Origin of the sequence: Ensifer adhaerens (assembly GCF_020035535.1) — a bacterium.
Lineage (GTDB): Bacteria > Pseudomonadota > Alphaproteobacteria > Rhizobiales > Rhizobiaceae > Ensifer.
Window position 1 is genome coordinate 1 of record NZ_CP083351.1, and the last position, 57671, is coordinate 57671.

At 57.6% G+C, this 57671-nt stretch carries 47 protein-coding genes, 1 tRNA gene and 3 pseudogenes; 25 read left to right on the forward strand and 26 right to left on the reverse strand.

The genetic code is table 11. The annotated features are described in order from the left end of the window. The 6 genes from repA to LAC81_RS34605 all read left to right on the forward strand — a co-directional run bounded on the left by repA (position 1) and on the right by LAC81_RS34605 (position 8738). A complete protein-coding gene (repA, locus tag LAC81_RS34580) occupies positions 1 to 1224 on the forward strand; it encodes a plasmid partitioning protein RepA (RefSeq protein WP_223730741.1) in 1224 nt (407 codons plus the stop codon). A 51-nt stretch (positions 1225 to 1275) separates the two neighbouring features. Beyond that, positions 1276 to 2256, forward strand: a complete 981-nt coding sequence (gene repB, locus LAC81_RS34585; protein ID WP_223730742.1) for a plasmid partitioning protein RepB — start codon at positions 1276 to 1278, stop codon at positions 2254 to 2256. Positions 2257 to 2413: 157 nt separating this feature from the next. Beyond that, entirely contained in the window at positions 2414 to 3628 is a 1215-nt protein-coding gene (gene repC, locus LAC81_RS34590) for a plasmid replication protein RepC (protein WP_223730743.1), read from the forward strand. A 1472-nt stretch (positions 3629 to 5100) separates the two neighbouring features. After that, positions 5101 to 5964 (forward strand): Ku protein, encoded by an 864-nt coding sequence (locus LAC81_RS34595; protein WP_223730744.1) that lies wholly within the window; start codon positions 5101 to 5103, stop codon positions 5962 to 5964. 3 nt (positions 5965 to 5967) lie between these two features. Beyond that, positions 5968 to 8517 (forward strand): DNA ligase D, encoded by a 2550-nt coding sequence (ligD, locus tag LAC81_RS34600; RefSeq protein ID WP_223730745.1) that lies wholly within the window; start codon positions 5968 to 5970, stop codon positions 8515 to 8517. Between the two features lie 11 nt (positions 8518 to 8528). Further along, the gene (locus LAC81_RS34605; RefSeq protein WP_223730746.1) at positions 8529 to 8738 is read left to right on the forward strand and encodes a KTSC domain-containing protein; all 210 of its coding nucleotides are present in this window, start codon (positions 8529 to 8531) and stop codon (positions 8736 to 8738) included. 18 nt (positions 8739 to 8756) lie between these two features. Here LAC81_RS34605 and LAC81_RS34610 read toward each other — a convergent pair whose 3' ends face one another. After that, positions 8757 to 9569: a Ku protein gene (locus tag LAC81_RS34610; RefSeq protein ID WP_223730747.1), complete on the reverse strand. Its 813-nt coding sequence runs from the start codon at positions 9567 to 9569 to the stop codon at positions 8757 to 8759. A 662-nt stretch (positions 9570 to 10231) separates the two neighbouring features. Here LAC81_RS34610 and LAC81_RS34615 point away from each other — a divergent pair. Continuing rightward, positions 10232 to 10861 (forward strand): NUDIX hydrolase, encoded by a 630-nt coding sequence (locus LAC81_RS34615; RefSeq protein WP_419195926.1) that lies wholly within the window; start codon positions 10232 to 10234, stop codon positions 10859 to 10861. On the opposite strand, the gene LAC81_RS34620 is transcribed toward LAC81_RS34615, so the two are convergent. The 3 genes from LAC81_RS34620 to LAC81_RS34630 all read right to left on the reverse strand — a co-directional run bounded on the left by LAC81_RS34620 (position 10805) and on the right by LAC81_RS34630 (position 15435). After that, on the reverse strand, positions 10805 to 11722 hold the full coding sequence (locus LAC81_RS34620) for a recombinase family protein (RefSeq protein WP_223730748.1): 918 nt from the start codon (positions 11720 to 11722) through the stop codon (positions 10805 to 10807). The two genes, LAC81_RS34615 and LAC81_RS34620, sit on opposite strands and share 57 nt — an antisense overlap. A gap of 242 nt (positions 11723 to 11964) precedes the next feature. Then, complete coding sequence (locus LAC81_RS34625; protein ID WP_223731027.1) at positions 11965 to 13131, reverse strand: ATP-binding protein; 1167 nt, start codon at positions 13129 to 13131, stop codon at positions 11965 to 11967. A 1509-nt stretch (positions 13132 to 14640) separates the two neighbouring features. Continuing rightward, a complete protein-coding gene (locus tag LAC81_RS34630) occupies positions 14641 to 15435 on the reverse strand; it encodes a hypothetical protein (RefSeq protein WP_223730749.1) in 795 nt (264 codons plus the stop codon). A gap of 654 nt (positions 15436 to 16089) precedes the next feature. On the opposite strand from LAC81_RS34630, the gene LAC81_RS34635 reads away from it, so the two are divergent. Then, positions 16090 to 16482: a hypothetical protein gene (locus LAC81_RS34635; RefSeq protein ID WP_223730750.1), complete on the forward strand. Its 393-nt coding sequence runs from the start codon at positions 16090 to 16092 to the stop codon at positions 16480 to 16482. A gap of 1037 nt (positions 16483 to 17519) precedes the next feature. Here the strand turns inward: LAC81_RS34635 and LAC81_RS34645 are convergent. The 4 genes from LAC81_RS34645 to LAC81_RS34660 form a co-directional block, all read right to left on the reverse strand. Then, a complete protein-coding gene (locus LAC81_RS34645) occupies positions 17520 to 17906 on the reverse strand; it encodes a type II toxin-antitoxin system VapC family toxin (protein ID WP_223730751.1) in 387 nt (128 codons plus the stop codon). Continuing rightward, positions 17906 to 18160 (reverse strand): type II toxin-antitoxin system VapB family antitoxin, encoded by a 255-nt coding sequence (locus LAC81_RS34650; RefSeq protein ID WP_223730752.1) that lies wholly within the window; start codon positions 18158 to 18160, stop codon positions 17906 to 17908. Before LAC81_RS34650 ends, LAC81_RS34645 begins: the two co-directional genes overlap by 1 nt. A 158-nt stretch (positions 18161 to 18318) precedes the next feature. After that, on the reverse strand, positions 18319 to 18777 hold the full coding sequence (locus LAC81_RS34655) for a type II toxin-antitoxin system VapC family toxin (protein ID WP_223730753.1): 459 nt from the start codon (positions 18775 to 18777) through the stop codon (positions 18319 to 18321). Continuing rightward, entirely contained in the window at positions 18777 to 19019 is a 243-nt protein-coding gene (locus LAC81_RS34660; RefSeq protein WP_223730754.1) for a type II toxin-antitoxin system Phd/YefM family antitoxin, read from the reverse strand. Before LAC81_RS34660 ends, LAC81_RS34655 begins: the two co-directional genes overlap by 1 nt. A 229-nt stretch (positions 19020 to 19248) precedes the next feature. Here LAC81_RS34660 and LAC81_RS34665 point away from each other — a divergent pair, with 229 nt between their 5' ends. The 5 genes and pseudogenes from LAC81_RS34665 (at position 19249) to LAC81_RS34680 (ending at position 26213) form a co-directional block, all read left to right on the forward strand. Then, positions 19249 to 20898 (forward strand): Mu transposase C-terminal domain-containing protein, encoded by a 1650-nt coding sequence (locus tag LAC81_RS34665; protein ID WP_223730755.1) that lies wholly within the window; start codon positions 19249 to 19251, stop codon positions 20896 to 20898. Beyond that, positions 20889 to 21812 carry a TniB family NTP-binding protein gene (locus tag LAC81_RS34670; protein ID WP_223730756.1) on the forward strand — a complete coding sequence of 308 codons (924 nt, stop codon included), beginning with the start codon at positions 20889 to 20891 and terminating at the stop codon, positions 21810 to 21812. The genes LAC81_RS34665 and LAC81_RS34670 overlap by 10 nt, the downstream gene beginning before the upstream one ends. 2 nt (positions 21813 to 21814) lie before the next feature. Next, a pseudogene (locus LAC81_RS38625) lies at positions 21815 to 22213 on the forward strand (TniQ family protein); the annotation flags it as partial. 6 nt (positions 22214 to 22219) lie between these two features. Beyond that, complete coding sequence (locus LAC81_RS38245) at positions 22220 to 22942, forward strand: hypothetical protein (RefSeq protein WP_235693206.1); 723 nt, start codon at positions 22220 to 22222, stop codon at positions 22940 to 22942. 1123 nt (positions 22943 to 24065) lie between these two features. Then, a complete protein-coding gene (locus tag LAC81_RS34680; RefSeq protein ID WP_223730757.1) occupies positions 24066 to 26213 on the forward strand; it encodes a hypothetical protein in 2148 nt (715 codons plus the stop codon). A gap of 45 nt (positions 26214 to 26258) precedes the next feature. On the opposite strand, the gene istB is transcribed toward LAC81_RS34680, so the two are convergent. Continuing rightward, on the reverse strand, positions 26259 to 27152 hold the full coding sequence (istB, locus tag LAC81_RS34685) for an IS21-like element helper ATPase IstB (protein WP_223728175.1): 894 nt from the start codon (positions 27150 to 27152) through the stop codon (positions 26259 to 26261). Then, positions 27149 to 28663 (reverse strand): IS21 family transposase, encoded by a 1515-nt coding sequence (gene istA / locus LAC81_RS34690; RefSeq protein ID WP_419195845.1) that lies wholly within the window; start codon positions 28661 to 28663, stop codon positions 27149 to 27151. The genes istB and istA overlap by 4 nt, the downstream gene beginning before the upstream one ends. A 170-nt stretch (positions 28664 to 28833) precedes the next feature. Between istA and LAC81_RS34695 the strand changes: the two genes are divergently transcribed. The 3 genes and pseudogenes from LAC81_RS34695 to LAC81_RS34705 all read left to right on the forward strand — a co-directional run bounded on the left by LAC81_RS34695 (position 28834) and on the right by LAC81_RS34705 (position 32281). Continuing rightward, positions 28834 to 30519, forward strand: a complete 1686-nt coding sequence (locus LAC81_RS34695; protein ID WP_223730758.1) for a hypothetical protein — start codon at positions 28834 to 28836, stop codon at positions 30517 to 30519. Between the two features lie 112 nt (positions 30520 to 30631). Beyond that, positions 30632 to 31000 (forward strand): annotated as a pseudogene (locus LAC81_RS34700) (helix-turn-helix domain-containing protein); the annotation flags it as partial. 51 nt (positions 31001 to 31051) lie between these two features. Further along, entirely contained in the window at positions 31052 to 32281 is a 1230-nt protein-coding gene (locus LAC81_RS34705; RefSeq protein ID WP_223730759.1) for a DUF4238 domain-containing protein, read from the forward strand. Between the two features lie 416 nt (positions 32282 to 32697). Here the strand turns inward: LAC81_RS34705 and LAC81_RS34710 are convergent, their stop codons facing one another. Further along, positions 32698 to 33033, reverse strand: a complete 336-nt coding sequence (locus LAC81_RS34710) for a hypothetical protein (RefSeq protein WP_223730760.1) — start codon at positions 33031 to 33033, stop codon at positions 32698 to 32700. Positions 33034 to 33625: 592 nt separating this feature from the next. After that, positions 33626 to 33738, reverse strand: a pseudogene (locus LAC81_RS38630) (methyltransferase); the annotation flags it as partial. A 338-nt stretch (positions 33739 to 34076) separates the two neighbouring features. Between LAC81_RS38630 and LAC81_RS34720 the strand changes: the two are divergent. The 5 genes from LAC81_RS34720 to LAC81_RS34740 all read left to right on the forward strand — a co-directional run bounded on the left by LAC81_RS34720 (position 34077) and on the right by LAC81_RS34740 (position 40974). Next, positions 34077 to 38147, forward strand: coding sequence for a P-loop NTPase fold protein (locus LAC81_RS34720; RefSeq protein WP_223730762.1), 4071 nt, complete (start codon positions 34077 to 34079; stop codon positions 38145 to 38147). A gap of 284 nt (positions 38148 to 38431) precedes the next feature. Next, the gene (locus tag LAC81_RS34725; RefSeq protein ID WP_223730763.1) at positions 38432 to 39205 is read left to right on the forward strand and encodes a hypothetical protein; all 774 of its coding nucleotides are present in this window, start codon (positions 38432 to 38434) and stop codon (positions 39203 to 39205) included. A 118-nt stretch (positions 39206 to 39323) separates the two neighbouring features. Next, positions 39324 to 40016: an HNH endonuclease gene (locus LAC81_RS34730; protein WP_223730764.1), complete on the forward strand. Its 693-nt coding sequence runs from the start codon at positions 39324 to 39326 to the stop codon at positions 40014 to 40016. After that, on the forward strand, positions 40013 to 40654 hold the full coding sequence (locus tag LAC81_RS34735) for a hypothetical protein (protein WP_223730765.1): 642 nt from the start codon (positions 40013 to 40015) through the stop codon (positions 40652 to 40654). Before LAC81_RS34730 ends, LAC81_RS34735 begins: the two co-directional genes overlap by 4 nt. After that, complete coding sequence (locus tag LAC81_RS34740) at positions 40618 to 40974, forward strand: nucleotidyltransferase domain-containing protein (RefSeq protein WP_223730766.1); 357 nt, start codon at positions 40618 to 40620, stop codon at positions 40972 to 40974. The genes LAC81_RS34735 and LAC81_RS34740 overlap by 37 nt, the downstream gene beginning before the upstream one ends. 29 nt (positions 40975 to 41003) lie before the next feature. On the opposite strand, the gene LAC81_RS34745 is transcribed toward LAC81_RS34740, so the two are convergent. The 4 genes from LAC81_RS34745 to LAC81_RS34760 form a co-directional block, all read right to left on the reverse strand. Beyond that, the gene (locus LAC81_RS34745; RefSeq protein ID WP_223730767.1) at positions 41004 to 41948 is read right to left on the reverse strand and encodes a DUF2971 domain-containing protein; all 945 of its coding nucleotides are present in this window, start codon (positions 41946 to 41948) and stop codon (positions 41004 to 41006) included. 7 nt (positions 41949 to 41955) lie between these two features. Then, a complete protein-coding gene (locus LAC81_RS34750) occupies positions 41956 to 42861 on the reverse strand; it encodes a DUF4238 domain-containing protein (RefSeq protein WP_223730768.1) in 906 nt (301 codons plus the stop codon). Positions 42862 to 43770: 909 nt separating this feature from the next. Beyond that, entirely contained in the window at positions 43771 to 44703 is a 933-nt protein-coding gene (locus LAC81_RS34755; RefSeq protein WP_223726807.1) for a tyrosine-type recombinase/integrase, read from the reverse strand. A 174-nt stretch (positions 44704 to 44877) separates the two neighbouring features. Further along, positions 44878 to 45906, reverse strand: a complete 1029-nt coding sequence (locus LAC81_RS34760; RefSeq protein ID WP_223726806.1) for a porin — start codon at positions 45904 to 45906, stop codon at positions 44878 to 44880. Between the two features lie 372 nt (positions 45907 to 46278). Here LAC81_RS34760 and LAC81_RS34765 point away from each other — a divergent pair, with 372 nt between their 5' ends. Continuing rightward, complete coding sequence (locus LAC81_RS34765; RefSeq protein ID WP_223730769.1) at positions 46279 to 46800, forward strand: hypothetical protein; 522 nt, start codon at positions 46279 to 46281, stop codon at positions 46798 to 46800. 195 nt (positions 46801 to 46995) lie between these two features. Here LAC81_RS34765 and LAC81_RS34770 read toward each other — a convergent pair whose 3' ends face one another. The 4 genes from LAC81_RS34770 to LAC81_RS34785 all read right to left on the reverse strand — a co-directional run bounded on the left by LAC81_RS34770 (position 46996) and on the right by LAC81_RS34785 (position 50099). Beyond that, on the reverse strand, positions 46996 to 47178 hold the full coding sequence (locus LAC81_RS34770) for a hypothetical protein (protein WP_223730770.1): 183 nt from the start codon (positions 47176 to 47178) through the stop codon (positions 46996 to 46998). A gap of 3 nt (positions 47179 to 47181) precedes the next feature. Next, positions 47182 to 47403, reverse strand: a complete 222-nt coding sequence (locus LAC81_RS34775; protein WP_223730771.1) for a hypothetical protein — start codon at positions 47401 to 47403, stop codon at positions 47182 to 47184. A gap of 418 nt (positions 47404 to 47821) precedes the next feature. Beyond that, positions 47822 to 48013, reverse strand: a complete 192-nt coding sequence (locus tag LAC81_RS34780) for a hypothetical protein (RefSeq protein WP_223730772.1) — start codon at positions 48011 to 48013, stop codon at positions 47822 to 47824. 355 nt (positions 48014 to 48368) lie between these two features. Further along, positions 48369 to 50099: a tetratricopeptide repeat protein gene (locus tag LAC81_RS34785; RefSeq protein ID WP_223730773.1), complete on the reverse strand. Its 1731-nt coding sequence runs from the start codon at positions 50097 to 50099 to the stop codon at positions 48369 to 48371. Positions 50100 to 50433: 334 nt separating this feature from the next. Between LAC81_RS34785 and LAC81_RS34790 the strand changes: the two genes are divergently transcribed. Continuing rightward, the gene (locus LAC81_RS34790; protein WP_223730774.1) at positions 50434 to 51027 is read left to right on the forward strand and encodes a helix-turn-helix domain-containing protein; all 594 of its coding nucleotides are present in this window, start codon (positions 50434 to 50436) and stop codon (positions 51025 to 51027) included. A 61-nt stretch (positions 51028 to 51088) separates the two neighbouring features. On the opposite strand, the gene LAC81_RS38470 is transcribed toward LAC81_RS34790, so the two are convergent. Next, on the reverse strand, positions 51089 to 51487 hold the full coding sequence (locus LAC81_RS38470) for a hypothetical protein (RefSeq protein WP_328717955.1): 399 nt from the start codon (positions 51485 to 51487) through the stop codon (positions 51089 to 51091). Between the two features lie 89 nt (positions 51488 to 51576). On the opposite strand from LAC81_RS38470, the gene LAC81_RS34800 reads away from it, so the two are divergent. Next, complete coding sequence (locus LAC81_RS34800; protein WP_223730775.1) at positions 51577 to 53364, forward strand: hypothetical protein; 1788 nt, start codon at positions 51577 to 51579, stop codon at positions 53362 to 53364. A 74-nt stretch (positions 53365 to 53438) separates the two neighbouring features. Here LAC81_RS34800 and LAC81_RS34805 read toward each other — a convergent pair. From LAC81_RS34805 to LAC81_RS34825, 5 genes are all read right to left on the reverse strand, one after another. Beyond that, positions 53439 to 53514 (reverse strand) — tRNA-Ile (locus LAC81_RS34805). A gap of 88 nt (positions 53515 to 53602) precedes the next feature. Continuing rightward, positions 53603 to 54274 (reverse strand): response regulator, encoded by a 672-nt coding sequence (locus LAC81_RS34810; RefSeq protein ID WP_223730776.1) that lies wholly within the window; start codon positions 54272 to 54274, stop codon positions 53603 to 53605. Between the two features lie 339 nt (positions 54275 to 54613). Continuing rightward, entirely contained in the window at positions 54614 to 55345 is a 732-nt protein-coding gene (locus LAC81_RS34815; protein WP_223730777.1) for a hypothetical protein, read from the reverse strand. 463 nt (positions 55346 to 55808) lie between these two features. After that, on the reverse strand, positions 55809 to 56087 hold the full coding sequence (locus LAC81_RS34820; protein ID WP_223730778.1) for an HU family DNA-binding protein: 279 nt from the start codon (positions 56085 to 56087) through the stop codon (positions 55809 to 55811). A gap of 173 nt (positions 56088 to 56260) precedes the next feature. Continuing rightward, positions 56261 to 56632, reverse strand: a complete 372-nt coding sequence (locus LAC81_RS34825) for a hypothetical protein (RefSeq protein ID WP_223730779.1) — start codon at positions 56630 to 56632, stop codon at positions 56261 to 56263. A 687-nt stretch (positions 56633 to 57319) separates the two neighbouring features. Here LAC81_RS34825 and LAC81_RS34830 point away from each other — a divergent pair. After that, the gene (locus tag LAC81_RS34830; RefSeq protein WP_223730780.1) at positions 57320 to 57616 is read left to right on the forward strand and encodes an antibiotic biosynthesis monooxygenase; all 297 of its coding nucleotides are present in this window, start codon (positions 57320 to 57322) and stop codon (positions 57614 to 57616) included. Positions 57617 to 57671 lie beyond the last annotated feature (55 nt).

The window sequence follows — 57671 nt, forward strand, 5'->3', positions numbered from 1 at the left end:
ATGAACGCTAATTCGCCATCCTTGGCTCCGGTGCAATCGATGCACTTCGAGGATCTGATCCTCGAACAGGGCGATCTGATTTCGAAGAAGCTGCACCTCTTGAGCATGCAGCAGTTCCCGCCGAATGCCAAGAAACTGCTGCGCCAGTTCTCCCTATCGGAAGTCGCTGAGTTCCTTGGCGTTTCGCAAAGCACGCTGAAGAAGCTCCATCTTGAGGGAAAAGGCCCTGTCCCGCAGACGTCGTCCTCGGGCAGGCGTTCCTACAGCGCTGAGCAAATGCAGGAATTGCGGCAGCATCTTGACCAGCATGGTCGCTCGGAAGCGCGTAATTACGTGCCGCACCGGCGCGCCGGCGAGAAGCTGCAAATTATTGCGGTCGTCAATTTCAAGGGTGGTTCAGGCAAGACCACGACGGCAGCACATCTGGCGCAATACATGGCGCTCACGGGCCATCGTGTCCTGGCTGTTGATCTCGATCCGCAGGCTTCGCTGTCCTCGCTTCATGGCTTCCAGCCTGAGCTCGATCTGACGCCATCTCTTTACGAAGCGATCCGCTATGACGATCAGCGGCGGTCGATCTCGGACATCATCTTGCCGACCAATTTTCCGGGTCTCGATATCGTACCGGCGAACCTCGAACTGCAGGAATTCGAATACGACACGCCGCTTGCGATGACGAACAAGAGTTCGAATGACGGCAAGACCTTTTTCACGCGCATCTCGCGCGCGCTTGCAGAGGTTGAAGATCGCTACGACGTGGTCATCATCGACTGCCCGCCGCAACTGGGTTACCTGACGATCACCGCACTTACTGCTGCGACAAGCGTGCTCGTCACCATCCATCCGCAGATGCTCGACGTCATGTCGATGGGGCAGTTCCTGCTGATGCTGGGCGGTATCCTGAAACCGATCCGCGAGGCAGGCGCTGCGGTCAATCTCGAGTGGTATCGTTACGTCATCACGCGCTATGAGCCGACGGATGGGCCACAGGCCCAAATGGTTGGTTTCATGCAAACCCTGTTCCACCAGTTCGTCCTGAAGAACCAGATGCTGAAATCGACAGCGATCTCGGATGCCGGGATCACCAAGCAGACGCTTTATGAGGTCGACAAAGCCCAAATGACGCGTTCGACCTATGAGCGTGCGATCGAATCGTTAAATGCAGTCAATGCAGAAATTGCGGAACTCGTGCATGCGTCCTGGGGGCGGAAAGTGGCCGGCTGAGAGAAATTGAGCCGCGACACGCAGTCGATTTAAGGGAATTGGAGCAGGCAGATGGCGAGAAAAAATCTACTGGCGGGACTGGTAGACGCAGCGGAAATCCAGCAAGCGGATGTCGCGCCGGTCTATCCGATGCGCGGAGCATCGAAGAGCATGGTGCGTTCGCTCGACGAACTCTCCAAGCAAGCCGACAAGTTCCTTGAGGGTGAAGTCGTCGTCGAGCTTGACCCTTCGACGATTGATGGATCCTTCGTCGCTGATCGTTTGACCGACAACCGCGAGCAATTTGAGGAATTGAAAGCGGCCATCGGCGAACGCGGCCAGGATACACCGATCCTGGTTCGGCCTCACCCGACCGTGTCCGGCCGCTATCAGATCGTTTTCGGCCATCGCCGTGCGCGTGTGGCGCGCGAACTTGGCCGCAAGGTCAAGGCAGTCGTCAAGGCAATCGATGACCGAGCGCACGTCATCGCGCAGGGCCAGGAAAACTCCGCCCGTGCCAACCTCTCGTTCATCGAGCGTGCGAGCTTTGCCTCGCGCCTGGAGGGGCTGGGCTACGACCGCGGCGTGATCGCTTCGGCGCTCGCAGCGGACAAGACCGCTGTCTCCAAGATGATGAGCGTGACGGAGCGCGTGCCGCTTGCCGTCATCGAGCAGATCGGTGCGGCACCCGCGACGGGACGCGATCGCTGGCTCGAACTGTCCTTTCTGGTCGGCAAAGCCACAAATGCAGACAAGGTGAACGACATCGTCACCGACCCGGGCTTCGGCTCACTTGAAAGCGACGAGCGGTTCAACGCGCTCTTCAAGGCGCTGAATACGTCTGGGCAACCGGTCAAGAAGGTATCACTGAAATCCAAGGAAAGCTGGCAGACGAGCGACAAGGCCGTCTCAGCTCAATATTCGAACTCCGGCAAGGCATTCGAACTATCGATGAAATCGAAGAATGCTGGCCGGTTCGGGCAATATCTCGCTGAAAACCTCGATCGGCTCTATGCCGAATTCCTGGCAGCGAATGACGTGAAGGAAAACTGAACGCGCAAAAGAAAAAGGCCCCCAGACGGTAACCATCGTGGAAGCCTCTCTCATCGTTTAGCAGCCTGAGAATCGCATTTCCACGAATCACAGTCAAGAGTATTTGGCACCGGAACGGGTGAGCGGACGTTTTTTGCCTGAAAGTAGGTGAAAGAGGATGCAAGGTGGGAATGTGACGACGCCCTTCGGGCGGCGGTCGATGACGCTCGGCATGTTGGCAAGCCAATACATGTCGCGTGACATCGCGCCCGAGACATCGGCCGACAAGTGGAAGCTGTTCCGCGCGCTTTGCGAGGCAAAGCCGAGGCTCGGCATCAGCGAACGTGCTCTTTCGGTGATGAATGCTCTCTTGAGCTTCTACCCGGAAACGACCCTTTCTGAAGAGAACGGGCTCATCGTGTTTCCGTCGAACATGCAGCTATCGCTGCGTGCTCACGGCATGGCCGAAGCAACGTTGCGGCGTCACATCGCAGCCCTTGTCGACGCCGGCCTGCTTTCGCGTCGAGACAGCCCCAACGGCAAGCGCTACGCCCGCAAGGATGGGGCGGGTTCCATTGACGAGGCCTACGGGTTTTCGCTTGCTCCATTGTTGTCGCGGGCTCGAGAGATCGAGCAAATGGCCGCAGAGATCGAGATGGAACGGTTGCGGCTGCGTCGCCTTCGGGAACGCTTCACGATATGCCGCCGTGACATCGGCAAGCTGATTGAGGTCGCTCTCGACCAGGGTGTTCGGGGCGATTGGCAGGCAATCCATGAGCATTATCGGAGCCTGGTGGTCTCTATTCCGCGTGTCGCCACGGCAACCGCGATAGCACCGATCCTCGAAGAACTGGAGATGCTGAGGGAAGAAGTCTCCAACCTGCTGGAAATGCGCGTAAAATCTCAAAATTTGAGCGGCAATCCTGATCAGACTGAGCGGCACAAACAGAATTCAAACCCCGAATCTAGTTATGAACTTGAACCTAGCTCTCGAAACGAGCTGGGGGCGAAGCCGAGCAAGACGGCCGTACCGCCGAGCGAGCCGATGAAGGCGTTCCCGTTGGGGATGGTCATGCAGGCCTGCCCGACCATTGCCGACTATGGCCCAGGCGGCACGATCGGGAGTTGGCGCGACCTGATGCAAGCGGCCGTGGTGGTGAGGACCACACTGGCGGTCAGTCCCTCGGCCTATGAAGATGCCTGTGAAACTATGGGACCGGAAAATGCAGCCGTCGTGATGGCATGCATTCTCGAGCGGGCCGGGCATATCAACTCGGCCGGGGGATATCTGCGCGATCTGACAGCAAGAGCGCGGCGCGGTGAGTTTTCGCTGGGGCCTGTGCTGATGGCGCTTTTGCGGTCAAGGGGCGGCGATCATCGAATAGCCTCTTGATGGCGGCAGCATATCGGCCAGGTGCGGAGGGAGCACAGTTAGGTAGGCGACGAAGGAATAGCTGCCCTCGACTGAGCTCCCCAAAAACCGGTCGTTCTCGATGAGCATAAACCAGATCTGGATGGCGAGGCTGGCGTCAATGAAAGGCAATGCTCCCGACTTTGGTCGGCTTAGCGAGATGAGACATGAGGTTGGAAACCCTGGTTCAGCGTGCCGGACGAATGTCGACCAACGGTGTGACGCTCCGGAACGACAGCTTGTCCGAAGAGCTGCAATCGGGAGAGCGCAGGTCGCGGCACCAGTGACGTTACAACAGTCGTCACGCCCTCTGAGAAACCTCAGGTTCATCAAGGGTGCGGCTTTTCTTTGAAAAGGCAGTCACGCGCTTAGCTCGTGCACAAGCAAGTACGGGAATTGATACAAGGCTGCGCCCCCTCCCCTCCTCGGCGACGCTGCGTGTGTCAGCTCAAAAGCCACTCCGTTCGGTTCAAATTCTTGAGCGATGGTTCGCAGACCGGCAAATTGCTGATGAATGAGAAGGCGAAGGAGAATTGGCTATTTCGCAGCCGGCAGATGTTCAGTTGAGTTTCGCGGACGATGCAGGTTGAAAATCGACGGACTTTGGATGAGGCGATGAAAGGAATTGGTTCGGTATTTGTTGCGCTCGCGACGGCGATGATAGCGGTACTGGTTTAGGCAGTGCCGATGTCCTACCTGTCCTTGGGACGCACGGATCCGCGGATGGTACAACTGGTCCTCGAAAAACGGGAGGAGTTATTGAGGCCCGCCGCACTCGCGCTGCTATGCTGGATACCGGCGCGAGCCACTCCACGGCATGACTACTGCAAATGGGTACCTGGGCTATCGCTCATACCGCAAATACAACCGCTTTCGGCTCTGCTATGGGCAGCGGCGGGAATGCGTGTCGCCGAGCTCCTGAATTTGAACGCGCTTGGTTGACGATAGTTCGTAAGCCGCCTGTCCGAATGACTGGCTTCGCTATGCCCTTGTCGGCTTCCAGTCTGACGAGTGGGAGCCACACCATCCTGTGGCGTCACTTTTCAATGTGTTGCGGTTCGAAACGGGCGTACATCGTGCACCGACTCGGATTTTTTGAGAACTTTTCACCAGATGGTCCGGAGAGTTCGTTTCGTCATCTCTTCCGATGCACCTATCGTCGGCGGAGCGATTTCGAGTCTGGTGAGCTTCCTAAAAGGAAGTAAATACCGTCTTCAACAGAGGGTTTGCTCGCATCGTATTACGTCAGGCAAAACTTTTACCGCCTGGCGTCTTCTCAGCCGATTTTTCGCCCGAGGACCGCGGCGGTGCCACACCTTTAGAGACACACAGACGATTGCGCAGTTGGCCGTGGTCGCTTCCTGGAGATAATCGGAACAAACAGCGTATCGCTACGTTCGACATCGTATCAAGACGCCGCGATTGGCGGCGGCCGAAGTATGATGAGGTACGCCGTGGCACCGAGGGCAATTTGGAAAGGCTTCTTGAAGGTGGCGGAGGTCAGCTGCCCGGTTGCACTCTACACAGCGGCTTCGACATCCGATCGAATTGCGTTTCACACGATCAACCGGGCGACAGGTCACAGAGTACGTCGGGAATTCGTAGACGCCGCCACCGGCAAGGCGGTCGAAAAGGACGAGCAGGTGAAGGGCTACGAACTCGGGTCTGGCGAATACGTCGTGCTTGAACCGGATGAGATCGCCGCGGCGGTTCCTGAGAGTGACAAGACCCTCTCCGTTTCAAGCTTCGTTACCTGCGGTGAGATCGATGACCTGTATTTCGACAAACCCTACTATCTTGCGCCCGCCACGAAAGTTGCAAATGAAGCCTATGCCCTCCTTCGCGAAGGGATGCGGAAAAAACAGGTGGCGGCTATAGCCAGGGCCGTACTGTTCCGTCGTGTCCGCACTCTATTGATCCGCGCCTATGACGATGGGCTGATCGCAACGACGCTCAACTTTGACTACGAGGTCCGATCGGTCAACGACGCCTTTGCCGAAATTCCCGACATGAAGATCAAAGGCGAGATGCTGGAGCTCGCGGAGCACATTATCAAGACCAAGAAGGGCGAGTTCGATCCGAGCGCGTTTGACGATCGGTATGAAACGGCCCTTGGTGAGCTGGTGAAGGCCAAGCTCGAGGGCAAGAAGATTGAACCGCGTAAGGAGCCGAAACGCGAAAAAGTCGTCGATCTGATGGAGGCCTTGCGCCAGAGCGCGGGCATGACGCCAAAGACGTCAAAGGCGGCCGGCACGGCTTCGAAGAGGACGCACGGCCGGACTGCCAAGGAGGCGACGCCACGAAAGAAGGCGAGCTAGTGCATGGGCCTTGAGACGTACAGGAAGAAGCGAGATTTCAAAGCGACGCGTGAGCCCAAGGGGCGAAAAGCGCGCCGGCAAGGACACAGCTTTGTCATCCAGAAACATGACGCTACCCGCCTGCACTATGACTTCCGGCTGGAACTGGAGGGTGTTCTTGTAAGCTGGGCCGTCACGAAAGGACCGAGCCTCATTCCCGGTGAGAAGCGCCTCGCGGTGCATGTCGAGGATCACCCTCTCGATTATGGCGACTTCGAAGGCACCATTCCAAAGGGCGAATATGGCGGCGGTACCGTCATCGTGTGGGATCGCGGTACCTGGGAGCCCATCGGTGACGCAAAACGTGGCTTGAAAAAGGGACATCTCGACTTTGCGCTGCATGGCGAGAAGCTTGGTGGTCGGTGGCACCTCGTTCGTATGGCTGGGAAGCCGCGCGAGAAGCGAGAAAATTGGCTCCTTATCAAAGGGGACGATGAAAATGCGCGGGGGAAAACCGAATCGGATATTCTTGAGGAGCGCCCGGAGTCCGTCGTGACCGGTCGTCAGATCGAGGATGTTGCTGATGAAGCCCCGGGCTGGTCATCAAAGACGGGCAGGATCACAAAGAAGAAAAGGGAGAAAGCAGCCGGCCCCGTGCACGCGGTACGCAACTCGCCCAAGGCCTCATTGTCTGGTCTCGCCAGGATGGGCGGTGTGAAAGCGGCTGCCCTCCCCGCTTTTGTCGAGCCGTCTTTGGCGACGCTTGTAGCGAACGCGCCGGCGGGCAAACGCTGGCTGCACGAGATCAAGTTCGACGGATACCGGCTTCAGGTCAGGATTGATCAAGACGACGTCAGGTTCACGACCAGAGGGGGTCTCAATTGGACAAAAAAGTTTGGGGAGACGCTTCCGGGAGCCATGAAGGAACTCCCCTCCTCAGCTGCCCTCATCGATGGGGAATTGGTTGTCGAGAACGGTTCCGGCGCTTCCGATTTCTCGGCACTTCAAACCGACCTCAGCGAAGGCCGGAGCGAGAGGTTCGTCTTTTACGCCTTCGATCTCATGCATCTTGATGGTTGCGATCTGTGCGCCCTCCCCCTTATTGAACGTAAGCAACTTCTTGCAGAGCTTCTGGGCGGCGCTTCAGATCGCGTTCGGTTTAGCAACCACTTCGAAGAGGAAGGTGGTCTCGTCCTGCAGCACGCCTGTAGATTGAGCCTTGAGGGTATTGTCTCCAAACTAAGCGATGCGCCGTATAGATCCGGGCGCAACAAAAACTGGGTCAAATCGAAGTGTTCGTCCCGGCAGGAGTTTGTCATTGGCGGCTTCGTGCCGTCGACGACTGCAAACAAGGCAATCGGATCCCTGGTTCTCGGCGCCTATGACGACGGGAAGTTTTGCCACGTCGGTCGCGTCGGCACGGGCTACACTGCGACGGTCGCCACAGATCTCTATCGCCGACTCGAACCGACGCGCACCACCGCGAGCCCGTTTACCGAGCGCCTGAGCTCGGAGGAAGCGCGCCAGGTGCGATATGTGCGCCCGGATCTCGTCGCCGAGGTCGAGTTCAGAGCGTGGACAGCCGATGGTCATCTCCGCCATGCATCATTCCGCGGCCTTCGTGAAGACAAGCCCGCCAGTGCCGTCACATTGGAAGTCAGTAAGAGCCCCTCCCCCAAGGCGAAGCCGTCGCGCCGCACCGTGCCCCTCACCCACCCCGATCGGCTCTATTGGCCTGACAAGGGCGTGACGAAAGAAGGCCTTGCAGACTACTACGCCGATGTTTGGAGGTTTATCGCTCCTCATATCGTTGGACGGCCGCTTGCCTTGGTGCGGTGTCCGAACGGCATCACCGGTCAGCAGTTCTTTCAAAAACACGCCTGGAAGGGCCTCAGCCCCAAGATTGTGCTCGTCAATGATCCCAAGAATCCAGCCGATGAGAAATCGATCAGCATTTGGGATCTCGACGGGCTGATTGGCTTTGTCCAGGCAGCGGTTCTCGAAATCCATCCATGGGGCTCAACGGTCGCAAACTGGGAAAAGGCAGACAGAATCATCATGGACCTCGATCCGGGAGAGGACGTGCCATGGGGGGCGGTGGTTGAAGCGGCTTTTGAAACCCGCGATAGGCTTGAGAAGGCCGGCCTGGTTGCTTTCGTGAAGACGTCTGGGGGCAAAGGTCTGCACGTGGTTGCCCCTTTGAAGCAGAAAGCCACATGGCCGGACGTGAAGGCTTTTACCAAGGCAATCGCGGATGGCATGGCGTCTGAGACGCCTGAGCGGTTCGTCTCAACCATTACAAAGTCGAAACGGCGCGGGAAGATCCTCGTCGATTATCTGCGCAATCAGCGCGGCGCCACAGCCGTTGCCCCGTACTCGACACGTGCCCGGTCAGGCGCGCCTGTATCAGTGCCCTTGTCTTGGGATGAGTTGGATACCGTGGTCGGGCCAGCTTATTTCACGGTGGAAAATACTCCCATTCGGCTTTCAAGCCTGAGCGTCGATCCTTGGGAGGATTTTCGTGCGGCCGCGGCTGGGTTGCCGAGCAAGAGCAATCAATTCAAAGCCCGTTGATTGGAGCGTCGATGCCGTCCAATTTGATCAGGAAAACGGGTTATGATCCGCAAACGCGCACACTTTTCGTCTGGTTGCAGACGACTGCGAATCGCTACGAATATGATAACGTGCCGCCCGAGACATACGAGGAGTTTCTCCAGGCGTTTTCCAAGGGGCGGTTCTTCAACCGCTACATCCGCGACCGATACAAATATCGTGTCGTACCGCCGGGCCAATGAAACGGCTCGGCGTTGATCTTAGCGACCGCCCTTTTTCTTTGGCTCCGCGCCAATGCTCTTGCGCAAGGCGTCCATGATGTTGATGACGTTGCCCGAGCCCGCCTCTTCGGGAGCTTTTTCCTTGGGCAGCTGCTTTTGCTTCTTCTTCGTCTTGGCCGCAATGATATCCAGCAGACGGGATTGCACGGGGTCGCTCACCATTTCCGGGTTCCAAGGCCTACTGCGTTCTTCGATGAGCGTCGTGATGAGCTCAAGCAATTTGGGGTCCGTTTTGGGGTTGGCGTTGTTTTCAAACAGCTCCCCCTCCCCTCGCACTTCGCCGCCATAGCGCAGCGTCCATAGGATCAGTCCCTTGCCCCTGGGCTCCAGCATGACCGCCCGTTCACGGCGATACATCACGACCCGCGAAATACCGACTGTCTTCGTCGCGACCATTGCATCGCGGATAACTGAAAACGCCTCCTCGCCGACTGGATCGTCGGGGACCAGAAAATGCGGGCGGTCATACCAGAGCCACTGGATGCTGTCGGCGGGAACGAACATGTCGATGTCGATCGTGCGCGTGCTTTCCAGACCAACGGCGTCAAGTTCCTCGTCTTCCAAAACGACATAATCATCCTCGCCGCGTTGATAGCCTTTGACCTCGTCGGCCTCGTCGATGGGCTTGCCAGTCACCGCGTCGACATATCGCGATTCGACGCGATTTCCTGTCTTGCGATTCAGCGTGTGAAAGCGCACCTTCTCATTCTCGCTGATGGCCGGCGTTAGTGCCACCGGGCAAGTCACGAGCGATAGCTTCAGATAACCTTTCCAGAATGTGCGGGGCGCCATTTGTTTCGTCTCTCGTGGGTCTCTGGCATCATTGGTTGAAACCTTCCCGCGGACAGAATGTTCCCCAACGTTCCTGGCAGTAAGCCAAAAAAGATACTTTCCACGCACAGCGTCAACAGATTGAATTTGTGAAAGAATCTGGACAAATTGCCGGCCGGCAACTGAAGGTTAGTGGCGTTCGTGCGGCCCTGGAGTCGGAGAGTTGGTTGGGAAAGTTGTCTTCTCTTCTTGCCGAGTTACGGCCCCGGGCTCTGAAACCATCAAGGGCGTCCCTAAAAAGCCCTACGCTTTGTCAACGTAACGAATGGATAAGTCATTGAAAATAAACATTAACTTGTCGATATTGCCTGCCGGCAACTTTTGAAATGTGTAAACAGTTTCCCGTACGAGTGGTCCCGCCTTAGTCCACACGCCGGCGCAGTCAAGAGTTTGGAACGGTCGCACGTAGGGATCCGAACCGCCAAGAGCCCTCAGACACTGGCACGCACAAGGAGGCGCCGCAAAGAACGGCAATCGATCGGGAGATGGCGTGCGAACAAAGTGGCACATAGAACTCAATCGAATGGGCGGTCCGCATTTGGAGGAACCCAATCTCATCTCGTCAGTTTTGCGACATTCCGGGCTGGTCCCGGTCCTCTTGGGAGTCGGCCAAACGTGTCGTCGTGAGCGCAGCGAAGGACGGTAATCCAGTGAAGAATGGGCGGACGCCGAAACCAGTCAAAGATCAGAAACTCCTTCAGAAGCTTGCTCGGAATCCGGAGAATCTGTTCGCCAAGCCCTTTCGCCAGCAATACGGAGCTTTGTGCTTTCGGCAAAAGGACGGGTGCTCGGAAGTCGAGATCCTGGTCATCAGCTCACGCCAGAGCGGGCGCTGGATCATTCCGAAGGGTTGGCCGGTGAAGAAGAAGATGCCTCATGAATCGGCGGAGATTGAAGCTTTGGAAGAAGCCGGCGTGAGCGGCCGTTCGAACAGTTCAGCTGTTGGGTGCTACACCTATTTGAAAGAGTTGGATGACGGCAAGGTCGTTCCCTGTGTCGTAGATGTGTTCGAGATCGAGGTCACGAAGACGGACAAGGTCTTCAAGGAACGTGGGCAGCGCGTGTTTGATTGGGTAAGCCCTGAGGAAGCGGCGAGACGCGTTCGTGAGGTTGAGCTAAAGGCTCTGCTGGCACACTTCAAACCGACCGCAATGGGCGAGACGGAGGCAGCAGAAGAGCCCCTGACCTCAACAAATTCAGGACCGGATGAGGCCGAAGCGCCTGGCCTCGTCGAGGAGGTCGCGGACCGCTGACGACTGCCACTTCCTCCCTCCACCCGGTGGCGGCTCTTGCATTTCGTCCAATTGGGCCGCGATATCGCGCAGTGACAGGCTGGGATCGGCGATCGCGACGCATGCGACCAGGCGCATCAGATCATGTTCTGGCGGCCGACGCGGAGATCGCTTCAGGAGCTCCGGATCTGCGAGTTTCTCGCGCACCATCCGATGAACCGCGCGGCGCAGACGTTCGACAGTCCAGCTGTGACCTCTTCGAGTGAGAATGCGAACAATGTCTTGCCAGCTATGGTCGGGACGTAGCCGTTTCACGGTCGGCAGCCACGTTTGCGCGGACGCGACCAATTCGTTCAGGTAGGCCCGTTCGCGAGCCGCCGATACGGCGCGCAACGCCTCCGGCCGACGTTCCCGCAGGCCAGGATTGCCCGCACGGCGGCCGCGTGCCTTGGCGGCATTCATACCGGATTTCGTCCGTTCAGAAGCCAGTGTACGTTCCATGCGAGCGATTGAGCCCAGCACTTGCAGAGCAAACATCCCTTGTTCCGTCGAGGTGTCGATCGGATCGGCCAAGGAGCGGAAATGGATGCCGCGATCCTTCAGGTCTTCGAGAACACCGAGCAAGTCGGCAAGCGAGCGGGCAAGCCGATCAAGGCTTGCGACGACGAGGACATCGCCATGAATGAGATCCTTCAACAGCGTCGAGAGTACCGGCATTGACCTCGATGCATCTGCTCTATGCTCTTGATAAATGCGGCCGCAGCCCGCCAAGCGCAATTCGTCTAGTTGCGTGTCGTTGGTTTCCTCACCTGCCGAAACGCGGGCGTAGCCGATAATGCGCTGCGGCTGAAAGACGGGTTCGATATTGGTTGTTTTGATCATATGGCAAAAGCGTCGGCGCTTAAGAGGACTGGACGGATGAGAAATGCGTCAGTGGTCAGTTGTTTGCAAGTACGTGTTCGTAGGCAGGCGAGGGAGCAAATGCGCACGTTTGGGCTTTCCGTCTTGGCTGCGGACAGAGGTCGCCTCTCGCGGATACCCACGTGCATGTTCGCCAGGAGTGCCTTCAACAGCATTATCGGGTCCTTAGATCTCGATGCGTGATAGCGGCTGCACAGACGCGTTCAAGCGAGATCGCGCAAGAGTTCGGCGGCGGCAGCCAGCGGCATCGCATGGACGTTCTGGCTGAGGGGGAACACCGTGTTGCCAGAATAGACGACGAGCCGTCGTTCGGGATCCATGTCCTCGCACGCAAGGTAGAAGCCCTTTTCGAGTTTTGGGGCGAGGCTGCGCGTGATGTCGATCGCCCAGGGACGTTGCCCGGCGGGCGTTATGAGTAGGTCGATTTCAGCGCCGGCGGACGTTCGATAGAAGTTCACCTTGGTGCCGAAAGGGACCGCTGCAAGTAGCGTTTCTATGACGAAGCCTTCCCAACTGGCGCCCGCGATAGGGTGCCCAAGAACGTCCTCCTGTGTCGTCAACCCGAGAAGCGCATGGAGGATACCGCTGTCTCTGACATAAATTCGAGGCGATTTGACGAGACGCTTGCCGATATTGGATTGCCAGGGTTCCAGGCGCCGGACCAAGAGAAGATCGACGAGTAGGTCGAGGTGATGCGCAACGGTCTTGCCGTCGACGCCCAACGCTCGGGCGAATTCAGCGGCGTTGAGAAGGCTCGATTGCTGATGTGCGAGCATCTTCCAGAAGCGTCTGAGCGTCTCGATCGAGATGCGTGGAGCAAAATACGGGATGTCCCGCTCGAGATATGTTCGGATGAACTCCTGCCGCCAACGGTGGCTGGATTGGTCGCTTTCGGCGAGAAGACTAGCGGGAAATCCTCCACGTGCCCAAAGCGTGTTGATGAGTTTCTCCGGTACTTCCAAGCCATCGATCGGCTGCAGTTCAAGACAGGCGAACCGGTCTGCCAAAAGTCCACCGAATTGTTGCAGCGGGCCGATCGACGTGGGGCTTAGGAGCAGAAACCGTCCCGGCTCCCTCCCAATTCTTCGCCTACGTTCGAAGTAGTCATGCAAGTGATGGAAGAGGTTTGGCAGCCGATGAACCTCATCTAAGATGACCAGCTTGTCTCCATGCCGCTCGAGATATAACTCCAGTTCGATGAGCTTGGCACGGTCGGCCTCCGATCCCAGATCGAGGTAAATCGTGGGGCGCTCTTGGGCGAGGGTGAGTGCGAGCCTCGATTTCCCAACCCCGTGCGGACCTATAAGGGTAACCGCAGCATCGGTGTCGAGGAGATTTGTCAGCGTGGTTGTGATCTGGCGTTCTATCATCCTTGCATTTGTGGAGTCTGGCTCCAGAATTGCAAGGTAGATTTGGATCATAGCCGCGCTGTGTCTGGTTTGCGCGCGATCTTTACCAAGTCGATAGGCCTTACCTTGGCTTTTGCACAGCATCGCTATAGAGGCGCGCTGCATCAGGGATGTATGCAGGGACTGCCGCAGGGCTTCGTGACGGGTGTGGTGCGGTTGGCCGCGTCGGTCAGCAAGCCCAATCTCAATTTTCATGAGCGGTCACGAGTGCCGCATCGAATTCGGCCCATAGGTCTATCGGCTGGGGGAACACAGGCTCTACAAGGCCATTATTTCGGAAGGTCCGTAAACATTGCGCATCGGGGCAATGTCGGAAGTCTGGCCCTGTCCACTTGTGGCGGCTTGAGGGGAGGGGAGTTCTCGTCGTGATGGTCTGGGCGAACCGGTCCATAGTCGAGAAGATCAACCCGCATTGTCGGCACTTTGGATCGGCGCCGCCCACCGGAAATCAAATGCCGGAAGAAGCAGTGCTCGATCGTGCAGATCGACGGGACGGTCGCCGGTGCAAACGATCAGGGGCTTACGTTCCGGGCCGCTTTCCTGCTCTTTCGTTGCTGCGGGCGCATGCTCGAACGGACCGCAAGACGCAGAGCCGCTTTGATGGGGCGGTTTATTCACCGCGCAAAGCACCGCTAACGGGTAAGGATCGACCCGCTCGTCAGACGCCGAAGGGTCGTGTCGGGGGCATGCGGTCCTTTGGTCCGACGCGGGCAGGCGGCGCGCAGACCTTCTTCTACGGACACACCGGGTCGGGGGGCCGCGGGTTTGGCCGGATCCCAAATGGGCGGCGAATTTCTGGCGCCGGCCAGGGCCGGGGAATGCCGGTCGCAAGCAGGCGTCCAATATCCGAGGGTCTGAGGCAAGCGCGCGAAGCGGGATCTCCCCCCACGCCTCCAGGCGCAGATGCTGCAGTGTCGCTACGTCTTCGTCTGTTAGCAGCGCAAGGTTGCTGCGTTGATCAAATGTAGGGACTGCGTCGAGCGCGCCGAGTTCTGTCGCACGGGCGTGGATCACGGCAGTTGTCATGAGGAACGTGCCAGCCTTTGAGCCTGCCCGTGCGAATGAAGGGCAAAATCCTGCAGACTTTTGTGTGCACTCAGAGGCATTCGGCAAATCGTCCCCGCCAAGATTTCGGTCCTCATTCAGCACGATCATGCTCTAGAGATACGGCTATGGTGGCGTGCCATCGGTGATGCCTTGGTGGAGGCGGACGGACGTTGTTGTGCCTACGGCGTTGTACTTCTAACGGCTCTGTGCCAGCTCCCACACGTGTTCATAAGGAGTGCGCTAGAAAACATATGGTTGTAGACGTGGTTTAGATCTTGAATAGGGGCGCGTCAGGTTCGAGACGGCATTGAGGATGGGAAACCAAGCGTCCTCAGTGGCAAATGCGCACCAGCGGGCTTCCTTGGCGGGAATTTCGGAAAAGAACGGCTTTGGGGAAGGCGCTGACGGAGCGTCGTTTGATCGTCAGCGAGAAACCGGGGTCAGGGTCAGCACTTCGCTATTGGTCTTGCACGAACCCGGTACGCCGTTGATGCAGCCCTTCGTGGTTTGCTTGATCGTCAGTGTAGATCCATCACCTGACGGACCAATCGTATAAGTGCCTTTGCCGGCGCCTGAAAAGCCGCCGCCCGCAAGCCCATACTCCACAGTCCCGCCGGAACGAGACGTTGGCGTGTAGACGAAAGCCGAAGTGCCGCCAGGGAACTTGCCGACGACCTCGAACGGCTCGCTCAACTTCACCACGGTTCCGCTCACCTTGATCCGGGCGCCGCCGCCGGAGACCGTCCAGGGACCTGGACAAAGCTTATCCAGCACGTGTTCGGCAATCCGGGCAGCCTCGTCCAGAAACGCATCGTCATCCGAGAAGCCGGAGAAGCTGTCGACAAGGTCGCCGCCGGGATTGGTTCTCGTCTCTATCGTCCAGTTGGCTTTCCCGCCGCCGAATGTGATGCGGCCGCCAATCAGAAAGTCCGGGGCCTCGGTACCCAGCTTCTTTATCGCCGTGGTCGGGTCAGCATATTTCGACTGCTGAAACTTCTGTTCCTTAATCACCTCGTCGATCCGCCGCCATTCGACGACCCTGCCCGCGCACCATTCGGCCTCTCCCCCGGCGCCCAGCTTGTTGACGACCTCGGTCAAGATCATATCGCCCAGACCGTTCCCAGCAGCCTCCCGGCCGGGATAGGCGTCGTCGGTGATTGTGCCGACCGCCAGCACCACATCGGCTTGCTGCGCTTGTGCGATCGTCGATGACAGCAAGACAAGAACTGGCGCACAAAGCACAGACATGGCATGCGACGGTCGTTTCCGAATTTGCACCTTGATGCGCCCCCGCTCGCGGATCTTGCAATTACACTGCCTCTCTAGCCCGTGGCCTGTCCAACGAAATCTCGGGTGTGCGCCCAGGGCCGCCCACCATACTTCCTGCCGCACGAACCATCAGATTGCCGCTACTCGGCTGACGGGATGCTCGCTCCTGCCGGCCCAATCTGCCGAGTGATACGTTCGAGCGGTTTGTGCGAGGAAAGGCTGTTGGCCTCGATCCCGCACGAAATCGCACAGGTATCGTCTTAAGTGCCATTAGCGACCAGCAAACCGCGGCGTCCTGATCTTTTCTGCAAGGTTGCATTGCGCCGGTAGGGGTGGGAGGGAAGTCCGGTGCGCCTCCAGACTACCTCGTCGCTACGTGCGCCAATCTCGCGCTCAGCAAAAGGCCAGGAAATGCGCGGCAGGCATCATCGTCTTGGAGCGCATTGGGAGGAACTTTGCTGCCCTCCGGCTTCGGCATCGCATGCGCGGAATCGATCATCTTCTCTCTTGGGCCATGAAGGCTCACGACGGTAAGATGTCCGTCGACCGTGGACCAATTTGACGACGTGGCGACGGGGCGGGCGCCTGCTTCGGGAGGCGATAATGTTTCCAGTGAGCCAAGGTTGGCGCGCGGACATGGAAGGAGAACGGATCGTGGAAATCAGCGTCAGTGACCGCGAGCTTATCGCACTGATGAAACGCTATTTTTCGGCGAAAGCCGAGCTTGACGGCTTGAAGGAACGACTGGAGGCGGCGCGACACACAGCCGGCGAGGCGATCGGCGTATTCTACGATCCCCGAGAGAACGCCGAGTACGCCGCCGACCTGCAGCGCTCGCATCATTTGAAGGCCGAGATGGTGTCGTTGATGCAGCGTGCCGAAGCGTGGTGGAGGGCAGCATCACTTGCCGATCAACGCGACGGATCGGAGGCCGAGACGGAGCCGGAAGACTGGCAGTCGTTTGAGAAGCGGGCCGATGCATTCTTTGGAGGATAGTCACCCGGGCGACCGGACAAGCTGACTATCCGTTCTTTGCTGTTGTTCTAGAGATCGCGGTGCTCCGAGGGCCGCAAAACGGTGTTCTCTAGCTAAAGTGATGCAGCCGTCATTCCAAATCAGTAACTCAGGCGTCCAACGCCCTCTTGATGGAGCAATGGGGCGCACTTGGGGATCGGACATGAACCCGGCGTGTTTCCTGAGAAACAGATCGCGCGAAAGACCAATGCTAATTGAGTTTCAGTTCAAAGCACTCAAATGAATTGGATCTAGAAATGGTTCTGTTTTCGGCTCTGATGTTTTTCGCCATGCTGTTTGCAACAGCAAAGCAGCTGCGGAGCGAAGCCCGAGCACGCCCGGCGATTGTCTGATCCGGCGATCCAAGCCTCCGCTACGCGTTTGATTCAAGCCGAAAATTTGCAAGACCGTTATGAAGCTCATCTGTGAAGCCGTCAGCCTCGTCGTATTCTCCGCTGCGGTCGTAATGTTCGCGACCGTGCTGGCCGCATGATCCGGACTGTCCCGCCTTTTTTTCCCGTCCGCGCCTAAGCCTCCAGGCTAGACGATGAGCCCTGACGCTCATTTCCGTTTGCGCTCTGCGTCGTTTTGGTATCAGGCCGAGCGTCACGGATCGGTTCGCGCGCCGAAAGTTCGAGTTCGACACCGCCAAGCGGCTGCAAACGGGTGCGGATAGCGCCAGCGCGGTTTGCGGTTGTTGTCTCCTGCTGCGCCAGCACGGCTTTCAAGATGTTACTTGCCTCGTCTTCCATCGAACGGCCGTGGGGTCGCCGCGCGGATGATCGCGTCGATCGAGGGGCAGGACGCCGTCCCTTCGCTCATTTCGGCAGGCCGTTGATATCGTAGAGATCGCCGTGTGCCGACGTCAGCGGCGCCCCGAACCCAGGATGCTGGTGCGCAGCCATACATCTTCGATCCAGCCGGATCCTCCGCTCTAGCTCGGCTTGGCGCCTTGTGTAGTCGCCGACACATGTGGTGGTGCTTTTGCTGGGTCGGTTTGAGCTGCCATGAACAAATCCTCACGCCGCATCGATGTCGGTTTGCGAAAAATCACTGCCCTTGTTGAGGAGCGGCTCTCCGGACAGCGCGGCAAGAGCATAGGAAAAGCAGTCGCCGTAGTTGAGGCTGACCGGATGACGGCCCTCGCCATAGCGCCGCCAAGCGCGCCGCGCACGATCGGCATGTTCGGCTGTAACCGGCACGATTTCGACTTCTGCCTTGTAAAGCCAGAGGTCGAGGTCGGCGCCTGCGGCCTCCCCAAGTCGCGTTTCGATCACCATTGCTGCCTCGAGAACGCTCGCTGCGGAGATTAGCCTTACGGGGTCGTCTGCGATGCGCTCGTGGAAAGTGGCCGCTTCCGGCTCATTGAAGGCGATGGCGGCAAGAACGGATGTATAGATGACCATCAAGATGGCAGTCCGTTCTCGTCGTAGCCGAGAATCTCGTCGGCGGTTCGGCTGTCGAGTACAGGTCGGGCGTTCCAGCGTCGCTGGATCGCTTCGAGATCCTCGAGAAAAGCGGCTTTGCGCATGTCACAGCCAAGGCGTCGCAGGCGCTCTTCGAGCGCGCGCTTAGTTGCCAGTGTAATGCTTTCGCCGGTCCGTTCGGCAAGGGTGCGGGCCAGCTGTTCGGTGTCGTGGTCTTTGATGCTCAGCGCCATTTTTGTCGCCCAAGGTTCCTAATTTTCTAGATTATACCTTTGTAACACAGCCGCGGGGAACAGGTCGGATTCCCAGGATCACCGGATTGCAATCTGCTGTCTTAACCATTTGGCACTGGCGAGGACCGGCGGAGTCTACCAAGTTCAGCGGATTTTTATCACCTCAAGCCGGCCCATCGCGGATTTCCACCGGACGCGGATGTTCTTTTCTGTCCGGCATGTTGTGTCGCCTGGAGGGGTATTACAGCGATGCTCGCCTGCGCGCTCTTCACGACTGCGGCGACTTCGACTAGCAGATGGCGGAACGCCAGATCAACGTCGGCGCGCCTGACCGGGTCCCAGAGATGATGGGCGACGAATTTCAGCAAGGAGTACGCGTTCGTCGTCGTCGCTTGTCGTCGTCTTCGTGCGGCCGAGGCGGATCGAAAGGCAGGGAAGGGGACGCAGCGCCCACGCCGTTCGGCGACCAGGAATAGGTTGCGGGTTTCGAACCAGAACGAGGCCGGCACCAGTCCCACAGTCGCGCGCAACTCTGCCATCAGCCGGTCCGCAGCGTCGTGCTGTTCGTCCGGAAGAAACCAGGCTGCAGCGATGGATGCATCAAGAACGAAGGCCATCAGTACCGCCGGCCTTCGTCGCGCCACTCGCGAATTTCATCCTGGGTGGTGGGTTGCCGGCCGGCGCGTTGCGCCCTGATCTCGGCGATCAGTGCATCGATGTCATTTTCGCGGCGGATGCGAGAAAGCCGGGCAATGGGCGTGTTGCCTCGCGAGATGATGACCTCTTCGCCCGCTTCGACCTTGGCCAGCAGCTCGGATAGATGCGTTTTGGCCTCTGCGACCTTGACTGTAACGGTCATGATCCGTTCTCCCCTGATTGCGCGTCTCTCGTCGCGCGGATGACAACATTGCGCGGTTTTCCAGCTTCTGCTCGATGATACGGTCGGCAGGACAATGTCAGTTTGCCTGGATCGCCGGACTGTATGTCTTTGCCCTGTAACAATAACTGCTCATCCTAATTCAGTGGAATCTCCCTAGTTCAGTGGAATTCTAGTCTGATTTGCGGTTTGAACGCGAGGGTGAAGCTCGATGAGCCGGAAGCCGGACAAGTTCGCAGTTGAGGATGCAGTCTGGCTGAAAGCTGTGGCACGAGAGGCGGTCATCCTTCCCTTGGCATCGAAAGCTCGACTGTCACCTGCCGATGTCGGCCTGGCCTGCCGCCAGCTCGAAGTGGGCCGGGCACGTCTTTATGAACTTCTCGGTCGCTATCGAACCACTCCAGCCACGAGCTCGCTACTCGATCTTACCTCGGGCCCCCAACGGGGAAGACGGCGCCTGGCGCAGGAGATGGAGGCGATCATTGAAACCGCTATGCGGGACACCTACCGGAGGCGAGAGAAACCGTCGATTACCGCGCTCCACGATCGCGTTCGGGAACTGTGTCGTGCCCGTAGTGTACATCCGCCTTCCTGGAAGGCCGTGAAAGCCCGCGTCGCTCTGGCCGATCCGAAGATGCTGGCCCGTGATAGGGAAGGGGCAAAGGCGGCGAGGGATCGTTTTGCACCGGCGGTGGCGGAGTATTGCGCCGATCACGCCCTCCACATCGTTCAGATCGACCACACGCTCGTCGATATCATCGTCGTTGATGCGGTGCACCGGCGACCGCTGCAAAGGCCGTGGCTGACGCTTGCGATCGACGTCGCGAGCCGCGTGGTCGCGGGCTTTTATCTCAGTCTCGAAAGTCCGTCGTCAGCGTCGGTGGCGCTCGCTGTCCAGCATATGGTGATGCCAAAGGGGGAGTGGCTCGAGGCATGTGACATCAAGGGGGACTGGCCGGTCTTCGGTCTGCCGGAGGTGATCCACGTCGACAACGCGCGGGAATTCCATGGGAAGGCCCTTGTTCGCGGTGCAGCCGAGCATGGCATCATGCTGGTGCACAGGCCGGTGGCGCGGCCGCATTACGGCGGTCACATCGAGCGGCTGATCGGCACGATGATGGGGGCGGTTCATCTGCTCCCGGGCACGACGTCGAGTGATGTCGCAACGCGCGGAACCTATGACTCGGAAAAACACGCCACAATGACCCTCGACGAGCTGGAGCGATGGCTTGCACTTGAGATCGTTGGCCGCTACCACGCTGAGGTCCACCGCAGCCTCAGTCTGCCGCCGGTTACCGCGTGGGGTGATGCCGTCGCGGCGCGACCGGAGCCGCTGCGGCTGCCTCAGGATGCCGAGCGGTTTCTCCAGGATTTTCTGCCTTTCGAGGAGCGCAGCATCCGCCGCGACGGTGTGCATCTGTTCGGGCTGCGCTATTGGGACGACGTGCTGAGCGCCTGGGCTGGCCGGCTTTCGCGTCGGCTGCGCATCCGCTACGACCCGCGGGATCTGTCCTGCGTGTTCGTCGAGGGACCTGACGGCATCAACTGGCCGATCCGGTTCGCCGATCTCAGCCGTCCGCGCATCACGCTCGGTGAGCATCGCATGGCGCGTGCGGCCCTGAAGGAGCGTGGCGTCCAGGCGACCGATGAGCAACTGATCTTTGAGACGATCGCCGCGCAGCGCGCATTAGTGGAGGCGGCGGCGCGCGATACCAAAGCTGCCCGCCGCCGGATCGAGCGTCGTGACCGGTCCCTGGCGGCGACAGCCGGAACCGGCGCCGGTCCTTTCATTCGGGAGGCCGATGCTGACGAGGAGCTGCCGATCGACCTACCGCCGCTGACGGTAGAGGAATGGTCTTGAGCGAATACGGTCACCTGTTGCCGGCCTATCGGCGCCATGCGGCTTCGAGCGACGCCGAGCGCATTGCCTGGATACGGGCCGACCGGTGGCTCGAAACCCCGCAGGCGCGCGCGGCCATGGCGCGGCTGGAGGATCTTTTGTCCTACCCGCCGCGCGACCGCATGCCCTGCCTGCTGCTTTATGGCGACACCGGCATGGGCAAGACGAAGATCATCCGCAAATTCCTGCGTGATCATCCGGCCCGGTTCGACAGCGGGACGGGCGTGACGACCATGCCGGCGGTGGCGATGCAGATGCCGGCGGAGCCGCTGGAGCGGGACGTCTATGGCGAACTGCTCAACGCGCTCGGGGCACCCGGACCGGCGAGCGACAGCCCCTATCGCCAGAAGGAGATCTGCCGCGGCCTCCTGCGCAGGATGGGTGCGCGGCTGCTGATCATCGACGAGATCCACGCCATGCTGGCGGGCACCTTCCGCCAGCAGCGGATATTTCTCAACGTCATCCGGTTTCTGGCCAACGATTTGAGAATCCCGCTGATCTGCGCCGGCACTGACCTGGCGCGGCAGGCGCTTATGACCGATCCGCAGTTGGCGGAGCGCTTCGAGGCCTTTCACCTGGCGCGCTGGTCCAACGACCGGCACTTCGCCCAACTGCTGTCGAGTCTGGGAAGCATCTTGCCCCTGCGCCATCCCTCGGAGCTGGTCGCGGCGGCGACCCGCCAGCGGGTGCTCGATATGACCGACGGCGTGACGGTGCGCATCTTCCGGCTAATCGAGACCGTGGCGGTGGAAGCGATCCGCAATGGCAACGAGCGCATTACTGCCGATAGCTTCGCATCCGACGATCTGGTGCTGCCGTTGGTGGCCATGACACGGGAAGCGGAACGGCAGTTGCGGCGGCGGATCGTCCGGTGAGAGTGTCGCGCTTCCTCCCCGTTGCACCGCGCCCTTTCGAGGACGAATTGCTGTCCTCCTGGCAGGAGCGTGTGGCGTGCCGTTATGGATGCCCGGTGAGCGAAATTGAGCGCTGGCTCGGACACGACCGCGGTCATGGCCGGGAGTGGAGTTTCGCAAGGCGAGATTTTCAACCGGATGCTGCGACGACGACGCTGTGGGCGCGTGCCTGCAGAATGCGGGCAGGCGAACTCGAGAGATTGGCGCTCGCCCGTTTCGCCAGACCGGCAAGCTGGTATGTCGGAAAGTCCTGGCGGCGCGGGATGTGCCTGGACTGCCTTGACGAAGATGCCGCCTGTGGCCGCGATCATTATGTGCGCCGTGCGTGGTCTCACGTCGAAACTGCGATATGCCCAAGGCATCGCCGGATGCTTCAGGATTTCTGCCGCCGCTGTTTCGCGCAGGGCCGATTCTGGTTCGCATGCGTGAAGGAAAGGGCGACGCTCGTTTGCGCGCAGTGCGCGACCACGGTATCGGGTCGGATGACGGGGATCGAGGAGCCGGCCGAATTGGACTTCCTGCTGGCGCTGACGGCCGCAGTGCGAGCCACCATTGCGGGCAAAGAGAGGCGCGCGGCACTGGATGAGATAACGGCTGCGGTCCAGGTCCTGTGGGCGCCCTCGCAGGCGAATGGGAAGCCCTTCATAGCATGGCTCGACTTGAAGCGTCCGTTTGGCCGTCTTCCCGTTTTCACCGTTCGCTGCGACCCTCTCGCCAGTTTGTCGCTTTCGTGGCGCATCGTCACGCTAACGGCTGCGGCGCAACTGCTCGATCTGGTTCAAGCGAGACGGCGGTTCGGACCACCACCTGTTTTCCTCGAGCGTGAGTTTGCCGAGTTCAGGGGTGGTTCAATTCCGCAAACTGCGCTCCCGTCGAATTCCGCAAGAGGGGAGGGGACCGCTTCGAAGCTCAGGCTCCGATCGGACTTCGAGTACCGTCGCATGGCCGAACAGATTGTGACGGGTGCGGAGTGGAAGGCGATTTCCAATACCAAAGGGCGCTCGCGCGACAGGCAGCTCAGGCGCCTTATGACCCAGGCTCTCGATCGCGAACGAGCCCGAAGCGACGGGCCCCGTCCAGCAGGGCCCTGATGGCAGTCGGCTGCCGCTTCCGGCCCCCACGCGGCTGCACCTGGTCGAATTGCGGGGGCTCGGTTTGTAACGGCAAGCAACGCATTAGAAAACGGACGGTTGCAAGCGTGTTTTATGCTATGAATAGAGGCCTTCCAGACTCGAAATGGCAGTGCGGATGACCCATGGACCGAAAGCGGCCAAGAAACCGCGCCAGCGGGCTTCTGTGGCGGAAAAGGCCGGAAATCGGCCCGCCTGACGGGGATCGGGTCGCGCCCTGTCGTTTCAGGTGGGCCAGGAGATGGAAAAGTCGATTGGCGGATGGCGCTCCGCCGGCCGCTCGGATCCAGCGAGTCCATTCGATCAAGGCGGATGAGTCCGCTGAACAAGGTTGTAAAGCGGCTGAAAAGCCCGGATTTCCAGGCAAATCCACCGATCCAGGGCGACCGACATAGGTGATTTTCGACTCGAAAACCATCACTATCGATACTTGGACCCTATCGATAGTGATTGGTGCTGAAAGGCATCGTCTGAATGACGGAAAGAATGCTCGAATTACGTTCTGTTTGTGAAATTTAAGGCGTTAATACAGATGGTTAATGATTGCCTAAGAGGCCAAGATGCTATCTCGATGTGATAACCGGGGCAGATTTTCTGGCGATTGTGGCTCTAGCTTTGCGATTTCATTCGAACCGCTGAGCGGTAAATACAACGCCGAATTTTTGAGCTGACGTCTTCAGGCCGAGCGGGGGGAGGGAGCTTTCAGAGCCCGGGTGCCTTGGGGAAATTGCGCCGGCCGACGCTGTAGTTCGGTCGCGTTTGGCACGCCCGAGCTCGCCCATCGATTAACGCGGCTGCCTAAGTTGCCAGTGATGTTCGATGTTTCAATGGCCCGGCAAAAGTACTCGCTGAAATCGTTAGCGAAAAATCCTGCGACGTCTATCGTCTAAGCCCAACGGCTAAATGACGATTTTCGGTTTGAAACCGCGAAGCGAAACCCACAGGTTTTCGCTTCTCGATTTTACTTGAAGCGCTCTCAAAAAAGTCCTCAGGAAGGCTTGCACAGTCGGGTGGGGGACTGGTTGGAGAAACGAAGTTCTGCGATTAGTCGATTTCTGTCAGTTGAAGAGATCGGACGCGAGCTGTGACAATCAACATAACCGGGCCGAAGAAGTACGATTTCCAGGACCTCGTTTGTGTCGCAATCGGTCTGAGGTTCGCGCGGCAGGAGGGCGCGGAGCTCTTTATTGAACCTGATGGAGGGGAGGACTGCGAGGTCAGGCTGAACGGCCGCACAACAGAAGTCCAGGTGAAGGGTGCGGGCGGCAGTTTCGGCATCAAGGAGTTGGCGGATTATCTGGGCCATCCTGGGAAGAATGTTGCAGACAACACGCTGCTCGAACGGCTCGTATCGGATAGTTCTCGCTACGTCGTCCTGGTTCTTTCCAGCCGGAGTGACGACGCAACATCTTCCCTCGTAAACACAATAGAATGGGAGCCGGAAGAGCGTAGCCACAGCTTCGGTGTGGCGAATGCCAAGGCATTGCTGCAGACTTTCGGCAGTCCCTCACCGGACAAAAATCCCACTGATCTCACCAAGAAACGGAGCGAGCATCGGAAGACCGTAGCTACCTCTCTCACTCCTGGTGCGCTGAACTCGGCTCTCAAGCGCCTCATAGTGATCGAGCGGCTAGAAGAACAGGGATTGACCGCATTCTGCGAAAGCTGGCTGGTGCGCGATCATGATGTGCCAAGAGATAGGCTCGGACAAGCAATCGGCGACCTCCGCGCGGCGGTGAAGGACGCGAAGGGAAAGGACACCAATGCCTTGCCGGCCCTGAAGGGGGTTCTCGAAAAGTTTTCTGCAGGATCGCTGCTACCGGAGGGCTACATTGAACGCGGCGACGAAACGGCATGGATGGCTACGCTTTCCGCGGACCGGGCGCTCCTGCTGACGGGGCGACCAAGGAGCGGAAAATCGGATGCGGCAAAGTATGTTGCTTCACGATTTCAGAAGTTCGGCTACACGGTTCGTCTCCTTTCTGACGTGAAGGAGGCTGAACGTTTCCTGAGTGAGCCTAGTAGCTCGCAGCGTCTCGTGGTTTTGGACGATCCCCTAGGGGGAACCCATGCGGAGCCGGATCATCTACAAATCTATCAACGCCTGGAAGATCTGCTCGGCCGACTTAGAAACGACCGAAGGCTCGTTGTAGCCCAGTCGCAGGAGCAACTGTTGCTGGCCACCGGGGCTTCCAACGTATCGAAGCTGGAGACTGACAGGCATCGCTGGCACGACTTGGGACAACCCAATGCGGCGTTCGTCGCCAGCGTGTGGTCGCAAGAAGTGTCATCATCGAGCGTGCCCGCGGATCTGGCGCAGTTTGTTGGCGAGGCGCTGTCGACCGGACGGCTCGTCCTGGATGCTGGCGCGGTGCGCCACCTGGCGAGCCATAGCCGCAAGATCGAACATCCGTACTCAATAGGCCAACTGGAGCGAATTGCGCATGAGCGCGCCAACGCGTTGGCGCAGGTTTGGAAAAAGGAAGGCCTTCAGCCGCTTTCGCGCAGCCTAGCAATCGGCACGACAGCCGTGGAGCCGATCGCGGAGATCGATCTAGCTTTTCTGTTGGGCAAGGGTGGAAGTGGACTACCCGGGATGCCGGAAGGAGTATTTTCAGCCACGCAAATCGGCGGGGATATCCCAGAACCAGAGCCAGATGCAGATTACGACGAGCCACCTACTCTAGCGGAGGTCGAGAGCGAACGTCTGGAGGCTCTTGAGGTTCAGCGTGTGATCAGTCTTTCGCTGTCGGGCAAGCTCAACTTCGCTCATGCATACTATCGTGCCGCTGGAGAAGCCCTGGCCGACGCGTCGACCGCCAAGCAGGCGGAGGCAGCGGTGTCGACCCTGGAACGGGGCCTTTTCTGTAAGACCGCCGTGACATCGAGGGCAGCCGCTCGTAACCTCAACTGGTTGCACGATCGATTGGCTCGCTCGGGGAGAGATCTGGCAGTTCCGGAACTCGCGGAACGCGGGTTGAAGAGCTATTTCCCGGCGACGCGCGACTTGTGCTACGCCTTTCTGTTACGACATCTGCTGAAGTTGCCCGTAGAGTATCAAGCCCGGCTGCCACAGTGGGTGGATGCAATAAAGCGGTGCAGGCTGGAAACGATGGAGTGGCGAGACGGCGAGGCGCGCCTTCCGCTGGGCAGGACGCGAAGCGTCGCGATAAGCAGCACTTTTCAATTCTCCGTTGATCGAGATGACGTGCTGTCCGAGCTTAGCCTATAGCGCGGCGATCAGGATGAGACGGTGGCGACAATCTGGATGAGACTCTTATGTCGCGGTCGGGATGAAGGTATCATGCTGATTGTCGCTGGCAAGAGTCTCGTCGTGTTCTGATTGCCGCTCCGCGACAATCTGGGAAGCACTTTTAATTGTCGCGAAGGCGGCAGGTCTGCCGCGCTGGCGTTTGGCTTCCATGGCGGAACGTCGCCGATAGCTTTCGACGTTCATTTCGAAGATCGTTGCGTGATGAACAAGTCGGTCCACCGCGGCAAGCGTCATGGCTGGGTCCGGAAAGACGCGGTTCCATTCTCCGAAGGGCTGATTGGCGGTGATCATGATGGAACGCCGCTCATATCTTGCGGAGATGAGTTCGAAGAGCACGCTGGTCTCGGCCTGGTCCTTGGTGACGTAGGCCAGATCGTCGAGGACAAGCAGATCGAACTTGTCGAGCTTTGCGATGGCGGATTCGAGCTGGAGTTCACGCCGTGCGACCTGAAGCTTCTGGACGAGGTCGGTCGTGCGCGTGAACAGCACTCGCCAACCGTTCTCGATCAGCGCGAGGCCGATGGCGGCGGCGAGATGGCTCTTTCCGCCACCCGGCGGACCGAACAGGAGGATGTTGGCACCTTTGGCGAGCCAGCTATCGCCGGCGGCAATGGCCATGACCTGGGCCTTGGAGACCATCGGCACGGCGTCGAAGGCGAAGCTCTCGAGCGTCTTTCCAGGCGGCAGATGTGCCTCGGCGAGGTGGCGTTCGATCCTGCGATGCGCTCGCTCGGCCAACTCATGTTCGGCGATGGCCGACAGGAAGCGGGCGGCTGGCCATCCCTCCCGATCGGCCTGTTCGGCAAATTGCGACCACAGTGTTTTGATCGTCGGCAACCGGAGCTCATTCAGCATGATGCCGAGGCGGGCTTCGTCGATTGTGTGAATGCTCTTCATGCGACCTCTCCGGCATAGGCAGCCCCCATCAGGGCTTCATAGCTATTGAGCGATGCGAGTTGCACATGCACGGTCGGCAACTGATCCGGGTCCGGGCCGAAGATCGCTCTCAAGGCCACCAGGTCGGGGAGTTTGTGGGCGTCGAGCGTTCTGGCAAGCTCCTCGGCCAGTTCCCGCTCGCAGCCGCGATCATGCGCCAGCGCCAGCAATTCGACGGTGATCTTGCAAGCCTGCCGGTCAGGCAGTTGCTCGATGAGAGTGTCGAAAGCCCTTCTGTATTCCGGCCGGGGGAAGAGCTTGTCGCGATAGACGAGGTTGAGAAGAGCCATCGGCTTTTTGCGCAGAGAGTGGATGACGTGGTGATAGTTGACGACCTGATCGTGCTTGCCACTCGCATGGGCGCGACCTCGTGGCAGCGTCAGCAGATGCGTGCCGCCGATGAAGACGTCGAGGCGATCGTCAAACAAACGCACACGCAGCCGGTGGCCGATCAAACGGGAGGGGACGGTGTAGAAGACCTTGCGCAAGGCGAAGCCGCCGGTGCGCGACACGGTGACGACCACCTCTTCGAAGTCGGACGTGCGGCGATCGGGAAGCGCCTGCAGATGCGGGCGCTCGGTATCGATGCGCTTGCCATGTGCGGCATTGCGGCGGCTGACGATCTCGTCGACGAAGGCGCGGTAGGAACGGAGATCGTCGAAGTCTCTGGTGCCGCGCATCAGGAGTGCATCGCGGACCGCATTCTTGAGATGGCCGTGAGAACTTTCGATTGAGCCGTTCTCGTGGGCGACGCCCTTGTTGTTACGCGTCGGGGTCATCCGGTAATGAGCGCACAAGTCTTCATAGCGGTTTGTCAGATCGACCTTGGCATCGGCATCAAGGTTGCGGAAGGCGGCCGACAGGCTGTCGCTGCGGTGATAGAGCGGCGAACCGCCGACCGACCACAGGGCATTCTGCAGGCCCTCGGCCAAGGCGACAAAGCTTTCGCCGCCAAGGATGACATGGGCGTGTTCGAAGCCCGACCAAACCAGCCGGAAGTGATAAAGCAGATGGTCGAGCGGCTGACCGGCGATCGTCACGCTGAGGCTGCCCATGTCGGTAAAATCCGACAGCCCCAACCGGCCGGGCTCGTGCGTCTGGCGGAAGATCACCTCCTGTGCCTCACCGTAAGCGGCTCGCCATGACCGGATGCGTCGCTCAAGTGTGCGGCGAATGCCTTCGGGCAATTCCGGATGACGCCGCAGCATCTCGTCATAAACGGCGACCGCACGAATGCCGGGAGCGGCTTTGAGGAGCGGAACGACCTCCGCATCAAAGATATGCGCAAGCGGATCGGGGCGACGCCGACCGCGGGGCGGCTTGTTTTGCGACGGAAGGCGTTGCTCTTTCTCCACACGGAACGCCGTCGCCCGGCTGATCGACGCCTTCGCGGCGGCGACCTCAACAGAATGCGTTTGTCGGTACTTCATGAATAATCTCATCTGATGATCGGTTACATGGCGACCCGGCACAAAGGTGGTTCTCCATTCCAGATAACCACCACCGTAGCGGGCCGACCGCGATCATGAGACGCCGAAAAATTGCGCCGCGGCGGGGGTGTAACTCCGGTCGGGCTACGCCCTCCCTTCGTCACACCCCCGCCGCCGAGTCTCATCCTGATTGACGCTGAATCTCACCTTGATTGTCGCCGCGCATTAGCCTGCTCGAGAGCCCAGAAGAATCGTTTCTCAGCGCCGAAGGGGCCTGCCGCGCAATCGTCTTTTTCAAGACAAAACCGTCGGCTTTAGGGCTTCTGGCAATGTCTCGCCTTCTCAACTATGGGGAGGGTTTCATCCGAGCGGCTGCGGCTAAAATCTGGCTGGCGATAAACCGGGCGCACGATGGTGAGATTTTGCGTCGCCTAAGTGCCGACGATCATCCTGCAGTGGCTTCCGCCATGCTAGACGGCATCGTTCGGGGATGGGCTTCATACGCAGGGCCACGACGCGTTGAGCTGTCGGCCTTGATTTTGGCCCGAGCGGCAGCTCCGGCAGATGCGGCGGCAATGATGGACAATCTTGTCCGGTTCGACCGTGTCGAGTACTCCGGGAAGCAACCTCCCTGGGAGCTGTTTGGCAGCGTGATGCCTGTGGCGCTGAACGCCTTGCCGACCTCAGCCGATTTCATGGAAACGCGGCTGTACAACGTCGTGTCGGAAGCACGTGGGGAAATCGCGCCGGAGGTCCTCGCATTGATCTGCGACAGTTGGCTTTACTGGCTTGAACGGGCGATAGGTGAGGGCGTCACCCCAGGGGACTACCTTCTCGGCATCGTGGATCTGATCCTGGACACCACGCGTGATCAACCAGATTTGCGGGAAGGGCAACTCGCTCGAGCTTTCGCTCTGCCTGGAACCTACGCCCCTTATACATTCGTGGGCGATATGGTGGGCTACTGGAGCAGATTGGGCGACGGCGAGCGTCAACTGGTTATCGATGCCCTGAATTCGGCTCGCTCAGACGTCTTGTGGCTTCGAGCAGCAGTACTCACGTCGCCTGCCGTTCCGGAAGAACTCCAGGGTATGCTGTTGCCCGCAGGATTGACTCTCAACGCTCCACCAGAGGATTTGATCGGCAGCCTGCCTCCAGAACTTCTGGAAGCGTGCGTCCATTCCTACACCGGGCACTTCGGAAGGCTCGGGGATCGAGCCCATCGCGGCCGTGCTGTTTGGCAGCCGGTCGTTGATCTCGTTGTGCGGCACCCGGAGCATCCCTTGTTCCCCGCAGCTTGGCAGCTTGTCTCCGGTAGAGCGCAAGGGAACATCGTAGGCGAAGTGATCCAATCATGCGGGCTGCCGCATGCCGAACTGTTTCTCGATCTCCTTATTAAGCACAAGGTTTCTCGCGTCGGCGACTTCATGCCGGAGGCGTGGTCCGCGCTGTTCGGCCTTGCGCCGATTCTCGCGGTCAGGCGCAATTGGCTGGCGAAAGCTCTCTCATACCTGCCTGCTATCGCCGACGACATCGAGGACCTCGAGTACTGGCTGTCTGATAAGCGCGATAGAAATCTCGCGTTTAACGTCCTCGGGGACGAAATCGATGCAGTCATGAAGGCGAAGGCGCTCTCGGAGGGTAACGAGGTACTGCCAGCCATGCTGGCGCTGGTCCAGCATTTCTCAGAGGAGCATGTCCTACTACGTGGTACGCATGATCGAATTCTGGGCTATCTGAAAAAGGCGGACGCCTCTGAGTTCCAGGATCTTTTCGAAAAGCTACGGGAGGTCGTATCCACGTCGCGCCTCCGGAGCGTAGAGATTTCCAACGCTATTAAGGAAAAGCTTGCCGACAAGGTCAGGTGGTCGGAGCCGCCTGGGTGGATAGCACCGTAAAGGTATCGGCCAAGACATGGCCCATCGCGCAGTGAATTCGGCCACATTCGGATCGGCGCTCGCGCGTCTCGACGAGTCTCATCGCCCTCTGGCCAACTCCATGCTGCGCTAGGCCGGCGTCACCACCGCGGCGCATGTTGTCGCCTTCAATCGCGGCCTGTGATCCATTCCCGTCGATCGGCATCGCGATCGTGAGACCCGGCTTCTGGCCATTGTCCACGGCCGAATTGCAGCCGCCGAGATCGGTCTGAAGGAGCATGATCGGGTGGCGCTGGGGCGGCAGATGATGGAGCTCCCTGGCCGGCGCGTCTCGTCAATGCTACCGGAGCTGATCGAGCTGGTCATGGTAAAACCGCTAGTTTCGACCGGTATGATGGAGGCGCTGGTGGTCACGCCACAGGCGGCGCGGCGCATCGTCAGTGAGCTTGGTCTTCGCGAGATGACGGGGAGGGGGAGGTTTCGCGCATGGGGCATCATATGATCAGAATGTCAAAATTGTCGGTGGCAATAGTAGTGAACTGAGCGAGGTAAAATGGCCAACAGAAAACAGCAGCATTTCGTACCGCAGTTCATGTTGCGTCACTTCGCAGCTGACCAAGGACACAAGACGAAGCCGCGGCAAATTAATCTGGTGAATATTTCGAGCGCCAAGATAATTGTCGGCGCCTCGCTAGCAGGCCAGTGTTATCGGGACTACTTTTACGGCAAAGATGGTGTTTTCGAAGAGAGCCTCAGCCAACTCGAGGGCGTGTTCTCGGCTCTTGCGCGCAAGATGATCAACTCATGTTCGATCGATGTACGCGACGGATGGGACCTGATCCTGATGATCTCGCTCCAGAGAGCACGGACTGCTCGCGCTGGTGACGAATTCAATAGCATGGCGGAGAAAATGCTTCGCCTCTACATGCATAACCGGGTAAGCGAAGAAGTCCTTCGGTCCGTCAGGATTGGATTGAAGGAAGTTGCCAATCACAACATATCGACAGCTTTCAAATTGGCTCCGCTGTTGATGGACCTCAAGCAGCTTCTCGTAATAAACCGCACTTCGACGCCCTTCATTATTGCAGATAACCCTGTTGTTTCGACCAACCTGTTCGGTCGAATGAAAGCACCAGATCGTATGGCGGGCCTTACTCGAGCCGGTCTGCAACTCTTCATGCCGCTCTCACCGCAGTTTGGCCTCCTCTTCCACGATCCGAACGTCTACTCCGCGGATGCTCTTGGCAATGTCCTTAGACTCAAAAGTAAGGAGGACGCGTTTCTTCTGAACGAGCTGCAGTGGTTGAACGCATATGAGAACATCTATTTCCCGCCTTCGCTCCTGAAGTCAGATCTTGATGCGTTGGTGGCCATCAAACGTGAGCCAACAGAGCTTTCCAAGATGACCCGCGCAGAGCGTAGAGGAGAAGAAGATGGATTCGTTGTGACGACGAAAGACGAATTCGCAGCGCCGTCGGAGGGCGTGAAATCGGAGCTCGTATTCGTATCAGCTACCACGCTTTCAAAAGATGTGCGTCTGCGTGGGATTCGGATCAGGGATAAGCCGCGATACCATGACGATGGCAGTATGGGCTCTTTCGTTCGAGATCCGATATGGGAGGAAATCGTTCGCGATTTTGCCGACGAAATAACCCACAACAACGCCAAGGCGTCGCAAATCTGGGAGTTCGTCGCAGACCACCCAGACCACGACCGTGTCGGCCCCTGGCTGCAGCGCGCGGCGCGTCGAACAAGCAGAAGGAGAGCTCAACACCCGACCTAGCAATTCTTTGGCCCTCTATGGGTCTTCCTCACTTTGTGTGGAGATCGGCTGATGTCGTTTGGCATTTAACTGTGAGAATGCGGCCGCTTCTTTCACTGTTGGCATTTAATTTGAGATTCCGTGGGCTGAAAGTGTAGCTGCAAAGACCTCCGCAAATGGCGCCCGCAGCCCACCGTCTCTTCTATAGCGTTGCCGAAGCGGGCTCTATTCTCACCCATCATATGGGCACGAAGCATGGAAAGCATCGCCTCGGCTCGTCGATACGCTCATCCGAAAGCGCTTCGTCAATCTCGTCGGGTAGTGGATCGTTCATTCAGAAACACCATCTATTTCGTCGGCGGTTGAATCTCACGTTACGTGCCAAAATCAAAGCGGCAATCTCAAATTAACTGCCAAGTCTCAGATTAAGTGCCAGGCTATCTTATTGAAATTATTGCCGTCGGAGTCTGGCGGTTAAATGCGAAACAACAACCGGCGCGATAGCCGAGGAAGGTCATCGCACCAATGATACCGATGGCCCAGTACCAAGGCTGGCCCGGAAGGTGGAGCCCGTAGAAGTCCAAATAGCTGCCGGTCCGCTTGCCCTGGTCGATGATGACACTGACCTGTTCTGGCGGGATGACACCGCCGGCAACCGGAGAGCCGTCGATCGTCTGGACCAAGTTGACGCCGGGAAGCCCGAACGCGATGGCGCCCAGCAGCGCGCCGATCCCGGCGAAGGCAATTGGCAGAATCCAGTTCCTTACAAACAACACCTGTTGCCCTCAAAGCCCACAATCACTGCGGCGACCGTAGGCAGGATCGTTGAGGGAGGCAACGCTGTCAGAGTGACTGTCCGTGCGACAGCTACCAACAGAATGTTGGCTATCAACACTTTTGTGAGGGGAAGGGAGTTGTCATGTGCGGCGTTACACAGCACACATAGAGTCATCCCCAGATATGGGGATTGGAGCGCCGAGGGAGGGGAACGGTTTTGGAGACCGAGACCCTTCCTCGACTAGCCGCAGTCCCCCAGCGTTTGATGTGCAGTTTGGACCTGCACTGCTGCGCGAACCAGTTACGACACAGCAACAAAACCGTGAATCGTGGCTGGAAAGCAAGCAGGTCAACGAGGTTTTACCGAGTTATCCCGTGGTGATTTGCCCGATTCGGTGTAACCGCGTTGAATAATTGGCTTTTTGCCGACAATCAGTCGCCTGGATTATCCCGCGGAGGTCTCGATTTTGGAGGCCTGTACTTGAAAATCTGCTCGATGGCGTGCTCGTGAACTGTGATCGGATACTGGTAGCCGGGGATTTTCACTCGATACCCGCCACCCTCCTCCACTCGGACCACCTCGCCTCGGCCGGCTGCGAGTTCGGTGAAGACGCCGAGCTCGACCGCGCTGAGCGTGGCTTTGGAGGCCCAGAAGCCCATGCCGAGCGCTGCGTGATGTTGCGCGGCGTCGTTGCGCCCATCGCTCGTCTCCTTGTGAATCCTGTCGTCGAACGGCATCTGAGACTGGGACTAAAACCGAATCGGGTCCGGAGGCGCTGCAAAGCCGAGGACGTCCCGAGGCACCTGCAAGGAAAGTGGAGCGTTTTGCGAGGGGCTGCAATTAATCCAGAAGCACTAGCGGAGAGACCAACCGAAATTGAGTTGACATTATCGTCTCCCGTAAGTTCGCACTTCCCGGCCGCGGCGAACCAATCTTTTGAAGCGGCAGATCTCGTCCTATTGGCTTTCCCATCAATCGCGTCCATTCTAGGTTGCGGTTCCAGAGGGTATTAGTTGGGGCGAATGGATGAACTTAAGCGTGGGAACATTCTATCAACAGAACATGCCGAGTGTTCTGGACAAGGAAGTCTCCGATCTATCAAAAGATGCCTTTGGTCATCACCATTTCGCCAACGCCCTAAGAAGCCTGATCGAAGGTTCTCATCGTCCCCCTTTTAGTATCGGTCTGCTTGGAACCTGGGGCACCGGGAAAAGCACTATCAAGGAGCTATATCTCTCATCCCTAGCTTCCGATTCGACTGGTCCGACTGGGAAGAAGCGAGCGAACCGCTTCCGCCCCATAATCTTCAATGCGTGGAGGTATGGTGGCGATGAGGACATCAAGCGGGCGTTGCTTAGACACGTTTTTCTTCAGCTGGGCGGCGACGACGTTGAACTTCGTCGTAGGCTCTATCAGCAGGTGACTGACTCCGCCCAGACAAGCCGAGGTTTCGGAGAGTGGCTCAAAGAGGCAGTCCTTCAGAATATTGCTTCGGCGGGCCTGTTCCTATTGTTACTAGTGGGCAGTATCGGTGTCATATGGACGGCTTCCTACGGTCTCGGACTCTCCGATCAATGGGGGCTTTCAGTCGTCCTGTCGGTGGCGGCGATTGTTGCCGCATTTTTAGGCAAGTATGTCGTCGATATCCGCCTGAAGTCGCCTACGCTCTTTAACAACCAGACCGTTATTTCCTTTCCCACAACGAGCGCTGAGGAATACGAACGGCTTCTGGTAGACCAAATCAAAAAGTTTCGAGCTGGACGCGAAGGTCGTTCATGCGAACGGCTCGTCATATTTGTCGACGATCTTGATCGACTGTCAGCAGCCGAAATGGTGTCAGGCTTGGATGCCGTACGAACTTTTCTGGAGCTTCCGCTCGGCGACGGATCGGAGAACTTCGGAATCATCTTCGTTATCTCATGCGACGAAGACCGCGTGGCAGATGCACTCTCTCGGGGACGTGGGAGAATCAATCCCGACTTGCCGGGATCTGTTTTCACACGCTCTGACGCACGGCGCTATCTGGACCGACTTTTCCAGTTTCGGCTGGAAATACCGCCTTTCCCAAAGCTAGACATGCGGCAGTTCGCAGAAAAGAAGCTGCGCGAAATGGGTGACATCGCCGCTAGCATTGAAGAAGGCCATGTTACATTGCAGGATGTCGTGGAACGATTGATCCACGTCGGTGTGCAGAGTCCTCGAAATGCTATTCAACTGTTGAATGCATTTACGCAGACTTGGTGGATTGCTATCCAACGCGAGCGTAGCGGGATCGGCTCAAGCGCTCCGGGCGTACTGTACGACGGCGCGGTGTCAAAGCATCCTGTGGCCTTGGCAGCTTTATGTGTTCTGCGCGTCGACTTTCCAGATTTTTACAGTGAGCTGCAAAGACACCCAGAACTAATTCAGGATTTCACCCGAGTTGTCTTCAGAGGTGTGCCATTCAACACTCTTTCGGCAAACTCTCAGCATGCACTGAAGGAATTCCTGGTCGTTCAGGGCAACGAGATCGGACATGACGTTCGGGTCGAACACCGAAACCTCCGTCAGTACCTGTCCAGCCTGCTAGACCTGCGCTGGCCAAGATCTCTTCAACCCCTTCTTCTTCTTGCCCAGGATGCGATTTCTCGGAAATACGGAGATCGGGCTGCCGAGCTACACGACGCATTCGTTTCCGGCGATACGAGAGGGGTGTTAGAGATCTTTGGGCATCATCTGGACAATGCTGTCCTAGACCGAGACGACGTTCGTCTGTTGGAAGATCTTGCTGAAGGCTTGCCAGATGACACTCAGACGCGACGCGTGAGCGCGGCAAGAGTTTTGGCTGCAATTGCTCATAGGATTCCCGCCGACACTCGCAACGGCTTAATGGTGCCTTTGGCGCGCCAGATGATCAGCTTAAAGGACATAAGGACCAACGTTGGACCGACAGCGGCAAGAGAGATCATATCCGCTCTCCCGGCCGCCGATAGGCGCGAGGTAGCCGAGAGCTTTGGCAAAGACCTACTCACGGGCCAAAAACTGGAGTGGCGATTGCCCTCGGGCGAAACGCCTAACCTCGAAGAATTGGTCTCTGATGCCAACGCAGCAGCCGAGCTCGCTCTCGACGTACGTAAGAGCAATGGGCTGTCATCGGCTACCGACGTGCTCCTCAAAGCTTGGTTGCTTGGGCGAGAGGTCCAGTCATCCCAAGGATCGCAGTCAGTTCCTTTCTCACAGCTTGAGAAGTGGATGGAAGAGCACCCAAACCATTTGCTTGACTTGCTGGGTGCTGATTACGCCGACCTGGCCATTGGCGAGTTGGAAAGGAATCCCACCGCTATTCCCGACAAGATGCGTACACTCCAGCGAATTGGCCTGGTGAGTGAAAAACTCGCCGAAGGCGGTCAGGAGAGTCGCGAGGTGTTGTGGGTTCAGGTAACCCGCCTGGTGGCCATGCGAGATCCGCAAGTTTCTTCGGCGGCGTGGAAGGAGGCCGGATTGCGAGCGGCGCTGGCTACGGGCCAGCAAGCACGGGCATTTCTCATCGCATTCGCAAGCCGACTCGAAAAGGAAATGACGGATGCCGACCAATGGGGGTTGGACTGGAACGCCGGCGCGCAACGATTTCTAGATTTGGCTGCCCGGTGGGATGCTTTTATCGACAGTGGGTGCGCGGAGGGTGTGCTCCCGCTGACCCAATCTTGGGGAGAAATCGATGAGACCTCTGCATACATGACAAGGGCTGCAGAGATTCTCCTGCGCCGTGACAGGGATACCTGGGACCGTCTAATAGAACATCTCACCAAGAAAACGTTCGGGGAATTGCCTTGGCCATCCCTGGAATACATCGCTATCAAACTCAGCGAGCTAAACGACATACAAAAGTCCACACTCGCGGACCAGATGAACGCGCTGGTTAATGGCGATACCATCGGGTCAGAAGACGCGGAGAAGTACGCGAAGTTCATAGCCGCCGCACCCGAGGATGCGTGGTCATCTGCACCATTACTTGCGCACTCGAAGGTTTCACGGAGTCGGGTTGTCGCTATGGCGACACGGGTTGAATATCTCTCAGCTATCTTCCCGGCGGCGCGCGCACTACTGAGCAGAGCTCCTAAGGGGCAGACCGCCAACGTTCTGACTCCTCTGTTTGAACAGGCGGCAGGCGCCCCCAGTGTCTATCCGATTCTCCATCGCGAGATGATTGGCAAATGGCCGGAGGAAAACGATCAGACTGGGCCCTATGGCCCTAACGCCATCGCGTCTCGCGCGATCCAGTTCATTAGAGAGAATCCCGCGCTTGAGGGCTCAGGCGATGTCTTTCAATCCGTCGTAGACATGGCTTCTCGAAACGTTGTCACAGAGAGTACCAGCGCCGAACTATCAGGCGCAGCAGTGATCTTGTGGCCCCATTCACCAAGGTCCGTCGTTTCGAGCATCGCGCAGATTGCTTCACTGATGTCTATTGGCGACATTAAGCGACTCCTGACTGGAAATCAGAGCGACAACACGCGGGCGAATATCCAGGCGATCGTTGATGCGCTGTCCGGCGGTGCGGACGAAGCGCGGTGTCTAGCTATCGCGAAGGAGCTCCTCAGCAGCCCGCCTAAACAGATCGATGACATGCCCGATGGGGCACTGAGCGTTTGGCTCTTAGCAGCCCAGAAACATCAAGCGAAAGTCGTTCAAGCTCTTCTAATCGAAGCGGGACTGACTGATGAGCAAAGGGAACGCGTTTTGTCTTATGTAATTGCGCAACGTGAGAAACTCGGGTTGGCGTTCTTTACCGCTATGTTGCCGAGCATTTTGCGAAAAGCGGGAGAACCGAAGTCACTCGGAATCGTTATCAACCGGATCGATAATATCCTCTCCTTGGCGAAAAACAGCGATCAGAGGAGTTCACTCGTTACCGCTCTCGTTCCTACGCTGCAGCAACTTACAGGGGATCATCTTGCAATCATCGCTCGTGCAATCCATGACTTGGGGGGCAAGGGTGCCGTCGAACGAAACACCGAACTACTTGAAACGATGGACGCCAACCAATTGGCAATCCTCGCGCGAGAACTGCCCGGGTCAAAGGCAATTGCACGGCATATTAGTTCTCAAGGAAAAGCAACCGGCGAATAGAAGTATACGGCCCGGGGCAATGTCCTTGCGGTTGCTCGCTCGATGAGAGCAGTCAAGCCGCAGGTGTCGTACGATAGCGCCGGCGACCTTCAGTCTACGGTCGATTGCGATTGGCTGCCGTGCGCTCTTGACGAATCGAGGCGCCGACACGATGTTTCTATTTGGACCGTGGCTCCAAACGTGTCGCCAAGTTAAAAGCCACTCCTTATCAAGTGTGCACGCCGAACCCCATCCTCGGCTGCTGATTAAATGGCGTCCGGCTGCCGATGCGATGAGGTTTCGCCATGCACTTGCTTGTCCATGAATCCAATCTGCCTTCGATCAAAGAAAGCCTGAGAAAGGCCCATACTTGCACGCAGCCAACCCACCGCACGGAAGCGGCTGCAAAGGCTCTCGGTTTCTTCACTTATGCAAGCTTCCGGAGCTCACTGAAGACTGGCGTTGTACCGGTGAGCGTCGACGATGAGGTTTATTGCTCCAGTCTTGCCGTGCCAACGAAAACGGAGGGGGGTAAGCCTGTTCGAGTTCTCTCGCGAGCTGTTGCTCGCGCCATGCTTCGCAAGGTGCTCGACGAACAACCGGAACTGACACTGCGTGGCTTTGATGCAGGGTGGCTCGGAAGTCGCGACGAATTGCGTAAGCCGAGAGATGAGCGTGAAGCCCTTTTTGCGGAGAGGCGACGGGAAGCTTATGACGATGACTGGGCCGCAGACCAATTCGAACTGGCTCTGGTTTTCCTTTCACGGCAGGTCATCATTAAATCGCTCAACCGAAAAGTGGGAAGTTATGGTCTGAAGCATCGCGCTGAAGATCTGTCACGATCATACGGCCTGTTCACGCATCTCGGAGACTATGTTTCCAACGGCATGCTTATCGCCGCGGCCTATGCGACGGGCTTCACCGTGAGGCGCGCTGCATTCGATTCTTACAATGCTTATCTGAACATCTCCATGCACACGCTAAAAGAGTCGCAAGGTGGCGGAAGAAGCACGCGCGAAGAGAGGCGCGCCATCGTCCGCTCCATGTATGCGCCGACGGTCCCCTTTAAAGCAGCGTAAGCGGAAACGGCGGCGGGAACCGAAGAAAACCGGTTCCTGCCCGGTTCTGACAAGGAGCTCACTTGATTACTTGAGATATCGATGCGATCTCGGTCGCATCGGATTTCAGGACCCTTCCATGGCAGCTCGAAAACACATTCCCAACGAAACCAAACTCCGGCTCTTTTCGGAAGCTTCGGGGCATTGCCAACGTCCCCAGTGCCTTGAGACGCTTTTCCCGGCCGAATTGGGCGGGGACAAGCATATCGCTGAGATGGCTCATGTGATCCCGCACGGGAAAGACGGACCGCGTCATGCAGAGCGGCCTGATGGAGAGTTTGAGGCCGATACTTTCGAAAACCTCATACTGTTGTGTCCCACCTGTCATACGATCGTGGACAAGGATCCTGGCGCACATCCACGAAATACCTTGTTGGACTGGAAGGCGAACCATATTTCCGCGTTGGCACGCAAGATAGGCATCCACGCTTACGAAGACCGCGGCCAAGTGCGAGACGCCGTGGTTGCGGCCATGGAGGAAAACAAGGCGGTATGGAGAAAGTTCGCGCCCACCGAAGGATCGGATTTCGAATACAATCCCGAGTCTGAGGCGGCGAAGACTTGGACCCACAGGATGAGAAGCGTCATTCTGCCGAACCATTTTCGCATTCAGGACATCATCCTCGCAAACCTTCATCATGCCACGGGGGAGGAGCGGGAGGCTTTTGGGCAGTACCAGGAACATGTCAGGGGCCTCTCCGAGCGTCATGTTTGCGGCGTTAATGGCAGAGCCATCCGCTACCCTGAAAAGATGGACGGAATCTTCGCATGACCTGGCAGGTTAAGTTCGCTCGGAGCATCGTCACGGAAATTGCGGGAGTGACATCCGTAGAGCCTGAGGGGGGTGAAGCCCTCAGGATCACGATGCAGGATCAGCCTGACGTCTTGGCCGTTATCTCTCCCGCCCATAGGGTGAACGCCGAGGCGGCGGCGCGCTACCACGACGAATACCCTGACATGGATTTTCTCTGCGGATACAGGACGTCCTGCCTTTGGGAAGGCGACGCAATCAGATACCTGGAAGGCAACAATATAGGCTGGGGTACCATTGGCACACTCAACTCGGCTCTTCCAAAGGGCTCCGTCAATTCGGCCGCCCACAAGGATTTCTTCTTCTCGGACCGGGCCCTGAGGCAGTCGCGAGATGTTGCGAACGTCTTTCGGGAATTCGATCAGGTCCACACGGTAACGCTCGTCAGCGGGCGTGCGCTCAGAATCGGTATGATCATGAAATACGAACCGACAGCCGACAGTGTCCGCACCCTTTGGGATCAGTTCGGCGCCGTCGACATTGCTTGGAATATCAATCCGAATGGGAAGCCCACTCCAGAGGCCATCGAAGCCGGACGCGAACTGGGATGCGAGGTGGTCCAGTGGGACGACTTGAAGGCGATTATGAAGAAGGGGTGATGTCGGCGGCTGATGTGGCGCGTCACCTTCTCAAAACCTGCGGTTCCTTGCGCGACTTTCAATCCTACATGTTTGGATCATCGCTGTTCGGCATCGGCAGTGACTACGATATTCTCATTGTCGGACCGTCGGGCGAACCTCTGTCACGGCTTAAGGCGGAGATCGGAATTGCAGGTGAGGAATTGCCTCTGGATGTTCTGTATATGTTGCCGTCGGAAGCAGAAAAGACGGGATTCGTCGTCAACGAAGGATGCGTTACGCTGTCTCAGGTGGCCGATTGCGAGCAGAGCGAGCCTGTCGCAAACGATAAAGGAGTTTAATGTCGGCCACTCCGCAGTTATCGGCTGGACTATATGTCCTCCAACACAAAGCCAACTGTCATTCGCTGCGGCGTTGTTCGTTGAAGCTTTGCATGTGGGTACTTTCTTGTGAGCACGTCACGAACGCGAGCGACCGTGTCGTCTGATGCCTTGGCTCCCACGATCACCGATGTGACAGCATCAGGTGGGAAGGATCGCAAGTGGATTTTTTCGGCACCTAGATCAACAGTCCTTTCTATCTGTTTCATAGAGCAATTTATGCGCCATTCCCGTTCGTATGCCCAATCCGTTGCTTTTGATGAAAACGCCGCTTGCAAATCATCAAAGAGCTCGTCGTTCTGGTCGTCCAGATACTTGATCTTCTGCAGTTTCGACTCCGCCGGATCCTTGTCGTTCTTGAACCACGGGTGGTCTGTGCTGAATGCGACCACCAAGCCCGTATGATTTCCGCCGTAATGCGCCCACATCGCGGCAATGTCGTAGCGCTCTGATAGCGAGAAACACAGGAGGATTGAGCCAATTTCCGTCAGAAATTCTTCTGGTGATTTAACCAAGTCAAGACCGCCAGAAAACGTCTCAACGAACGCGTTCATTTGAGATCGCATGAGCTGCTCTACGGATATCCCGTGTTGCTGCTTCAGCATTTCTCTGACGAAAGTGGTCGGAATATTTAATCCCGCCTTAGCCAAGCTTCGTTGGATCTGCTGGTCGATATAGTCAGGCGTTATTGCTGCGAGAGTCGCGCCCCTCATCATTGCTATGAATTTTGGACCGGCGAAGCGCCGAAAGGTTTTACGGACTTCAAAGGAGTCGTTCGTGTCGAGAAGATGCGTGAATCGTACCATGCCACCCTCGAGCACGTCCGCAACACGGTCTGCTATCATATACTTGTAGAGAACTGGCGGCGGGGGGGCGGATAGCTTGAAGTCTTCTGGCTTGAACAGATCTGGAATGGTGGGCATTACGTCGGACATCTACCGCTCACAAGGAATCAAACTTCTCCGCCCAATATTTTAGGATCGTAGGCGAAGACGCAATGGCCTCTTCTGATCGAGCTATTTGCTCCAAGTTGACCTGCTCAACTTCCTGTGGCGTAGCGACACTGCGGAGCCGAGCAGGTTCATCTGCGTTTTTAGGAGGGGTGCATAACAGAGCAACGTCTTTACTCAATGGCACGCTGAAGCCGAAGGAAAGACCCTCATTTGGTAAGGGATTACTCCCCAGGATGAATTCGCTGCCGGTAGGAACGTCGACCAAACGAAGATCCATCTCGTAGATGCATTGGGCTACAGGAAACCGTGCCAGCAGAGCGTCGGTTTGCGGTAACATAGGGTCGAATGGTGACATCGCTTCAGCGTGCTCCGCAGTAGCGAGAATTGTTTCTTGTGGTGATGCCAGAAGATATCGAAAACTCTCTTCATCGATTCCGACGCCGAACTTTCCCTGCAGGTGCTCATTGAAAGCGTCGAGGTCTGAGTAATCGTGAGCTGTGGCAAGTTCCAACGTGAAAGCCGAGGCTAGAGGCTTATATCGATTCAAGACGTTGGGATGGCGGCTGGTCGCGAGACCTAACCAGACACAAAGCGAGCCCCAGTCGTCATCGCTTAGAACAGTCTGGGTAGGTAGAGACCGGACGATTAGCTTGGAAGCAAGTCCTTCCCATTGCGACAATTGGTCTTCCACCTCATCAGTGGGGCGCCAGCCCTCATCGAAGGCCAGATACGTCCAATCAGAAGTCATGGTGTCAGCCAAGGAAGCCTGCACATAACGACCACGTTTTGTTTTGAAAAGGCGGCCGCCAGGACCGCAGAAGTGCTTCTGCCAGAACCGCGGTACGAAGTGATGGTTATGCTTTTCGAATTTCGGCGGCTTGCTGAAATCTATCACCGTGTTCGCTCCCCGGGTGCCTCAATAACTCCGATCAAAATCGCTATCAGAGCGAGGCTGCAAATATCAAGTAGACTGTCAGAACAACCTCGAGTTGGCGTTTTGGGACGACTTCTACTACACGTTCCAAGTCCGCAATGACCTGATTTATGCCGTAGCACGAGGTATTGATTGGCCGCCTTTGCGCCTGTTGCGGGGATGTTCACGTTCTGTACGTCTAGGATCGCATAATGTATCAACGGGAATAAGAAGATGGGCTACGGCCCGCTAGCAGGTTAGGGACCTAAAGCGACAGGAGGTGAGGCTTTAAGACGTCCACTGTTTCCGTAAGGCCGTTCGGCTCCATATTTAAAAGCAGGATATCTGCGGTTTTTTCCGGCTTTCTGAAGCGCTCTCTCATACGGCTAATCGCTGCACGCTCTGCCGGCATCCAAGGCGATAGTATCAGCAATAGAGGCATCCGCGACTTCGCTTCAAGGTTCAGTCCGGGGAGCAAAACCCTCGGGGAAATCTTTCAGATTCTCGGTGACGATTACCGCAGCCTGCGTTTTCAGAGCGGCTGCAACTACATGCGCGTCGTTGTCGTCAAGAAGACCGTCACGATTGCCGCCAGAGTTCCGCTGCAGCCAGATGGCATGACCGAAGAGTCAGGCTTCCGTCACTCAATCCTTTTGCGGAATTGATCTGCGATATGCCGGACCGGTCGATCGGAGCCTTTGCCGTAACGCGGAATATCGCACCAGGTGCAGACCCGATCGAAACGCGATGAGATTTCCATGACTGCTAGTCAGAATCGGAAGGTTTTCCGCATCTGACTGGGTCTGTTCTCATCTCGATCTCAGCGCCGGGTGAGAACGAATCCGGCCTCATTGGACGAGCTCGAGCGGGGTTTGGAGAGAGGTGTGCGGGTTATTTCAAATGGCGTTCAAGCACCGGCACGCACATGTCGAGATCGTGTGAGGCGAGGTGTGCGTAACGCATGGTCATTTCAAGAGTCTGGTGACCGAGCCACATTTGAACTCGCCGAAGGTCGATGCCGCCACGCACGAGACGAGACGCGCACGTATGCCGCAGGACGTGTGGAACGATATCCTCTTCATCGCCCAGCCCGGCGTCTAGCTTGGCTGCATTCCAGACCGCGCGATATTTTTGAGGGTCGACCGATGAGAACGGTCCGGGAGATCTATCAGCAAGTGCGTCCATTGCGTCTTTTGCCCTGGAAGTCAGCGGTACCGTGCGGCTGCGACCAGATTTGGTGACCCAGAAGGTCACTCTGCCCTCATAAATGTCATTCCATTTCAGAGCGATGGATTCGCCGAGGCGGGCGCCGGTGTCCACCAGGAAAATGGAAAGCTGCAAATAGAGATCTGAACGACTGCCGATCTGTCGAAACAACGCTTCTTCTTCGGCTGCCTCCAGGAATCGCAGGCGACCGGCTCTCTCTTTTTGCCGCCTGAACTCTGGTAAGCTGTGGATGTCTCCCATCTTGTACGCTTTCCGCAGCAACTTACTCAGCGCCGCCATCTTCCTGTTGATGGTTGCGTTGCTGTTGCCACGTTTGCGTAGCGCGCCGATGAGGCTGTCGAGCATGTCTTGTGAGAAGGTGGTGAACCTGACGCCGATCAAAATCTCGTCCAGTTCGCCGACGAAGGCTTTTACGTTATATTTGTGGCTGCCCTCTTCCCACAATATATCGGCATAGCGCTGAAGCAGTTCACCCAGTGTGGTTTCTTTCACCACGCCGACTGGGCGTTGCGGGCTGAAACTATAGCTGACCTCATATCCCGAACGCATATCCGGAAAGTTGAAGCCGTCCGCCTGTTTTTCAGCGTCCCGTCCCACGCTCGCAGTTCCCCCTCATTCTCGCGAATGAGGCCGAGAAACCGGCTGCGTTCAAGCCAGCGCTTTCACCTTTGGGCGATTTCAGCGACTCGAAGCAGGTAAACGTTGCGAAACAGCAACAGCCCGCAACTCTTCCGAGTTGCGGGCTTCGCTTCTGACCGAGGTCAGACGATCTTAGAAGTCGCGCTGCAGGCGGACGAAGCCGAGAACCTGGTCGTCAGCGTTGTCAGCATCTTCATACTGAACCGAAACGCGGGTCGCGAGGCCTTCGGTGATCTTGTAGTCGACCGTCAGACCAGCGCGCCACATGTCGTCGTTGCCGAAGCTGGTGAGCGAGTCCTGCAGGCTACCCCAGTACTGAACGCCGGGGGTGATAGCGAGCTTGTCGGTGGCGTTCCAACGGTACGAAGCAGCAACCGACCACTCGGAAGCAGCCCAGTAAGCGTTCGGGTCGGAAGCCCAGATGCCAGCAACCTGGAAGACGCCCGGGCCGAGGTCAGCCGAGAGCAGAGCGCGGATTGCGCCTTCTTCGAATTCAGAGTCGTAGCCGCCGAGCAGGTCGAAGGAAACGCCGCCGAGCGAAGCCGAAACGATACCCTGGACGCCAATGCCGTTCGGCTTGGTGGAGAGGCCTTCGAGTTCGTCGATGGCGATACCAGCCTGGAACGAGCCGCCGTCATAGAGGTAGGCGATCGAGTTGAATTCGGTGTTGTTGCCGATCGAGTCGGTTTCGCCGTTCAGGCCCTCATCCCACCAGCTGTAGAAGAAGCCGGCCTTCAGGCCGCCCAGCTGGATGTAGGCTTCGTCGACGTCGATGCGGCTGTCGCCAGCGTCGGTGTCGTTGTCGGCGTTGAACTCAGCAGCGAAGAAGCCGGTGAGCGTGCCGTACTCGGTGTCGCTCTTGGCGTCGAACGAGATGTAAGCGCGCGAGAAGGCATCCCAGTCAGACGTGCCAGCCGGGCCCCAGCCCTGACGACCGTTGACTTCGTTTTCACCAAACGAGGTCTGGAAACGGATGAAGCCGCCGATCTTGAGGCAGGTTTCGGTGCCCGGGATGTAGAAGTAGCCAGTGCCGAAAGCGTCGCAAACGCGAACGTATTCCATGGGCTCCGGCTCGGCTGCGACGATGGCGTCGGCTGCCTGTGCGCCGGAAACTGCTGCGAGAGCTGCAGCGGAGCCGAGAAGAAGGCTCTTGATGTTCATTTCTGACCTCCAGACAAAATCAGGTGCGCCGCGAGCGTTTGCAAAGGTGATTTGGGAGCGTCAGAGAGGACCACGCGACAATGTGAACTTGTCGCCGCAGGAAAGGCGGAGCGTAAACAGCGTACCTGATTTTTGGTCCAATACCGTTGCGTCGAGTTCCATCGCGCCCCGGGTTGCGGAAACGTCGACTCCACCGCCAGATATCCACCCGCGGACCCCGCTCAGGCCTCCTGCGCCAGGTTGGCGCCGATCGGTCTTGTCTTTATAAAAATATCTAAAGAATGTGCATTTCTCGGTGTGATACCTTTTCCTGTGTTGCGCTCCAAGAACGCCAGGTGACTGATGGGCTGCAGAAGACCTCTAGTAATCGCGTTGAACGCCATACTTCTAACCGCGGTTAGCCCTGTGAAGGCAAGTAGCGGGCAGGGTCTGCCGCCTATTCGGCAGCTTTTCGGTGTCGAGCTTGGGGCCAATGTCGGTCAATACCAGGCTGTGGGGGAAGCAGTGATGGAGGCCGAACTGAATGCACCTGAGTGGGTTCAGCGAATTGTTCCTCCGGAACCGAATTCCCTGTTTAGCCAATACGAGGTTCTGTTCAATTCAGAGACAAGAGAGATATACCAAGTAAGAGCGCAAAGCACGCTCTCAAGAATTAAATGTGAAGCAACCGTGCATATCCTGTCTGGCGTATTAAAGAAGAAATACGAAGGATATGACTTTTTAGAACTGGAAGGCCATTTTGCAGTAGATGATGGGAGTTCATCAATTATGCCATCTTATCAGCTCGTTTGTACTGGCGGCAAAATGCTGATGTGGCTTATCGATGTTGAGGCACACGGGCTGCACGTCAAACAAAACAAGGATAGGTCGCCCGTCAGCACCAACGGGCTTTGATTTAGATCGCGCCTTGAGCGTGTTTCGATCGCCCGCGCCAGCTCGACCGTCTTCCGTGGCTTCCCTTCTCCGAGGTTTTCCGAAACGCACCCGGCGGAAATCGCACCTCTAGGCGCGTAGCAGACCCGCGCACAGCTGATAGGAAAGGGGCGGGCGGGCCGACATCGCTCTCCGACAGGTTAATGTGTTCCGCGCTCACTTGATCGCCCAGTCTATCAGGGCATCGTCCTCTTCATCCGCTGTCATTTCGCGGATTTCCCATTGACCGCTACGCCAGCGCCGCCAATAGAACTTGCCCTCCCTGCCGGCTTGATGCCATGCAGTCCAGCCAAGCATTCCCATCGCAAGGTTCTGAATAGCGTCCCGCATGGTACCCATAGCTCAGGCGTCCGGAACCAAGATGTCTTCGCGGATCAGTCTCGCCAGCTCGTCTTCGTTCGTTACGCCGAACTCACACCAGCTCACCAACAATTTTGCGGTGCGACTGCCTTCCCGGCTGTCGGCGAGATGTCCCCGCTCGTCACACCAGTCACGCAAGATCCGGCGAAGCACGACGATCGTTTCTGAACTCACTGCCTCTTTTGGCCAATCCGTCTTCCACATTCCCACCTTCCCCCTCTAAAACAACGTCCTCTGTGCCCCACCCACACGGTGTGAATCCCGGTTTTCTAATGCTGAGTGCTCCGATAGACATTGCCACGCACCGGCTCCAGTGTGCCTGGACCTCCGCACTTGTACGGAGGTCCAAGCCTGCGCGGTTGAAAATGGAGGAATTGCGCGGCAATAGAACCAACACGTTTTCATCTCTAACTTGTGTTTTTATGGTGCGCAATTTCAAGTAAATAATTGCAATTGCCCGACTGGAATTCAATAAAATTCTAAAAGTCGCAGCTAATCAATTGGGGTTACTCTCGAGCCAGACGGTTTCTGTTGGAGCGTTGCGAAACGCAATTGCAGCCGGCTGCCTGATAACCTACTCGGCCCCGACCTTGAGATCCGGACATGGATGCCTGCGTCTCGGTCACTTTGAGCCTGCCCGGATCTTTCTGGCCACGTCGCTGTTTTCGCCGCAGCATTCCGTGACGATTTTCAAACAGCGTTGCCGCTCCATTGCAATCGCTTCGGCAACCATTAAGGCGGGGTCGCGTTGTCCGCGTACAAGGTGACGGGCAGAAAGGCTCCAAGCTGCTATGGATATTTCGTCTGGGATCATCATCTTTCTCATTTGATCGGCCGTGCGTAGGGGGCCTCGCTTCCCTGAAACCTCTTGGGGGCGTTTTAAAGCTCTCTGTCGACCGCCGACCTCGTGGTGTGGCTGAACCCGGGTGTTCCGGACAAAACCCGGATCTCCTACACCACGACATGCGTTTCCTCAGGGACGACTTGAGCACCATCGGACGTCCGACGTGGCCGTCGGCAGCGTGCCGTCGCCGCTTCGAAAATGGTTCGCCGGCCATGTCCGAAACAAGGGAATAGCCAACGACGGTGGTTCCTGATTGATCGACCTCTGGGGATATCCGCCGGACGCGCAAGCGGCGAAGCCGGCCCGCGCAACGTTTCTACAGAGATCATGGGAGACTGGCCAGACGCAGGCCGGACTTAGCGAGACCATCGTCCAGGAGTTCAATCAACTCCGACGTATAGCCGAGGGCGGTAAGCTCAGTCTTCGTCGAGTGCGGTGAGCTGCCCTTGTTCCAACGTAACCTGTCGAGCGCGCTTGTCGCCTCTCGCGTCAGATCAAGCTGGCCTGCCGCCGCGATCCGCAGAACGCTCACGGCGGTGTCGTTCGGTCTGGCCAACTGGCGCGCGCGCTTGAGCGCTTCGCGGTAGGCGCGGTTTCGGTAATCCTCGAGCGCCAGAGTGAGCGCGGCGTCACGGTGGAAAAACTCGAAATCTGTTTCCGCCACCTGCGCCAGGCGCACGCCTTCTGCATACTGGCCATTGATAAAGAGCAACAGTCCGAGCCGAGCCGAAATAGCTTCGTTCAACGGATTGAGTGCCGCGGCGCGGCGACCGGACACGAACGCCGCCTCGGTATCACCGGCGACAAAGCGGGCCTGCATTTGGGCGACGTAGCTCTGGCTCGACTGCGGAGCCAGGGCTACCGCCCTGTCCGCAAGCTTCACCGCACGCGCTGCCTCCGTCAGAGAGGATCTCGCTTCGCCGGTTGCCACCAGCACCATGGCCAAGCTTGCGAGGACTTCCGGGTCCGTCGCCCGATAACTCACCGACTTTTCCAGGCAGGCATGCGCAGACGCCAAACCTTCCGGGTCAAAGCGTGCCATCGCAATATCGGCGAGCAGCACGCAACCATAGCCAATTGACGGCTCCGCTAGCTGACGCGCCGCCTCCAGGCTGACGATGACGCCTTCCTCGCCGGCGAGCGAGCGAGCGAGCCGCGCCAGCAGTCTTTCCTGTACTGTTCTCGCGTCGCCATTGTCGAGCGTCGCCTTCGCGGTGCCAGAGCGGAGCGCCTCATTGCTTTGTGCATCGACGACCTGCCACGAAACCTGATGTTCGGTGGCGTCGGTACTGTAGGCAACCGAAAGCCTGTATCCATTGCCCCCCTGCGATGCAGCGTCAATCCCGGCCATTGGCGCTTGCGTCAATGTGCGTAGCGAGGAGAACTGCGACAGCACGTGAACCAACTGGTCGGCTGCCTGCCGCTGGGACTTTCCGGTTCCGCCGCCTGCAGCAACCTCGACGACGATCGTCGGCTTGGCCGAGAACACCGGTTGCCACGGAGGGGCTTCGACGACCGAGAGGTAGAACGCTCCGGCCATCGCCGCAGCGCCTGCGATTGCGACTGAGATCAGGCCAAAGGGGCGTCGTTTTGGCTGGGCCACGTCGGGCGCGACGTAAGGCGGCTCTTCCGGCTCGCTTTCCGTGTTCGTGGGGGCCGTTACGGTTGTCGAGGGATCCGGGGAGGGGGCATCGCTTCCCACGAAAGAAGGAACGTAGTTGCCTTTAGGCAGCTCGATGCGAACCCGGACTTCCTCGCTTGAGGTCCCGTAGTACTGTGCCAGCGCCGCCCGCAACCGCGAGACTTCGACACGCACGATCGGATCGCTCGCGGGATCGAAAGAGGTCGGCCGGCCGAAAACGTCTATCGCAATTGAATAGGCTTTGACCCCTCGCGAGCGGCCAGCGAAGAATTCATCCACCAGGTAACACAGGAGTTTGCGATGGCGCTCAGTCGCACGAAACTGAGTGTCGGCGAGCATTCGCTCAAGTGCCGCACGCGCCTCAGATTCGGTGACCGCACTAGAAACGGTTTGACTCGCGTCTCCGGCATTCATCAAGAACTCCCGTCATCGCGCAGGTTCATCGGTGATGTGAGCAGCATCGTAATAGCGCTGGCAATCGTAATGATTGTTTTTCTGATCATAAGATCCTCTTCGAGCACGAGGACGGCGCGTTCGGAATTAAGAAACCGTCCTGCCCAGGAACGAGTAAACATGGCTGTATTCGATCGCGAAAGATCAGCATTCGAGGGCAATCGTATATTCGCGTAAGTTACGCTGCGCGTGTGGGTGGGCGCCGTATTGTCATCAGTATGATTTTTTCGTTCCGAATAATGTTGATCCCATAAACATCCACTGGCGAACCGTTGCCGCCGTCTGTCGAGGCCGAATGACCGTAGAATTATCGACCAAGGATCGCACTCAGCTCCGTGAAGCTGCTCCGCTGCTGACTTTTTCGAACGGGCAAGCAATTTACAGCCCAGGAGAAACGGCCGACCGCGCCTTCCGCGTCGCCTTCGGGACAGTTCGCATCTACCGGATGCTTGCCAATGGTCGCAGACAGATCCTTTCGTTTCATATGGCAGGCGAATGGTTCGGAATCGAAGACGGCAGTCACCGACGGTTCTGCGCGGAAGCAATCGGATCGACCGGTATTCTCTCCATGAATGCCGATAGAGCCGTGCCCCTATCCTTGATATTTCTGGCACTATCATCGGCGCAGGAGCATCAACTCGTAGTCGGCCGACCGAGCGCCGATGAACGCGTCGCTGCGTTTCTGCTCGCAATGTCGGCCCGGCACCATGGCTCTTATGTGTTCGAGTTGCCAATGCCTCGAAGCGACGTTGCAGACTACCTGGGTTTGACCATTGAAACGGTTTCGCGCGCCATCACTCGACTGAAGCGACACCGGCTAATTCGGCTCGACGGCTCCCGAAGGATCGAGATCCTGGATATCGATGCCTTGCAAACCCTTTGCGGATGATAGCACTTCAGGACAATGCCGCACTAAGCGAGGAATCCCTGGATTTCTTTGACCAGGGCTTCTACGAGCTCTTCGAATTCCCGTCGGCGTTCTTCGCGTAGGGTGTCGGATACATGCCGACCTTGGCCAAGGCGCCGTCAGCAACGGCCAAGTCTTCGCACAATCCTCGGAAACTCTCCCGACCAAGCAGAAGCTGTCTTATTTGGAGCGACTTGGCGGGAAAGCGGCTCAGCGCCGCCTGAAGTCCGACGTTACGTTCGTTTGAAGTCAATCGCGCTTTCATGCACCCCTCCGCCCGGATCCTCGATATACGCTCACCGGATAGTGAGGAGAGGGTGTCGGATGAATAGGTATCATACGCGACGATACCATGGCGTGTCGGTCGGTTCGATTCAGCGAGGCGGCGACCACATTGGGAGTGATTGATTTCAAAGATTTTTTTGACGCTGCTGCTATTCATGCGTGAGTTCTAAAGATAGTGTGATCTGAGTTGGATTTTTCACTGAGATCGCCTTCAAGTTGGGTGCGGTCGGCAACGAAAGGGATGTGATGGTCGCTGAAAGTTCAGGCACGGAGCAACTTGCCGCGCCCTCTGCCGACGATGTGCGAGAGCAGCTAGCCCGCATCCTTTCCAGCGACAAATTCCAGCTTCCTGATCGGGCTCGAAACTTCCTCCAATTTGTCGTCACTGAAACCCTGGAGGGTCGTTCCGAGTACCTGAAGGCATTCACCATTGCGCATGATGTATTCGGTCGAGGAGACACGTTTGATGCGCAAAGCGACCCGGTCGTTCGAATTGAAGCTGGCCGGATCCGTCGCGAGTTGGAGCGCTACTACCTCTTGTCGGGGCCAGTGGAGCGAGTAGTCATCACCATTCCGAAAGGTGGCTACGTGCCGGCCTTCGAATTCAATCCCGAGTTCAAAGGCGTCGAGCCGGCCGAGGCTGAGACTCTGCCCCAAATCCAGCATCGGCTTGGGTTTCCGCCTGCAATCCCGGAACCGCTGAAAACAGGGTTTCGCACCGGATTTACGCTGAAGGCGGCGCTGGCCGCAGCTGTCGTGGGCTTGGTGATTACGTCGACACTGCTGATAAGAGCGGTCTTTACAGATTTCCGGTTTACATCAGTGGCGACCCCATCCGATCGACCGGCGATCGCGGTCGAGCGCTTTAGGGACGTCTCGGTAAACGACCGGTCTTCGGGCATGTCGCTCGGTCTCACGGACGAGATCATCGGCAATCTCGTCAAGTTCAAGGAAATCATGGTTATTGAGGGTACGGCGGCTGTTGCACGCAATCGTTCCATTTCAGGTTACATCCTCCAGGGCTCTGTGAGAGTTGAGAGTGACAAGGTCCGATCGATTGCGCGGCTCGTTCGGCGTTCGGATGGCGTGATCATCTGGGCGAACAACTACGATTCAGATTTGCGTGCGCAAAGCGCATTCGAAATTCAAGACGCCCTCGCGAGAGACATTGCTTCCGCGGTCGCGCAGCCTTTCGGCGTCATCTTTCAGACCGACACCAAGGACATTGCATCCCAGAGTGTAGGCGGAGTGGATGCTTATACCTGTACCTTGGCCTATTACAGCTATCGCACAGAAATGACGCAGCAGGCGCACGAGGTCGCGAAAGACTGTCTGGAGGAGGCGACCAGCAGAGCACCCGCTGATGCGACGATGCAGGCGTTTCTTTCGCTTCTCTATCTCGATGAAGTGCGTTTTTCTTACAAGCTCGGCGTGAAACCACTGCCGGCTTCGCTGGAAAAGTCTTTCAAACTGGCGGAGCGCGCAGTCGAACTCGATCCGCAAAATGCCCGCGCTCTCCAAGCGCTCATGCTCGCCAACGTTTTCCGAAACGATATTCAATCTGCCTTGCGAGCCGGCGCGGCGGCCTATGCCATCAACGCGAACGATACGGAGGTCGCAGGCGAGTATGGTTTGCGCCTGGCGATGTCCGGAAAATGGGATACCGGATGCGGGCTTGTCTCGAACGCTGTGAGCAAGGGGGCGGGTCCAAAGGGTTACTTCGAAGTTGGCATGGCGCTCTGTGCATTCATTGAGGGGGACCTCGGAGCTGCGGAACTCTGGTCGCGAATGTCGGACCTCAATTACAATCCGATGCACCACATGGTCTTGACGGCCATTCTCGGGGCCTCGGGCCGGGTCGATGAGGCCAGAACCGAGCTGAACTGGCTTACCGAACACGCCCCGGCGCTCATGCCGAACATCGCGCGGGAGGTCGCCGTGCGCATCGCGCGTCCGGAAGATCGGGAACGCATCTTTGCTGGCTTGCGTGCGGCCGGTGCAGAAATCGAAAAATCTCCGAGCGCGACCAATTAACCGGCTGACCGGCATTGCTGCGATGACCTTGAAAGGAAAGAGTCTCGCATGCCTGGGCGACCAGGCGAGAGATGTGGTGGGCCCGGCAGGACTCGAACCTGCAACCAATCGGTTATGAGCCGATGGCTCTAACCATTGAGCTACAGGCCCCACAAGAGAGTTTTTTACGGACAGCAAACCGATTGATCAAGTTCGGCTCGCGACGAATTTGTTCCGAGCCGTGTTTATAGTTCCTAGTTTAGCTGACCCTTCCCCGATCAAGCGCGCCATCCGGAACCACTTCGAGTCGCTGCGCGGCTAACACGACCTCCAGCCTATTTCTAACGTCGAGCTTCTGCATCAGCACTGTCATGTAGTGCTTGACGGTTTTTTCGCTGATATCCAAGTAGGCCGCGATTTCACGGTTGGTGCTGCCGCGCATCAGGTGACGGACGATTTGTTCTTCGCGCAAACTCAGGCGCTGCTGTGCCTGCTGGCGTCGGCGCAGTTCTGCAGTTTTCATCGCCATGATAACCTTGGTGGCAAAGCCTGCGGTGATGAAAGTGTCGCCATCGTAGACCGTGCGTATCGCCTGATGCAGATCGCTGGCTGAACTGCCTTTGAGCACGTAGCCTGCGACGCCATAGTTCAGCACCTGGATCGCCGTTTCAATGCTCGAATTCGCTGTGAAGACGATGATCCGCGTATCCTGATATTTCTGTGCAATCACCTCGATGGCGGCAACTGCGTCGCCCGGCATGCTCAGGTCGAGGACGAGGACGTGCGGCGAATGTTCTTCGACGATCTTTAAAGCGTCGACCGCATTCTCGCCCTTGGCGACGATATTGAGATCGCTTTTTCCTGAGTACAAGCTGACCAGTCCTTCAAGTAAAATCGGATGGTCGTCGACGAACGCGACTGAAATGCACATAAAATCATTTCTCCAATAATATAATTTGTGTAAACTTTGTTATGAAATCTAGGATGTCCTCCTTCTATCGATGGAAGTGTTCGTGTTGGCGGAATAGGACTGAAAATATCAATCTGCAAGGGTTGATATACGTCATCATTTCACGGTCGGCATCGTGTGATGCTTGCCGCGTCTCCTTCTCCAAACCCCTAAAATATAGTAGAGAACTGGGCGCTGCTTTTAAAGGGTCTGCTTAAAAAAGGGTTAATTTTACGATGGAGTTTGATGCCCCTCGACCCGGCGATCCTCAGACGAGCGAACGAGGCGGCTATTTATGAACGGGTCGTTGCTCGCCGCATTTCATCCGAAGTACGCTTGGCGGCTTCTCCTCGATGGAGGGCAAGAGTGCGCTTGCTGTGGTCCGGAGACGGAACTCACGTCCGTCGCATGTGTTTCATTATGATCGCTGGCAAAGGAATGGAGATGGAAGCCAATGACAAATATCAAAGCCAAGGGATTTGAGAGCCCATCGCATTTGGGGGAACATCTGGACGAACTTGACCACGAGAGTCCCGCTGAAGATCCGTCGACGGCAGAAGAAGTTCGGTCCAGCGGGGAAGAGATCGCGGAGTTGCGTCGTGTCGTCGCCCAACTCCAGGCTCGGCTGGTGACCATCCGTGAACAGACGGATGGGGTAAATGCGCCTCCGTCTCGACCCATGGACACGGCTGACATACTTTCGATATCGCCGTCTTCGTCCTCGTAAGACGCGCTCATCTCGAGGACACCCAAGCGATCGAAATTCGCTTGCATGTGAAACGAAAGCCAAACCAGATACTCCAGCGGATAGCCGGGGTTTCCTTCGTATGTGACGACGAAGGGGTAGACCGACCAGAACCGGTCGGCCAGAGCTTCGCCGTCGGTGGCAAAGACAAGGAGATCGCTGTTCTCGCCGATATCGTGAAGTTCGATCGTCAAGTCATGTTTGCGCAATGCTACGTAACCGCCAAGTCGATCCCACGGCAAGGACGTCAAGATGATGTCGCGCCATCGTTCGATGGCGTCGTCGAAATCGATGCGAACCAAAAACATGCAAGGTCCCCGCAGAGGCATGCCACAATCAAGAGCTTACAGCCTCGCATAGTACACGCTGCAGTCAACTAATATCAGCGCTATCTAAATTGTAAGTCCGGTTGAGCTTTCTGTACTTTGGGCGAGCAGCCCCCACGAAGCGACACAAAGCTGTGGTGTTTTCAGCGGCCTAGCTTCGGAATGGGTGAGCCTCTGCCCGACACAGAGACTCTGCGGCCAGTGCGACCACGAGGGCTGTGCTGCGGTCGCGTTCTCGATGCTACCCCGGAACGATCACAGCACAATTCATCCATTCTGGGTGAAGAGGGCCCATGTCGGGCCCTCCGGCGTAGTATTGACGGCCTGAGTGCGCCTCAGGTTTTTGCAGAACTGACCGGGTCTCCCCGGACCGAGGCAGAGAAGGGCCGGAACGCCCTCAGGGGTCGTCCGGCTCTCCATTCGCGGTCCTAAACTTCCAGTGGCATCAGCCGTTCAACGCGTCCTTGAGAGCTTTAGCCGGCGCGAAGGTTAACTTCTTGGCTGCTGCAACTATGATGGTCGCGCCGGTGGCCGGGTTGCGAGCCTCGCGCTCTGGCGTGTCCTTGATCTTAAATTTGCCGAACCCGGGTATGGATGTTTCTGCGCCGGATGTGGCGGCGGCAGTCACGGCGGCAAAGACCGCCTCGACAATTGTCTTGCTCTGGACCTTGGTCAGGCCATGCTCGGTGGCGAGCTTTTCTGCAATTTCGTTGGTCGTTGTCATTTGTTTTTCCCCTCTTGTGGTGGGCAATTGTTGTCCGGCAGAATCCCCTTTGTCATCGGGTGCGCAGCGAGAAGGGGCTAAAAATGGGCGATTTCCACAGCACAATCGTGGTTCTCACTTGAAACTTCTGGTGGAGGTTTGTCAGTCGGCCCGCTGGAAACGGCAGCGGGTGATCATTTTGTGCTACAAGGGATCGCCCGCCAGTTGGAATGCCGCGCGTTGAGCAAGGTCGAATTCCCATCCATCACAAGCCACAGCTCGTTTCCCAGGGGGCGAACCGTCAGCGGTTTTCGTTTCTCCTGACGGCCATTAGCCGAGGCCAACATGTGGCGGTTGGCGTTGATGATGCCGCGCTCGCGCGCACGCGCGTTGACCAGGTGCTCAAGTGGAACCATTAGATGTGGCTCACCGAGGTCGAAGTAGAGTGAAGGGTCATCGGGAAGACTTACAAGCATTGCTGCTATTTCGCAGTCGAACGCAAATTCGCCAACAGCACCGCCAGGCTGGAGAGTGAGAAACTTGGGCGACATTTCCTCAGCCGTCATGCAGTGCCTCTCATAGATAGCTTAGTTCTGACCCTTCGCAGACGGTCGGAAAACCGACATGCGACGCGCTGGCGCATCAGAACTGCGATGCGGAGAATTGGTTCCCTATTCTTCGGTGGGTGCTATGTCGAAGTGCGGTGTCGGGCTACGCCGCTGAAAAGGTGCGACGAGCGGTTTGAGACGAGCCCTAACTTCGCTCCGAGGTGTTTTGCTTGCTGTTCAGTCAATCGGAACTGTAGTGATGATACGTCAGTCCGCTTGGGGTCGACACTGAACTCAATTCTCAAGAGGACGTCGCCACTTCCGTCGGTGACGGCCTCTGCCTTCCAATCGGTGACGGCGGAGGCTCGGATGTTGCCTTCTCCCTCTTTGCTCCACTCATTTCTATGCAAGCTGTCTCCCCCTCTGGCTGTGAAAGCTGCCGGCAGAAATAACTTTTGAACACGCGTAGCTCGCGCTCCTTTCCCGGACCACGCGCTGGACGAATTGGTGCATACCAATCCACCGATATTGGTTTTCTTCGCATTAAAATTTGTTAATCAGCTAAATTAGAATTGAGGTAGCCTGTGGTTGTTACGTGCTGCATGCTCCGCATGCAGCAAAGGGCGAGAGGGTCGTCAGCACCAATGGAACACTGGCGCTGTGCGCGAAGCAGTGCAGAGACACGAACAAGGGTAAGAGGTCGTCATGGTCGCGTTCAACGTTGTGCGGTTCAAAGTCAAGCCCGGCATGGAGACGGCATTTCTCGATGCGCATAGATCCATCGCACAAAGCTGGTCGGGTTTGCGTCACGCCAACATCATCGAGACGGGAGAGGGGCGTTATTGCATCATCGCAGAATGGGAAAGCATCGAGGCAATGGCGGCGAGCCGCCCACAGATGATCGCCACGCTCGACAGTTTTCGAGAAACCCTGGAGGATCTCGGCGGAGGCTTGGGGGTCACCGACCCGGTCGCAGGTCCGGTAGTCCTGTCAGCGAAGTAGTGGCCATGCCCTGGAGTGCATGAGACGTAGCCTGGTGAGCCTCTGCAGGGGGCAG

What these genes read in the sequence shown, in the direction of transcription:
- LAC81_RS34825 (WP_223730779.1), bottom strand. Translation starts at nt 56,632, where the DNA reads ATGACGGCTGAGGAAATGTCGCCCAAGTTTCTCACTCTCCAGCCTGGC.
- repC (WP_223730743.1), top strand. Translation starts at nt 2,414, where the DNA reads ATGCAAGGTGGGAATGTGACGACGCCCTTCGGGCGGCGGTCGATGACG.
- LAC81_RS34725 (WP_223730763.1), top strand. Translation starts at nt 38,432, where the DNA reads ATGCACTTGCTTGTCCATGAATCCAATCTGCCTTCGATCAAAGAAAGC.
- LAC81_RS34605 (WP_223730746.1), top strand. Translation starts at nt 8,529, where the DNA reads ATGCCGTCCAATTTGATCAGGAAAACGGGTTATGATCCGCAAACGCGC.
- LAC81_RS34770 (WP_223730770.1), bottom strand. Translation starts at nt 47,178, where the DNA reads ATGGGTACCATGCGGGACGCTATTCAGAACCTTGCGATGGGAATGCTT.
- LAC81_RS34620 (WP_223730748.1), bottom strand. Translation starts at nt 11,722, where the DNA reads ATGATCAAAACAACCAATATCGAACCCGTCTTTCAGCCGCAGCGCATT.
- LAC81_RS34760 (WP_223726806.1), bottom strand. Translation starts at nt 45,906, where the DNA reads ATGAACATCAAGAGCCTTCTTCTCGGCTCCGCTGCAGCTCTCGCAGCA.
- LAC81_RS34800 (WP_223730775.1), top strand. Translation starts at nt 51,577, where the DNA reads ATGGTCGCTGAAAGTTCAGGCACGGAGCAACTTGCCGCGCCCTCTGCC.
- LAC81_RS34775 (WP_223730771.1), bottom strand. Translation starts at nt 47,403, where the DNA reads ATGTGGAAGACGGATTGGCCAAAAGAGGCAGTGAGTTCAGAAACGATC.
- LAC81_RS38470 (WP_328717955.1), bottom strand. Translation starts at nt 51,487, where the DNA reads ATGAATAGCAGCAGCGTCAAAAAAATCTTTGAAATCAATCACTCCCAA.
- LAC81_RS34815 (WP_223730777.1), bottom strand. Translation starts at nt 55,345, where the DNA reads ATGTTTTTGGTTCGCATCGATTTCGACGACGCCATCGAACGATGGCGC.
- LAC81_RS34625 (WP_223731027.1), bottom strand. Translation starts at nt 13,131, where the DNA reads ATGATAGAACGCCAGATCACAACCACGCTGACAAATCTCCTCGACACC.
- LAC81_RS34810 (WP_223730776.1), bottom strand. Translation starts at nt 54,274, where the DNA reads ATGTGCATTTCAGTCGCGTTCGTCGACGACCATCCGATTTTACTTGAA.
- LAC81_RS34730 (WP_223730764.1), top strand. Translation starts at nt 39,324, where the DNA reads ATGGCAGCTCGAAAACACATTCCCAACGAAACCAAACTCCGGCTCTTT.
- repA (WP_223730741.1), top strand. Translation starts at nt 1, where the DNA reads ATGAACGCTAATTCGCCATCCTTGGCTCCGGTGCAATCGATGCACTTC.
- LAC81_RS34665 (WP_223730755.1), top strand. Translation starts at nt 19,249, where the DNA reads ATGAGCCGGAAGCCGGACAAGTTCGCAGTTGAGGATGCAGTCTGGCTG.
- LAC81_RS34780 (WP_223730772.1), bottom strand. Translation starts at nt 48,013, where the DNA reads ATGATCCCAGACGAAATATCCATAGCAGCTTGGAGCCTTTCTGCCCGT.
- LAC81_RS34735 (WP_223730765.1), top strand. Translation starts at nt 40,013, where the DNA reads ATGACCTGGCAGGTTAAGTTCGCTCGGAGCATCGTCACGGAAATTGCG.
- LAC81_RS34635 (WP_223730750.1), top strand. Translation starts at nt 16,090, where the DNA reads ATGTTTCCAGTGAGCCAAGGTTGGCGCGCGGACATGGAAGGAGAACGG.
- LAC81_RS34660 (WP_223730754.1), bottom strand. Translation starts at nt 19,019, where the DNA reads ATGACCGTTACAGTCAAGGTCGCAGAGGCCAAAACGCATCTATCCGAG.
- LAC81_RS34830 (WP_223730780.1), top strand. Translation starts at nt 57,320, where the DNA reads ATGGTCGCGTTCAACGTTGTGCGGTTCAAAGTCAAGCCCGGCATGGAG.
- LAC81_RS34705 (WP_223730759.1), top strand. Translation starts at nt 31,052, where the DNA reads ATGGCCAACAGAAAACAGCAGCATTTCGTACCGCAGTTCATGTTGCGT.
- istB (WP_223728175.1), bottom strand. Translation starts at nt 27,152, where the DNA reads ATGAAGAGCATTCACACAATCGACGAAGCCCGCCTCGGCATCATGCTG.
- LAC81_RS34745 (WP_223730767.1), bottom strand. Translation starts at nt 41,948, where the DNA reads ATGTCCGACGTAATGCCCACCATTCCAGATCTGTTCAAGCCAGAAGAC.
- LAC81_RS34790 (WP_223730774.1), top strand. Translation starts at nt 50,434, where the DNA reads ATGACCGTAGAATTATCGACCAAGGATCGCACTCAGCTCCGTGAAGCT.
- ligD (WP_223730745.1), top strand. Translation starts at nt 5,968, where the DNA reads ATGGGCCTTGAGACGTACAGGAAGAAGCGAGATTTCAAAGCGACGCGT.
- repB (WP_223730742.1), top strand. Translation starts at nt 1,276, where the DNA reads ATGGCGAGAAAAAATCTACTGGCGGGACTGGTAGACGCAGCGGAAATC.
- LAC81_RS34610 (WP_223730747.1), bottom strand. Translation starts at nt 9,569, where the DNA reads ATGGCGCCCCGCACATTCTGGAAAGGTTATCTGAAGCTATCGCTCGTG.
- LAC81_RS34785 (WP_223730773.1), bottom strand. Translation starts at nt 50,099, where the DNA reads ATGAATGCCGGAGACGCGAGTCAAACCGTTTCTAGTGCGGTCACCGAA.
- LAC81_RS38245 (WP_235693206.1), top strand. Translation starts at nt 22,220, where the DNA reads ATGCTTCAGGATTTCTGCCGCCGCTGTTTCGCGCAGGGCCGATTCTGG.
- LAC81_RS34650 (WP_223730752.1), bottom strand. Translation starts at nt 18,160, where the DNA reads ATGGCGCTGAGCATCAAAGACCACGACACCGAACAGCTGGCCCGCACC.
- LAC81_RS34820 (WP_223730778.1), bottom strand. Translation starts at nt 56,087, where the DNA reads ATGACAACGACCAACGAAATTGCAGAAAAGCTCGCCACCGAGCATGGC.
- LAC81_RS34655 (WP_223730753.1), bottom strand. Translation starts at nt 18,777, where the DNA reads ATGGCCTTCGTTCTTGATGCATCCATCGCTGCAGCCTGGTTTCTTCCG.
- LAC81_RS34670 (WP_223730756.1), top strand. Translation starts at nt 20,889, where the DNA reads ATGGTCTTGAGCGAATACGGTCACCTGTTGCCGGCCTATCGGCGCCAT.
- LAC81_RS34645 (WP_223730751.1), bottom strand. Translation starts at nt 17,906, where the DNA reads ATGGTCATCTATACATCCGTTCTTGCCGCCATCGCCTTCAATGAGCCG.